This is a genomic window from Companilactobacillus zhongbaensis (genome assembly GCF_003946515.1).
In the GTDB taxonomy this organism is placed as follows: domain Bacteria; phylum Bacillota; class Bacilli; order Lactobacillales; family Lactobacillaceae; genus Companilactobacillus; species Companilactobacillus zhongbaensis.
This window is the reverse complement of record NZ_RHOM01000010.1, coordinates 1-57,671: the sequence shown is the minus strand read 5'-3', so window position 1 is coordinate 57,671 and position 57,671 is coordinate 1. Positions and strand designations below refer to the sequence as shown.

The following is a 57,671-nucleotide window of genomic DNA, read 5'->3' as shown; positions in this document are numbered from 1 at the left end:
ACATTCATAACAAATCCCTGAATCTTACGCTTACCACGACCAAAACCAACCTCAACCCGAACCCCAGGAACAACAACATCCAAAAGAGCATCAGGAATCAAATACTCAAAAGGTCGATTAGTCTGCATAGTAGGAACATCAACAACAACTTCAGCTACTGACATAGAAATAAGTCCTTTCCAAAAAAATAGAGAGCGCAGGGAGATGGTCAGCTGCTGAGGATTATCGCGGGTGGTCGCACAGAGGTGCGGCGAAGCCGTGCCTCGACCACCTGTGTTAACCGGAGGCCGCTATCTCCCGGAGCTCGTTTCCAAAAATAGAGCGTGGAGGAGCACGGTCAGCTGCTGAGGATTAACGCGGGTGGTCGAACAAGGTGCGGCGAAAGCCGTGCCTCGACCACCTGTGTTAACCGGAGGCCGCTATCTCCCGGAACGCGTTTCCGCTATAAAGCGGGCAACGTTTGGTAATAAAGCTTTAATAGTTTGGTATCAGAATAAGTACGTTTGGTACTAAAAACTTAAAAAGTTTGGTTTCAAAATAAGTAAGTTTGGTAATAAAACTATAAAGTTTGGTTTCAAAATAAATAAGTTTGGTACAAAAACTAAAAGAGCTTAGCCTAAAAATAAGTACACTGGGCACCAAAACCAAAAAGCACGCCAACAAAACTAAAAATTTCCCATAAAAACAACCAAACCAACCAAACCCCAAAATCATAAAAAAAAATCCCCCACAATCATCATGACAGACAATCTGTGAAGGAACAAAAAAATTATTTCTCGTCTTTTTTCTCTTCTTCAATCTTTTCAGCTTCTTTTTCAAGAAGAATTGAATCTGGATCGATTTCGATCTTACCATCAGCAATTTCTTCGAAAGCCTTACCAATAGTTCTAGGTGATTCATAATGGTTCAATAACTCAATGTCTCCTGCTTCAAGTTCGTGAGCCCTCTTAGCTGCTAAAACAGCGAGTGAGTATCTTGAATCAACTCTATCTAATAATTTATCAATTGATGGATAACTTATCATATTAGTCTTCTCCTATTATCTTTCTATATTTATCTATAACTCGAGGGACACTTAAGTGTTCACTTCTTATTATACCTTCGATATTTTTGACTGCGTTAGGTATTTTATCATTTACGACGGCATAATCATAGTTTGACATCATCGCAATTTCTTTTTTGGCTTGTTCCATCCGTTTGTCGATGGTCTTTTGGTCATCTGTTCCGCGGTGTGTGATACGTTGGCGCAAACTTGGAAGATCTGGAGGTGTTAAAAAGATGAATACGCCGTTAGGCATCTTTTCGCGTACTTGCATGGCTCCATTAACTTCGATCTCCAACAAAACGTCGATCCCAGCATCAAGCTTTTGATTAACGTATTTCAATGGTGTGCCGTAATAATGATCAACATACTTGGCATACTCTAGCATACCACCATTTTTGATTTCATTTTCAAACTCTTCATTAGTTCGGAAATAATAATCTACTCCGTCTTCCTCGCCTGGACGCATGTTTCTAGTAGTCATGGAGACTGAGTAATCAAATCTGATTGATGATTTTTCTAACATAGCTTTGCGAACTGTTCCCTTACCTACACCGGATGGACCAGATAACACTATTAACATTCCTTTAGATGACATTAACTTTCCCTACTATCTAATAATATATATTGTTTCTATCTTGCAATAGAATCACATTCATTTCAAGGGTTTGAAGCGATAACGAAAAAAAATAGTTAAGAAAATATAAAGAAAGCTTGTTGATGCGAACCTTTGTTCGTATAATGTAAATACAAACAAATGTTCGGGGGAATAAAAATGCAACTTCAATCTCGTTTCAACAACCATCAATTTACTAAAGATATTATCCAAACTACTGCAGACTTCATTGATCGAACTTTCGATACTAACTTTGGAGAGATTCCTTCAAAATTACCACAAATGCCTATTGATCAACTCGACTTATTCGCCAAGCAAAGCCTTCAAAACAAATATTTAATTGTAGTAACTATGTTAAACGAAGAGCAGTTTCAAGGCAAGCTAATCAAGGATGTCAATCAAAATAAATATATCATGCAGATCAATTCTGGATTTTATAAGATCATTGAATTAACTGATCTTAAATCCATTAATTTAGCACGATCAATCTAATTTCTCTTGTTCTCCTTGGGCCAACTCCAGTAACTCTTTAGCATGTTCTCGAGTGAGGTCAGTAATTTTAGTACCCGCAAGCATTAATGAAATAGCTTCAATTCGTTCTTGACTGTTTAATAATGAAACTTCTGTCTCAGTTTTATTATTGGCAGTCTTTTTTTGTATTTGTAACTGTTGATCACTCATCGCTGCAACTTGTGGCAAATGCGTAATGCACAAAACTTGGAGTGATTGAGCGACCCGATAAATCTTATCACCAATCGATTGAGCGACTCGTCCACTGACACCAGTATCAATTTCATCAAAAACAATCGTCTCAACGTTCATCTTTTCAGCAATGATCGATTCAAAAGCCAAAATAACTCGAGATAGTTCACCACCGGACGCAACTTTGACTAATGGTTTGTAATCTTCACCCACATTGGTCTTCAAGGTAAAGCGTATTTGATCGATACCCTTTTCCGTCATATTGTCTGCCGACAAAACACTGAAATCGACATCGAAACGAGCATTTTTCATATACAAGTCTTTCAACTCTTGATTGATCGATTTCGTCAAAGACTTGGCAGTTGCGTGCCGACTCTTAGAAATATCCTTGCCTAGTTTAACTAGACTAGCTTGTTGCGTTTCGATTTCTTGCTTGAGTTTCTCTTCAGAATTATCATCCAGATCGATCTTGGAAAGTTCATCGTGAGCATCTTTACCAAATTGGATAACTTCATCTAACGTAGGTCCGTATTTCTTCTTGAGTCCATCTAAGACGATCAAGCGTTTTTGAATGTTGTCCAAGCGATACTCATCAAAGTCCAAACCGTCGATCTCGTCGGAAATCGTTGCCATGTCATCTTGAATTTGATAATAAGCCCCGTCGATCGATTCATATAATTCTTGATAAGCCGGATCGTATTCCCTGATCACATCCAGTTTTTGGCGAACTTCTCCTAATGAGTCCACGACACCACTACCACCGGCTGATAACAATTCATAACTACTTTGTAATGAAGAGCTGATCTTCTCGAAATTTTCCAGATGATTCTTCTCTTCTTCTAGTGCATCATCTTCACCAGCTTTAAGCTGAGCACTGTCGATCTCATCAATTTGGAATTTCAACATGTCGATCCGTTGAGCAATGTTTTGTGAATCCTTCTGAATTGCCCGCAAGCGACTCTTTTTGGCTTGAAAGTCTTGAAATTGGCTTTGGTATTTCTCAATTTTACTAGCAAAGTCATCCTCAGCATATCGATCAAGAATATCGATGTGATTATCTTCATCAAGTAATTCTTGCGATTGGTTTTGGCCGTGGATCTCCACTAAATATTTGCCGACTTCTTTCAAGATGTTGGTTTTAACTAGCTCATTGTTTAATCGACAGACATTGCGACCTTTTCGATTGATCTCTCGTTTGATGATCAATAAATTATCTTCATGTTTGATGCCATAATTATCCAGAATGCCAAAAACAGGGCTATTCTTGGAAACCTCAAATAATCCCTGTACTGTTAAACTATTTTGACCCGTTCTGACGAAGTCGATCGATGAACGACTACCGACTAATAAACCTAAGGCATCAATAATGATCGACTTACCGGCACCTGTTTCACCGGTCAAAGCCGTCATCCCATTTTTAAAATCTAATTGTAATTGACTGATAATAGCAAAATTATTAATGATCAGTTTTTTTAACATTTTGTCACCAGCTATTTATTCAAATTTGCATAGGCAGCGTTCATCGTCTCTTCGATTGAGACTGAATCGGCAATACTTCCTTCAGTATCGGGATCAGTTGGTTTTTGAATGTGCATCAAAAATTCAATATTTCCTTCTCCACCTTTGATCGGTGAAAAATCCAAACCTGTCACGATAAAACCAGTAGTTTGAGCAAAGTTTAAGATCTTTTCTAAGACCATTTGATGAACTTTGTGGTCGCGAACGATGCCGTGCTTACCAACATTTTCTGGTCCAGCTTCAAATTGAGGCTTGATCAAACAAACCGCATCGGAACCTGGCAAAATAATATTGAACATTGGTGGCAAGATCAATTCCAAGGAAATAAAGGAAACATCAGTCATCGCAAATTGAGGCAATCCTTCATGGAAGTCTTCTGGCTTGCTGTAGCGGAAGTTCACTCGTTCCATCACTACGACACGATCATCACTTCGTAACTTCCAAGCTAATTGATTGTACCCGACATCGAGCGCATAAACTAATTTAGCACCATTTTGTAAAGCGACATCGGTGAAACCACCAGTGGAAGAACCGATATCTAAACAAGTACGATCAGTCAAATCAATATTGAACGATTCAACGGCTTTTTCTAACTTGTAACCACCACGACTGACATATTTGCTATGAGCTCCTTCAACCACGTGAAAAATTGTTTCTGGATCAACTTTTTCACCGGGCTTGTCATAGCGCAAATTGTCTTCATCGTAAACTTCACCGGCCATTACTGAACGCTTTGCCTGTTCGCGAGACTCAAATAAATTTTGTTCGACTAACATTACGTCTACACGTTTTTTTGCCATATTATCTCCTACTTCTTGAAATAATCTAAGAAGCTTACTAGTAAGTTCTTATCAAATTTCTCTTCTTTCAACACGGCATTCAAAGCGTCCTTAACTAAATTACGTAATTTTTCTTCAGTCGCTTCTTTACCGATTAAATTAGGAAAAGTATTTTTATCGTCATCTTCTCCGTCATCTGCATCATCGAGATCATCTTTAACTTGAAAGGCTAGCCCAACTTTTTCGGAATACAAAACTAATTGTTTAGAAGTTTTGTGATCGGCACAAAAAGCACCGATTGTTATTGCTGCCATGATCAGATCAGCTGTTTTTTGATGATGCAATTGCGTTAGTTCTTCCAAACTCAATTGTTTGTCTTCTTTAGTGATGTCGGTCATTTGACCGGCCACCATCCCCATGGGACCTGCATTATGTGCCAAAATTCGCACCGCAGCCATTCGCTTATTGGCATCTAACTCTGATTTGGCGATCCAATAAAAAGCTTGTGTCAACAAAGCATCACCAGCTAAAACTGCTGGACCTGTACCAAACTTCTTATGACTAGTTAATTGACCACGACGGTAATCGTCATTATCCATTTCTGGTAAGTCATCATGGATCAATGAGTACGTGTGGATCAATTCAAGTGATCCAGCAATGTCGAAGTACTTAGGTAGATCTTCGTATTTGACACCCGAAGAATAAACCGTTGCTAGCATTAACACTGGACGGACCCTTTTTCCACCAGAATTTAGTGAATAAAGCATGGCTTCACGTAGTGTTGGTTGTTTGATCTCGGCAGTGATCTTATCAGTCAGAAATTGGTCGAATTCAGGTAGTATCTTCTCGTGAAATTCTGTAAAACTTTTAATATCCACTATTCCTCGTTGCCCTTCTCGTTGTTTTCTGGCATGCTCGATTCAGTACCATCTTTAGCCATGATCTTGGTTACAGTATTTTCTGCTTCAGTAAGAGTTTTTTCTAAATTCTTGCTTAAAGTCACACCAGCCTTGAATTTTTCCATTGCTTCTTCAAGCGGAACATTTCCTGCTTCGAGATCAGTAACGATTTTTTCAAGGTCTGCTAGGTTATCTTCAAAATTCTTTTTCTTTTCAGCCATTGTTATCCTCACTAATTTGTTTAGTTATCACTTTAACGGTTCCATCAACAACTTTCAGGTCGACTGGTTGATCAACTTGATAGTCGCTCGTCTTCTTCAAAACTTGACCCTTTTCGTCAGTAGCAATCGCATAACCACGACTTAAAGTCTTCAACGGACTCAATGAATCGAGCGCTGAGACTTGCTTACTGAAGTAGTTTCGCTTGTTGCTGAGCATTTTATTAACTACTAAGGTCATATTTTGGACATCATTTGAAACTTGATTTTGATAGTAATTGATCTGATCCTTCGGTGAAACTTGAGCGAGTTTCGTCTCATGGTTCCACAAACGCTCTTTATACCAACGTAATTCACTTGTAATGATTTGTTGCAGGCGATTAGTGTAATTGTCCACCTTTTGCATATAAACTTCATAGATGCGCTCAGGATGCTGTAAAAAAACATTTTGGGCATAACTATTCAAGATCTGACGATAATTATTCAAAAGCTTATTTTGTGCCACGATCATTCGTGATTGCATGTTTTCGATATTTTCGATCTGCTCACGTAAAACTGGTGTGGCTAATTCTGCAGCAGCCGTCGGTGTAGCAGCTCGTAAATCAGCAACCATATCAGCAATCGTCACATCAGTCTCATGACCTACAGAAGAAATCACTGGGATCTTACTTTGAACGATTGCTTCTGCAACGATCTCTTCATTGAAAGGCCATAAGTCTTCGAGTGAACCTCCACCACGACCAATAATGACCGTATCAAAATCACCCATTTCATTGACCCGTTTCAATTGTTCTACTATCGTTGCAGCGGCAGTATCGCCTTGAACGACTGCTGGGAACAAGATTAATTGAACGATCGGATAGCGACGCCTTACGGTAGTCATAATATCGTGAATGACAGCTCCTGACTCACTAGTTACGACAGCTATCCGTTTAGGGAACTTCGGGATCGGCTTCTTCGGTAAATTGAAGACGCCCATCTTGGAGAGTTTCTTCTTTAATTGCTCGAAAGCTAAATAAAGTGACCCTAAGCCATCGGGTTCCATCGAATCGACGTAAAATTGATAATTACCTCGACCTTCAAAGACTGTCACATGACCCTTCACACGGACTTTCATCCCTGTTTCGGGCGTAAATTTAACTTTATTAAATGCGCTTCGAAACATCACCGAATCAATTACTGCGTGGTCATCCTTGATTGTAAAATACTGGTGCGAATTGGGACGGATCTTAAAATTGGAAAGCTCACCAGTCAAATAAACGTGGCCCAAATATGGGTCCACGTCGAATTTTCTTTTGATGTATTGTGTTAAAGCTGTAACTGTTAAATATTGTTCAGAGTTATCCATTTGCCCTTTCCTCTGCAAGTTCGACCACTTGGTCCATCAGAGCAGTGATAGTCATTGGTCCAACGCCACCAGGTACTGGTGTCATCATTGAAGCAGTATCTTTCACGGCATCAAAATCAACATCACCACATAACTTGCCATTTTCATCGCGATCCATACCGACATCGATAACGATCGCACCGTCTTTGACGTAATCTGCATCGATCATCTTTGCCCGACCGATTGCCACTACTAAAACATCAGCAGTTTTAGCCAATTGCTTTAAATTCTTCGTGTGTGAATGTGCCACAGTCACGGTTGCGTTCTTATCGAGCATCATGGCTGCGACTGGTTTACCAACGATGTTACTACGTCCGATAATAACCACATTTTTACCGTCTAAATCAACATCGTAATAGTCGAGCATCATCAAAATACCAGCAGCTGTTGCCGGTTTTGTTTGTGGTTCACCGATCCAAAGGTGACCGACATTTTCTGGAGCAAAGCCATCAACGTCTTTCTTAGGATCAATAGCATTGATCACTCGATCTTCATCGATATGATCTGGCAATGGTAATTGGACTAAAAAGCCGTCAATTTCTGGATCAGCGTTTAGTTCGTCGATCTTTGTTAATAATTCTTCTTCTGAGACGTCAGCCTTAAAATGAATCAATTCTGACTTCATTCCTAATTTTTCAGCTCGACGTTGCTTGTTTCTAACGTACACAGCACTGGCACTATTGTCGCCTACCAAAACAACAGCAATCCCAGGTGTGATACCTTTTGATTTCAAATCTTCTACACGCTTGGACATTGATTCGTCACAAGCTCCTGCTACTTTTTTTCCATCTAATATAATCATGTTTTTTACCCAAAAAGGCTGGTACTATGTACCAGCCTACCCTTCAACAAAGTTAGATAAGATGCCGTTAACGAAGGCTTTTGAATCTTTATCGCCGAAATCGCCAGCTAATTCAATAGCTTCATTAATTGCAACTTTTTTTGGAACTTCTAGACTATTTTGCATTTCAAATAGTCCCATGCGTAAAATTGCACGGTCGATCCGAGACAAACGAGCCACTGTCCATTTGTTCTTCAATTGTTTAGAAATTTCTGAATCTAATTCACTCTCATGTTCAAGCGTTCCAGATACGAGGAATGTTAAATAATCTGGCACTTCTACTTCCGTCAGATCGGCTAATTCTAAAGTCGATTTGATGGCAGTAGCGGCGTCAGCCTTCGTTGTATCGATGGAAAATAGTGATTGTACTGCTAGTTCTCTGATTTCGTGTCTGTTTATACTCACTGGTATTATTCCTTACTGTCTGTTGTTACGCGTTCAACGTCACCGTTTGACTTCTTAGCAACTAGCCCAACAACATGCACATTAATTTGCGATATATCAATATCCGTCATGAATTTAAGTTGTTCAATAGCTGACTTTTGAATTTCTAATGATACCTTGGGAATCGAAACTCCGTATTCAAGATAAACAAATACATCAGCAGTGACATTGTCGTCTTCAAATACAACGTCTACACCTTTTCCATGATTCATTCTACCAAATAATGAATTGATCCGGTTAGATATTGTACCGCGCATTTCATAGACGCCTTCAACTTGATTCGTTGCGATCCCAAGCAAAATTTCAATAACTTGGTGAGAAATCTCAACGTTTCCTTGCACCTTGCCGTCATCTTGTAGTGTTACGTATTTTTGATCAGCCATAAACTTTATCTCCAATAACTAAAAATTAATTTGCACGTGAAATATATGTTCCATCTTGAGTATTGATTGTCAACATGTCGCCTTCGTTAACAAAGAATGGCACTTGAACAACAACACCTGTTTCCATAGTAGCTGGTTTTGAACCACCTGATTGTGTGTCACCTTTGATTCCGGCTTCTGTTTCAACAACCTTAAGATCAACAGTATTAGGAAGGTCAACACCGAGAGTTTCACCGTTGTACATCATGATGTTAACTTCCATGTTTTCTTTCAAGTACTTCAATTCGTCTGTTAGTTGTTCACCAGGAATTGTAAGTTGTTCGTATGTATTCATATCCATGAATACGTGGTTTTCACCGTCGGCATACAAGTATTGCATCTTCTTGTTTTCGATTTGAGCCTTTTCAACCTTAGCAGTTGATCTAAATGTCATTTCTTGAACAGCACCTGTTCTCAAGTTCTTAAGCTTTGAACGAACGAAAGCACTACCCTTACCTGGCTTAACGTGTTGGAATTCGATAACACGCCAAATGCCGTCTTTTACTTCAATTGTTAATCCATTTTTAAATTCGTTTACTGAAATAGACATACTGATCTCCTCAATTAATTGTTAATTTGCAACGTTCCCTTTATTTTACCAATACTAATAGCTTTATGGCAATAATATGTAGTTGTTTATATAAAAAAAAGAGGACCATGTCCTCTTTTGTACGGTATATATTAGTATACTGATACTTTCTTCTTGTCTTTGCCAAGTCTTTCGAACTTAACAACACCGTCTTTAAGAGCGAACAATGTGTCGTCGCCACCACGGCCAACGTTTGTACCTGGATGGATCTTTGTACCACGTTGTCTATAAATAATTGCACCGGCTGTAATAGCTTGGCCATCGGCACGCTTTGCACCCAATCTACGACCTGCTGAGTTACGACCATTAGTTGTTGAACCTCCACCTTTATGGTGAGAGAAAAATTGTAAATTCATCTTAAGCATGAAGTTTACCTCCTAATTTAAATCAATCGTATTTTGTGTAGAACTAACAGTAATATTATCAGGATAACTATCAGCGACATCTTTCAATATTTCTGATAAATTTTCGAGTAATAACGCTGTATCGTGAGAAACAGCTCCTGTTATTTGGCAGCCAAGATGACCGCCATTGACCTCATCTAAAACTACTTGAGGGTGGACCTGTGTAAGTTTCTCCAGATTGTTGATAGTACCGATCGTTACCGCTGATACTGCAGCACAAACCAAATCTTGTCCATAAGGACCGGAATCAGCGTGGCCAAGGATCAAAAATGAATCGATCTGCTTATCGGCATTCCGATGAAAACTTGCCTTGATCATAATTATTAACCTTTGATAGCGTCAATAGTTACTTTTGTATATGGTTGGCGGTGACCAGTCTTTGTATGTGAGTGCTTCTTAGGTTTGTATTTGTAAGTAACGACTTTCTTTTCCTTACCTTGTTTCTCTACTTTACCTGTAACTGAAGCTCCCTTAACAACTGGGTCTCCAACTTTAACGCTATCTCCGTCAGAAACTAAGATTACATCGTCAAATGTAACTGTGTCTCCTTCTTTAGCATCGAGTTTTTCAATAAAGATTGCTTCATTTTCTTCAACCTTATATTGCTTACCACCTGTTTTGATTACTGCGTACATATATTGTACACTCCCTTCTAATACTCGCCAATTAGGTGCTTTCGCTTAAACCTAATTTTGAGCGGTTGTAGATGCAATAGTGATTGCAACTAATAAAATATATCAGATATCAATTTATTTTTCAACTTTTTTCAAGCTTTTTTCTTGAGCCGATTTGCGCCTTTTGACTGGCAAAAACCTACCTTGATTAATTGATAGCCAAGCCATGAGAACAAATCCCACCGCATTTAATCCTAAAGCTGCTTTAGCTACCGTGGAATATTCATACTTGAGAACTATCTTATTTTGACCCGGCTTCGTTTTGACCACAGCTGTCCCACGCTCGGAGATCTTATAATCCACCGCTTCGTTGTTAATGTGGACATTTAACCCTTTATATACCAAAACAGGAAAGTCGATCGTCTCTGGTTTTTGATTGAAGTAATTTACTGTGTATGTATTTGAGATGATTTTTGCCGGAAGCTTAGTTCGTTCCCCATCCAAGATGTAAACATGCTTGCCCAAATCTTTCGCATAAAAAAGACTGCGGACTGGATAATAATCTTCTTGCGTAAACTGCTTAATGTATTTATCAGCATTGCTCGTGGTGATCCGGCTGGGATCTTTAGCCAATGTTATTTGATGGTTCAATTGGTTACCACTAACGTATGCTTGATTGATACATCCAGCCATGATCAAGATCATAACTAGTAATTTCAGCAATGGAGATCGCTTATCGACTATCTTGGTGACTCCATAAGCAATATAGATCGAAGCAAAGAAAGTAAATAAGTTTAAGAATCTCCATGGGAATTGCATGTAGTTGAAAAATGTATTTTGCAATTGGTCCCAAGGGATCAAGTTAGTTGAAAGAACTAAGGCAATCAACATTTCGATCCCGATCAGACGATATTTAGCCTTATCTTTCCAAATGAAGATAACTAATAATAACAGTGCAAATAACATAATGACGCCAAAAGAATAATTTCTTAGGTCAGTACCTAGGGCGTCTTTAAAAAGCTGTTCCGGCACTTTTGCAGTTGAAGATAATTTCAACAAAGCCGGTCGATTGACAGAGATGTATTTTTGCTGCTGGATCATTGGTAAAACAAATCCAACTGTAGTCAGACCAACTAAAATTATCGAGCCGATACCACTTAGGATCAGCTTCCCCCAATAGCTCCAACTATGAGCCGTCTTGGTGAAGAGGACTAATAAGACTAATGGCAACATCAAAATCACCGTCGTAAAGGCAGTTAATGGATGTGTCAAAACAATCAGCGTAAAACTGAGGGCAAACAATGGCCACTTTTTAAAGTTTCCACTCAATAATTGATAAAACTCATAAAATAGCATTGGTATGAAAATGTAACACATGTACTCTGCTAATCCAGCCCGATAAAAGACACTAGCCATTCTAAAGAACGATAAGGTATAAATGATCGAGAATAGAAATGATTGCAAAGTATTGTCGGAAAACTTTTTCATGAAGAAATAAGCACTGATGAATGTTGCAAAAGTGATGACCGTTAAAAAGACGAGAAATCCGACCACTGGATTACCTACGACTTGAAGTATTAAGTATCCAGGTATCAAAGTTAACCATGGGTAAAACTCACTAGTCATGTTCCCGACTTGCCCCCAGTAATCGAAGTTTACTGGAGACTGAAAAATATTTGAGAGACTGGCGATCCGATTCAAATGGAAGAGCATGTCATAGCTGTCCATCAAACGAATACTACCGTTTGGTGCATATAAGACCGTATATAAAATACTCAGAACGAGAAAAATCACACCTAAGATTATTGTTCTGAACGTTTTGTTTTTCATTGAACCTTCCCCAATCAAATTCGATAGTTTAATTATACGACTGTATAAAAAAAGGATTAAGGCGAATTGTCTTAATCCAATAAAATTCCAAAATTAGGCAGCAATTGAAGTTGCTGCAAGTGGGACCACTGTTAAAAATACGAAAATAGCGCTAAAAAAAGATAAGGCAACGCGCCCCTTCTCGGTATTTATCCGAGCAAATAATCTCGTAATAATATATAGAGCAACGATCAAAACAATTCCCATGATAATACCCAATAGATCGTCGATCCGCCCTAGCTTAGCTAGTACAGCAAAAATAAGGTCCACAACAATGAATATAACCGTAAACACAAACGAATACTTTCTTGTCAAGTATCCCACCTCGTAAATTCCCTAGAATATTATGCAACTTTATTATTATACACGTTCAAGATACATATTAAAATTTTTTTCAGGACATTGCAATATCATTTTTATAAATTAAAAGGAATCTATTGAATATTTTAATACAATTATGCATTTTTATTCATTTTGCTTAATCATGACGTTATAAATTTTAAAATTTTACACTATTATGCATAATTATTTTTATATTTCCTTGCTTTATCACCTAATAACTGTTTATAATCTTTTCATTACTAAGTTTTAGGGGAGTAATTATGGTACTAACAGAAGCACAAAAGAGAGCCAATGAAAAATGGCATCGCAATCATCGGCAAAGGGCTAACTATATTGCTATGCGTTCGTCAGCGCGAAGCTTTATACGTAAGAAGTCGACTCTTACTGATCTTGATGAGCTGGAGAAGTTAATTCAGACTCGTCGCAATGAAATTTCAGAATGATTTTGTCTAAGACAGCACCCTGGGGTGCTGTTTTTTTGTTGCGTTGGAATCGACCGGCCTTGATGTGAGAGAGCAACGCAGACAGAAGCGTTTTACTTGGAATGTCGTTAGTGATTTTTGGTGGTGGATGTTTGGTGATGGGATTGAGGTAGTAGTTTGGTTGGAGGTTCACTTCCGACTCCGGGGCCCGGGATACACACACTGGAACGCTGCCGACATCGATTGAAGCTATCCGGGAAGTTCGCCCGGACATCTCCAATACGAGTCTTGTTGTAAGCGATAAATCGCCAACAACAATTTGGCGGCTGAGGTGTGTATCCCGGGCCCCTCCGTCTAGATAGTGCATCCCCCCTTTTTTTAATTTGTAAGTAGGTGCTTCCTAGTTTTATTCGCAAGATTTCATTTTTTTGATTACTGAGCAGCTTCTCGGTTCGCGGGACTAAAGCTCCGCTCATTTTGTTTCCTGACGTACCCTGCTGTTGCAATCTTTTGTTTTTGGTTTGGTTGGATAAGTGGGATGATGCTTGCTTCTTCTCTTGCTTTCGCTTCTGGGCTTGCGTGCTTTTAACCGCACTCTCGCCTTTTACTTCCCTAATTTTGTTAATGAGACTATTCTATTCTGTTTCTCCTATTTTGTTTTCCAATTCTTTTAAATTCTTTTCTTAGAATTTATATTTCGTTCTTCGGCTTTTTATGTGTTTGAGCCTGCTTTGTTGTAGAATGAGTTTATCAAAAAGAATATGAGGATTTTATTGTGGAATTGTTTAATAATATTGTTCTGATTGTGTTAACTGTTGCAGTTACGTGCGGGGTGATTTTGATTAGTGTTCCGCTGTTTCGGATTCAGGGGTATTTGCGTAAGTCTAAGCGACCGTTTTTTGTTATTAATAAGAAAAGGGATGGTAGTTTTTATTTGCAGAATACTGGTAATTCGGAATGCGCTATTACTTCTGTTTTTTTGAACGATGAGGATCGTTATTACGAGGATCTTAATGGGGTTTCATTTGCTCCTCATCAGAAGATCAGCTTTGAGATTCCTGTTACTGAAGAGAATAATAATGTTATTACTATTCAATATTTCGATTCTTTGTCCAAAAAATATTTCCGCCAAAAGTTTGTTACTGCTAATTTATAATTAAAGAGATGAAGACTTATGAAAGATAACCATCAATTACCTGAGTGGGATAAGACTCAGATCGAAGGTCAAAAGAAGATCAATCGTCGCATGACGATTCGGACGGCTGTTTTACTGGTTATTGTTGCTATTGTAATTGTTATTGCTATTGTTGTTTGGGCTTTTTCTGGTAACCAGAATTCTACCGGATCTAAACCGGCCGCTGATGCTTCGATGTCGCGGATCGAAAAATATGAAAAGCATCATTTTGCTGACAACAATGCTGCTACGATTGAACAGATCTCTCAAGCAAAGTCGACTAATGTTATGTTGATCAAAATTGCTAACGTGGATGTTTCCACTCACAGTAGTGCTTCTAATTCATTTAGCCAAATGACCGACGTTTTGCAATCAGTTGGCTCGTTTGATTTAGCTCGACACGGGGTTTTGTTTTATGACCAAGATCATAGCTACGCTTTGTACTTCAATCAAGCTAATATCCAGTCTATGAATCGAAATTATTCTGATTACATCGGTTCTGGTAATTATCAATCGTTATTCGATACGGCGAATGCTTACCAGATGGATCCTACTTTTAAAAATTCTAATTCAAAACTATCTCGGTTGGATGACTCCAAAACATCTCGGATCATCACTGAATCTTTTGAATAATAGTACTATCAAAAAAGCGATGACTGATTTTCAGTCATCGCTTTTTATTGGAAACGAGTTTCAGGAGATAGCTGAACATCTCCTTACACTCTCTTTTTTTCTTCGGAAACGAGTTCCAGGAGATAGCAGCCTCCGGTTTAGAAACTATCAGCGAGCACTGCTTCGCAGCACTCCAGAGCTGATAGTCCCTAAATCCTCAGCAGCTAAGTATCTCCTTCCACTCTCTTTTTTTATTTGTTTTCAATTTTTCTTAATACTTTGCAAGGACTCCCAACTGCTACGACATTATCCGGAATATCTTTGTTCACCACGCTGCCCGCGCCGATGACACTGTTTTTTCCGATCGTCACCCCTGCCATTACTGTCGTATTTGCTCCGATCCAGACATTTTCCTTCAAAGTTATTGGCGCACTAGTTCCAATGCCCTGCTCGACTCTTTCCTTAGCATCTAGCGAATGACCCGAACAAGCCAAAACTACTCCTGGAGCGATGAAAGCACCAGCACCAATGGTTATCGGTGATGTGTCTAACATAGTGCAATTATAATTTATCACGGCTAATCCTTTAAAATGAATATTAAATCCGTAGTCACAATGAAATGTCGGTTCAATGAAAGTTAAATCCGTACTCTCAGCGAACAAATCATTAATAATTTCTCGTTTTCTTTTTTCATTGCTAGGACGTAATTGATTGTATTCCCAACATAGGTCCTTAGCTTTAGCTTGCAAATCAGTCGGCATGTCGAACTGGCTAGAACGGTATGGTTGATCTGACTTCATAATTTTTAAAAAATCCATTTTACACCTCTGAACAATATTTTAATAAACTTACGTGATTTTTTAAAACGGATATTAACTTTTAAAAAAAAACGTGCATATATCTGTTACGATTAAATCAATCTAGAGCAACGCATGGGGGGATCATTTTGAAAAAAGCCAAAGTTTACGTCGGAGTGTTGATGATTTTAGTTTCAATCGTAATTTTGTTCCAGAATCGTCACTTGCTACTCCTTGGTTCAATTAATAATGTCGTCGCCTCTGAACTGATCATGGCCTTGGCTTACTTAGTATCTGCCATCATCTATATCATCACGAGAAATTTCCAGAGTATCGGTGGTGACATTGCCAGTGCAGCTGTATTAGGATTTTTCGGCATTGCTAGCTTCTTTCGGGTAAACGCCATGTTGAGTAACTTATCCATTTGGATCTGGCTGGGATTGTTGATCGCAATTACTTTCTTAGTTTGGCATATCCAGATCAACCAAACAGCTCAAAAGGATATTGCTAAAAAAGCAGAGATCAATCGTCCAATCCGTTCACGATACAAAATGCATCGTCATCGTTATTGATAGATTGTGAAAATCAACCAAATTCACAATGTTCAGACCATCTTGTGATGTGTCAATAATGTGGCAAGTGTTTCAAAAACTTGGAAAATTCACTCAAAATCGGAAAAATCAGTAGTAACAAAAAAGCTCTCCAACCATTGTCACACAACGGTTAGAGAGCTTTTGAATTATATACGTATTCAAGCTGAATACTTTCATTATGTCACAGGTGAGATTCGAACTCACGACCTACGGTTTAGAAGACCGTTGCTCTATCCAACTGAGCCACTGTGACATCACTTGTACTATTATAGAGAAATGTACCTTTAGATGTCAACGATTGATTTTAAAAAAAACGAATTTTTTTCAAAAATATTCATTGCATCTTTCGTGATCGAGCAGAATCCATGTTACTCTAGGAATTCAGCCACTTTTCTCTCTATTTCTGAGACGTAATTTTCCGTCTGAGAAATATTATACCAGTTTACGGACATTTGGTTACGAAAATATGTTAATTGTCGTTTAGCAAAATGTCGTGAGTTCTTTTTGATCTCATTCAGGCAATCTTCAAGTGATGACTTCCCTTCAAAATAAGGAAACAATTCTTTATACCCAATTCCATTTTTAGCTTGTGGAATATCATCTTGCCGATCAAAGGCAGTTTTGGCTTCATCCAATAAGCCCATATCGACCATCTTATCTACTCTTCGATTGATTCGATCATACAGGACTGGTCGATCATCGGTTAACCCAACAATATAAAAGTCAGCCAATGTGTCACCATTTTCTTGTTCGGTAATTGAGTGCCCACTACCTTTGAACACTTCAATTGCTCTGATTACCCGTCTAGGATTCTCCATATCGATTTTTTCAACGGCAGCAGGGTCAATCCTAGCTAATTCCTTTTGCAAGCCAGGAAGGCCTGATTCTTGCTCAATTTTCAAAACGGATGCTCGGATTTTTTCATCAGTATCCGAATCGCCACCTAAATCGAGATTTCTCAAAAGAGAATTGAGATAAAATCCTGTTCCACCAACGATAAATGGAATCTTCCCTTCAGATGTGATTTGTTTGATTGATTTTGTCGCGTTCGCTTGAAAATCTTTGACGGTATACCGCTGGTCAACATCGCAAATATCGACCAAGTGATGTTTGACTGCCCGTAATTCTTCCGGAGAATCCTTAGCAGTACCGATATCTAGGCCTCGATAAATTTGCATTGAATCACCAGAAATTATCTCGCCTGAAAAGCGTTGTGCCAATTTCATACCTAAATCACTTTTTCCGACCGCGGTTGGTCCAACAATTGCTATTACTTTTTCCAAGAAAATGCCCTCTCATGTAAAATATGGTTTATTATAGAAATTTTTAACAAAGTACGTCATAATGGAACTTGAAAGATTGGAGGAATTATTATGGCTAAAAAAGAAAAACGTTTCCGTTTCGTTAAAGGCTTCTTGTTTGGATCTTTAACTACTGCAACTGCAGTTTATGGCGCCTTACATGCTTTCAAGAAATCAGTCATCGAACCAGAAGATGCTGAAAACGAAAGAATCGAAGCTAACCGCCGTCGTGCTAACAGAAAAAGTCTACAAGCACATCAAGGCTAATCACAAATAAAATCAACTTTTAAAAATAACAGTCCTCGTGGCTGTTATTTTTTATATCTTGATCCACTCTTCTTCAGCAAATTTTTCCTGAGCATACTCATTGAGCTCAACGCCAAGACCGACACCTTGTGGCACGGTAATTTTTCCATGGTCGATTTCAAATTCACCATTAATTATATCTTTTTCATAGTAACGATTTGAAGCAGAAATATCACCAGGAAACTGAAAATAACCCAAACTCGCTAAAGCCAAATTAAAAGCTCGACCAATTCCAGTTTCCAACATACCACCACACCAAACTTGCAAACCATGATTGACCGCCAAGGCACTCAAAGCCAATGCATTACTGATCCCACCAACACGAGCCAGCTTCATATTAATAAATCCAGCAGAATGACGATTTATCACCTTCCAAACATCCTCACTATTAAAAATATTTTCATCCAAACAAAGAGGCGTATGAATCTGAGCCTGCAATTTAGCATGATCAATAAAATCCTTCTTACCCAAAGGCTGCTCGATCATGGCAAAATTCAAGCCATCAATATTTTTAAAGAATGACTTATCACGTAAATGAAATTGAGAATTACAGTCGATCATCATCAAAACATCCGGAAAATGAGCCCGGATCTCAGTCAGCATCTTAACCGAATAATGCCGATTAACCTTAAGCTTGATCCGAGAATACCCCAAATCAAGCTCCCGCTGCACAGCTTTGATCACCTCAGCAGCAGAGCCCTTGATCCCAATAGCCACACCAACAGCCACCGAGGAATCAGGCGCAGAAGAATCACCAACAGCCAACATCATCAACTTCTGAACTGAAACTCCATTACGCTTAGCGAACAAATCCCAAATAGCCATCTCAACAGCAGCCCGTGCCATATAAGGAGCATTAGTAGAATTAATAAAGCGAGCAAACTCAAAAGGAGTATCGTAAACCTTCGATCCCAAAAGAGGCATAATCCGAGAAGTAATACTAAAAACACACCGTCGTTGAGTCTCATCAATATAATTAGGAAACTCAAAAGCCTCAACCTCACCCAGCCCAACATTACCAAGCTCATCCTTCAAAGCAATAATATTAATAGGCCGATCACGATAAATAGCATCAGCAAAACGATAAGAATGCTTCAACTTAAAAGAAAACTGGTGAATCTTATAAGAAACAATTTGCATAAAAAAACTCCAATCCAAAAAAAAAAAAATATTTTCACCAAATAAAATCACAGAAGAACGACGCGATTTTCGGCGACAAAAGGAGCAAGAAAGAGCCAGAAAAAAGAAGAAACAAAATACCGACCGATGAAAAGAGAAAGATTCATCAACAAGATAGGAAGCAAAAAGAAGAAATCCCAGGACACCAACAAAAATCGGAAAAACACCCCGAACCACAGCAAGTTACCACAAAAAAACTAAGTACCGTATCCCACAAAAAAATCAGTTTATGACCACCCTAGGTTTTGCGGGGGGTGGAGGGAATTCGACCGTCAGCCATGAAATTTTACTTGGCAATTTATTGCCTAGTAAAAGGCCCAGCTGTGAGATGTCCGGGCGAACTTCCCGGATAGCTCAGAGTGGTGCCCATGGCGTTCCACAGTCGCAATTCCCGGAACCCCCCGCAAAACCGGCAGTGAACCTCAAACAATCAAAAAAAGAGACAATATCCATATACACCCATGAATAAAGTCTCTCCAAAAAAACATATAAATTACAGCTTAGTAGTCTTCTTAGTCTTACCAGTCCAGTCTGAAAAACGATCCTCTAACCATTTAACATCAGTGAAACCCCACTTATGAAGCTTACGAGCCGCACGGATACAAATGTTCTTACGTTCATCATAAAGATAAACTGGAAGATCTGGACGTAATTCACCCTCAACGTACTTCAGTTGTGAGTAAGGTAAATTTCTAGCACCTAAAATGTGTTTTGAATCGAAGTTATTCTTCTCACGCAAATCCACGATTTGTGCCTTTCTCATTGTGTTTTCAAACTCTTCTTGAGAAATCGAACCACCCATTTTACGACCTTGGTATCTCGTGTATAGCCATGATCCAATCGTATATAGGAAAACACCAATAACAATTATGTATAAAATCGCATTTACAACCTGCATCTAATAAATCCCTCTAATCAACTTTAATCAATGAAGCGGCTCCAATAACACCAGCTTCGTTACCCAAACTAGCTAATTTAAGTTCCGTTGAACTCTTGATCGTGGCAAATTCATTTTGACGCATTGCTGCATCAACTTTGTCTATTAGGAACTTACCAGCAGCAGAAACTCCACCACCGATAATAACGTACTTAGGATTCAATGAGTTAGCAATGTTTGCCAAAGCAAATCCTAATGATTCACAAACATAGTTAACTACGATCAATGCTAAGTCGTCGTCTTCTTTAGCTAGGTCAAAAACATCTTTAGCTGAAATATCTTGTCCATCATCAAGCATAGCCTTGAGTTGTGATGTTCCAGCGTATTCTGAAGCACGATCACGTGCAACACGTACAATACCTGTAGCTGAAGCAATTGTTTCAAGACAACCACGTTTGCCACAAGTACACATAAATCCATGAGGATCAACTGTAACGTGACCAATTTCACCGGCAGCACCGCCAGCACCGTGTAAGATATTACCGTTAGCGATAATACCGCCACCAACACCTGTACCTAATGTTACGAAAACAACATCATCAGCGTTATTACCTGCTCCCATCCATCTTTCTCCAAGAGCAGCTACGTTAGCATCGTTTTCGATAGTAACAGGAATGCCTGTGCCTTTTTCAATGTCGCGAACTGGGTGAACCGAGTTTTGCCAGTTCAAATTGTAAGCACCTTTGATAGTACCTTCTTCAAAGTTAATTGAACCAGGTGAACCTAAACCAATTCCTACGAATTGATCTGAATCCATTTCATACATGTCTAAGTGATGGTTGATCGAATCAATGATATCTGGAATGATCAATTGTCCATCAGAAAGAATATTAGTTTCGATACTCCATTTTTGTTGGATCTCACCTTTTGTAGTAAGGATCGCAAATTTAATAGTAGTACCGCCTAGGTCAACACCGATTAATTTTTTATCTGCCACTCGAATGTTCCTCTTCCTTTTTCTCTTCTTTTCTATGCTCAGCCTTTAAGACCATCGAAGCATCGATAAACGTCTGTTTATCTATCATTTCATTTTTGTAAATGTTTTTCAACTCAATTGACATTAGTTCGATATCCCACAACCGCTTACCTAAGTGGACGAAAGTACCGAACTTCTTCAATAATTGTTGAACGTCGTATAAAGTCCTAAAACTTCTTTTATTATCCATATACAACCATTCCTTTAGAATACATCCAGTATGACATAGCTAAACATGCCACAGCTGCAACGATTCTAATTATCATGTTTGGACGTTTGATACCTGGAAGACCAAAAGCAACTCCCAGCAAAAAGCCGCCGAGTGCGCCTCCAACGTGGCCCCAAATATCAACGCTCGTCATCGTAAAGTCCATTACTAAGTTTAACAGGATCAAGGCTAAAAACGTCTTGCCCATTTCACTCAAGAAATGATTCTCGCGATAAACGACCGCCAAGGCTAAAAACGCCGCAAACATTCCGAATAGTGATGTACTAGCACCGGCAGAAATCGAATTGGTTGCACCAAAAGCGAAACTTGCCAAGTTACCAGTAATCCCACTCAAAATAAAGATCACGAAGAAACGAACGTGTCCGATCAGGGGCTCTAAAATATTACCCACGAAGTACAATGTAACACCATTCATTAAAACGTGTAAGACACCAATATGTAAAAATATCGGTGTAATCAGTCTCCACCATTGCCCCTCTTGCACTAGATAATTAACCTTCGCACCAAACGAAAGCAAGGTCGAAACGCTAGTTGATCCACCAGCTAGTGATTCCATAAAAAACACTACGGCAATAAAAATTAATAATGCCCATGTTACAAAGGGTTGTTGACGTCTATATGACATTTATTTGTCCTCTGCTACTGAAATTATTTTATCGACTGGCTTATCCAGTGTAAAGACAGGCCAAGGTGCTTGTACAAAAAACTGTCTCGACAAAGCGAGTGAAACAGTCTTTGTTGCATATTGTTCCAAATACCGATCATAAAATCCAGAACCTGAACCTAAACGGTTCTTCCCTTCTTTTGAAAAGGCAATGCCTGGTACGATCAATAATTCTGGAGGATTCAAGGACTTAGTATCATCGATCGGTTCTTTGATCCCTAAAGAGTTAACTTCAGTATGACTTGAACTATCATAATGTACAAAAGTCATTGAATAATCACTGTATGTCTTAGGAACGTAGACGGCTTTTCCATCTTCCCAACATTTATTAATGATTGGGAAAGTTGGAATCTCGCTGTCGACACTCAAAGTTATTCCAACCGAACTAGCCGATTGAAAATCTGGATCAGAAAATAATTGTAAATACAGTTCATTGATTTCATGCTGAGCTTGATCGCTCTGCATGAACTTTTCAACTGTATCTAATTGTTGTTTCCGAAAACTAACTTTGTCCAAAAACTCCACCTCCAGTAAAAAAAAACAACAGGAATTATACCTGTTGTTTATTTTGTTTCGCGATGCAATGTAACTGTACGTTCGCGTGGGCAATACTTCTTAAGCTCTAAACGATCAGGACTGTTACGCTTGCTCTTGCTTGTTAGATATGTACGTTCATGGCATGAAGTACATTCCATTGTTATGTTTACTCTCATTACTGGAACATCCTTTCATATAATACTTAACTAAATTCAACTTAATTAATATAGCATTTTTTAGACTATTTTAAAAGAGTGAATTTATTATTTACTTTGACCAGTCATCTTATAGTAGTCCTCATAGATCTGATGTGCAACTAATTGAGGATAACTTCCGTTTTCTGATGTTAAGTTTGGAAAGACAATTGCTAAGGCAATATTAGGATCATCTGAAGGTCCATAAGATACCAAACTAGTAGTAATTGTTTCCGGTGGATCATCATTATCAGGGTTGTCTGGATCGTAGTAGAACGATTGAGCTGTTCCGGTCTTGGCAGACACTGATGGTGTAATATCTTTCAATCTAGTACCAGTTGTCCAACCATCTGAACCGTGGACAACGTTATACATACCAGTTTTAACGATCTTCAATTCGTCGTTAGTAAAGCCAACACGGTTCAAGACTTTAGGCTTAGTAACAGATTCAACGGCACCCTTTTTACCATCGTTTTGCGTCTTTTGAATCGAGTTAACGATGTAAGGTTGCATTCTATAACCACCGTTTGCGATCGTAGAAATATATTGAACCATTTCGATCAATGTATAAGCATCGTAGTTTCCGTAAGACAAATCCAGTGCCGAACCAGTCTTCAATTGACCAGTAGAAGTTCTATTAGAACCTTCAATACCAGTTGTTTCACCAGAAATATCGATACCAGTCTTAACACCTAAACCAAATTGCTTAAAGTAGCCACGCATAGTGTCAAAAATACCTGGATCAAGATGTAAAGCTGTATAAGGCTTGTATGTAGCCTTACCTTCTCTGATAGCCAAAGCCATCATGTACTCGTTAGAAGAAACTTCTAGCGCTTTAGCAGCCGACAAGGAGCTGAAAGTACCAATAGGATAAACTGATTTCTTGACCGCAGTACCTGGTAAGTAAATCGGTTGATCTGGCAAGGTGTTATTTTCAGGTGTGATGACACCATCCATGAATGCTCCCAATACGGTCGCACCCTTAACAGCAGAACCCATTACAAAGGTCCGGTTAATAACTCCCAGTGAATCTTCGGTCGTTTTACCAGTTTTGGGATTATTTCTAATACCAGCCATAGCTAAAATTGCACCAGTCTGAGGATTCATCGCAACTGCATATGCACCATCAGAATACTGAGTTATTCCTGCAGCCTTGGCTGAAGAGAATTGCGTATTCAAAGCACTTTGAACTTTCTTTTGGAAAGCTGAGTCAATCGTCAAATTAAGGTTTCCACCCTTTTGACCTTTGTAGATCTGCTTACTACTCTTGATCTGATTGTTTGAACCAATTTCAACTTGACGTTGACTCTTCGTACCAGCCAAGATCGATTCATAACTCTTCTCTAAGTAACTAGTACCAACACGGTCATTCCGTGAATAACCAGAAGCTAGCATTGTGTTCAACTCGTCATCAGGAATACCTTGTTGTTCGGTAGAAACCCCACCAATGATACTTGCAATAGATTTTCCTTCTGGATAGTTTCTATTCCAGTTCGTCCCAACGGAGATACCTGGTAATTCAGTCAAATGTTCACTAACTTGAGCAATTTCTTTGGATGTCAAGCCCTTGTCCTTCAAGAACACGGTCGATAACGAATATGCTGAACTCATTTTCTTAAAGGCGGTAGCTTTAGCCTCTTCCTTATTAGATAAATGAATTCCTTGCTCTTGAATGTATTTCACTTCGTTCGCGTAGACTTTGTTACTTGAATAGGCATTACCATCGGAGTCTTGTCGATAAGACTTAGGCATTTGTTTGGAAACTTTCTCCGATTTACCTGGAGCAGCCAAAATATAATCTGCCTTATCTCTTTCAGACAAGTCACCCTTTTTGATATTCACGTACTTCGTAAGACGATTAACAATTTGATAAATATCGCTTGATTTAACGCCGGAACTCTTCGTGTAAGTAATAGCACTCTCAGTTGAATTTCCGACTAACAAACGACCCTTAGAATCATAGATCATCCCACGAGGAACGTTTCCTTGCATGACAGTTTTATCTGTTCGTTCAACCTCTGCCGCAAATTTACCACCGTAAACGATCTGTAAATAAGCTAATTGACCCACTAAGAGGGCAAATAAAGCAAAGACAATAAAAAAGAGCAGGTTTAAACGAAAGGGAATAGTAGACTTCGCTTGACTACCTGTTCTTTTTCTAATTATTTCCAGTATTCTTTTCATAGGTTTCCCTTCAAAATACTAAATCTTATTCATTGGATTTAAAAATATAATTTGGACTATCAACTTTGGCATCATATTCGACATCTAAATCGTATCTTGCAAAAAACCAAGTATCATTATCGGTAATAAAATAAGTGATTCCATCTACTTCTGTACTTGCGACAGGAGCATCTGGGGATTCTTTTCTGAATGCGATCGAAAAGCCTTCATGGACCATAGTCTTTCCATAAACTTTTCCGTAAAATCTAATACCATCGCCTGGCTTTAGATCAACGTTATCTTCGTACCATTTTGCTGCTTCATCACTAATTTCAATTTTCATGTCTCTCACCTCATTGATTAAATAATAAACCACACAAAGTAAGCTTACCAGAAAACGTTTTCGTTAGGCAACATCTACGGCTTTAATTGTTAAAGTATAACTTCCAGCCGGAGTTTCAACAGTGACATCGTCACCCACATGTTTTCCGATCAACGCTTTAGCAATTGGAGAATTGTTTGAGATCTTACCGTTGTCAGGATCTGACTCAGCAGAACCAACAATAGTATATACTTCTGGTTCGTCATCGTCTTCTTGAACAGTAACTTTCTTACCAACAGAAACTTCGTCATGCGCAACATCGTCAGTATCAACAACATTGGCATATTGGATCATTTCTGTAACTTGTGAAATTCTTGATTCAACGACACTTTGTTCATCTTTAGCTGATGAGTATTCTGAGTTTTCGGATAAGTCACCAAAACCTCTAGCAATTTTAATACGGTTAATTACTTCTGGACGTTTAACTTTCTTTAAGTTCTCTAATTCTTCTTCAAGCTGCTTTTTACCTTCAGCTGTCATTGGATAGCTTTTTTCTGCCATTTTAATTCCTCCATAAATCAATAAATCAAAAATATTTGGAAATATAAGGTTTTCCGATCCTCGTATAATTTCAAAAGTCATCTAACCAAAATTGATTAGATGACAGTCTTGATTCTATATTCTACACTACTGGTCTAATGAATCATACCTATTTTGGTGAGAACTGAAGTTTGTTGAGTAAGTTACCTTACCAGTCTTCAAGTTGGCGAAGAAGTAGTAGTAACCCTTGTCTCTATCAGCAGGATTCAATGTAGCTTGAATTGATTCCAAACTTGGTGAGTTGAACGGACCAGGTCCGAATCCTTCGTTCTTGTATAGGTTATATGGTGATTTTACGCTAGTATCTTTGTTCGACAAACTCTTCTTGTGCGTGTTCAAAGCATACATTACCGAAATATCGGATTGCAATGGCATGTCGACATCTAGACGGTTGAAAAATACACCGGCGATCTTTTGACGATCCTTTTGAGTAACACCTTCACGTTCGACTAATGATGCTAACGTCAAAGTCTCTTGGACTGTCAAATTCTTCTCTTTGATCTGTGAGTAATAAGGTTGCATGACCGAATTAGTCTTATCAACCATTTGGTTAACGAGCTCTTTCAAGGTCATCCCTTTGTATACTCCATAAGTAGCTGGATATAAATATCCTTCTAAGTGATATCTAACACCCTTGCTTTCCATTGATGAAGTCAACAATTCAGGGTACTTATTCTCAAGTTTTTTCATGTATGTTTGATTCTTCATGAGGTCCAAAAAGTCTGACTTCTTGAAGTTAGTACTCTTAGCAATTTGATCACCGATTTGATCGATAGTAATACCTTCTTGAACTAATACTTTGTTCTTAGTATTACCGACCGGCTCAGCGCTAGCACCCTTTTGCAATTGGTTGACGATGTCACTCATGGACATTGATTGCTTGAAGGAATAGTAGCCCGCTTGGAAATCAGTGTAGTTGTGAGCTTTGATGTAGTAATTGAATACAGTTGCGCTCTTGATGATCTTGTCAGATTCCAAAGTCTTCGCAATATCTTTGCTGGAAGAACCTACAGGAATCTTGACCATAACATCTTGCTTGCTATTTGAATCGTAAGGTTGAAGTGAACTATTAACGTAATTGAAGCCAATGATCGCTACGACGACTGCCAAAACAGCAATCACACCAACGATCCAGTATGCGATATGGTTCGCAACTGACCGTTCTTTAGCGCGAGTCGATATTTTTTCTTCAGATTCACGTTTTAGTGCATCTTTTTTTTCATCTTTTTGGCTCAAGATGCAGCCTCCTGGTTTGATTTATTAAAATTATACCATTTAGTAAGCTCAATTATCTAACTTCAACATCAAATTGATCGATTAAACTATCTTTAATTTGAGTGAATGCTTTTTCAACAGTATCGTCTGTCAATGTATCATTAGGATTCTGGAAAATCAAATGATATCCGAGAGATTTGTGTCCAACATCGATATTGCTTCCTTGATAAACATCGAAAATATTCACGTCTTTCAAGTATTCTCCACCGTTGTTAAAGATATCCTTAACAATTTGACCACTGGCAATTTTTTTATCAACTAAGATAGCTAAATCACGATTGATGCTTGGATATTTTGGAGCTGATTGAGCTTTAACATTCTTTTTGGCTAGTGCTAATAATGAATCAACATTCAATTCGAAGACATAAGTGTCATCAACCGAACTGTTTGCTTGATATTCAGGATGAAGCTTACCTACAAATCCAACTGTTTTTTCATCAGCTGTGATTACTGCAGTTTGGCCTGGATGCAAATTTTGAATTTTTTCAGATGGTAAGAATTCGAAAGTCGCATCAACATTCAAGAATCCTAACAATTCTTCAATGATTGCTTTGATGTCGTAAAAGTCCACTGCCTTGGCATTTGTGTTCCAAGTATCTGCACCGAGATTTCCAGCTAAGGCACCAGCGATGTATTCAACTTCTTTCGGACGATCATTGCCTTCTTCGCGGTCAAAAATCCGACCTTGTTCAAAAATTGCAATATCGGTTGTCTTACGAGCCTTATTATAAGCAATTGTCTTGATCAATCCAGGAATCAAACTAGTCCGAAGATATTCATGGTCTTCTGTCATTGGATGAAGTACTCGAGTGTACTCAGAATCGATTGTATTGAAGTCGGTTGCTTCTTTCTTGCTTACTAAACCGAAAGTGATGGTTTCATCCATGCCTTCACTTAGTAAGACATTTTTTAATTTGTTGATGAACTCACGTTGTGGAGTGTAACCACCATTAGTCTCATTACCAGATGGCAAAGTACCCTTGAGGTTTTCATATCCATAAATACGCATGATCTCTTCGATCAAATCAGCTTCAATAGTCATATCCCAGCGACGTGATGGGATCGTAACTGTTAATTCGTCACCGTTTTCTTCAGTAGTAAAACCAAGACGATCCAATATCTTGATCATTTCTTGATCCGACAAAGTAATTCCCATCAAACGGTTAACGTGTTCAATTGAAGCCTTGATGATTGTTGGTTTAGCAGGAGTTTCTTTTCCAACTAAAATTTGTGAGATAGATTTTACATCAGTAATATCATTGATCAATTCGACCACACGGTTCAATGAAATTTCCACTGCCCCGTTGTCGACACCTTTTTCAAATCTGTTTGAGGCATCCCCACGTAAGTCGTGACGTTGAGCTGCTTTTCTGACAGAAGTACCATCGAAAACGGCACTCTCGATCAAGATATTCTTTGTTTCATTAGTTACGACTGCTTTTTGACCTTGAGTAACACCGGCTAAACCGATCGTGTCATTACCTGAGTTGATAACTAAATCATCGTGGTTCAAATCTTTCGTGATCTTGTCATCTAAAACTAATTTAGAAGCGTCAGTGGCCATCTCGACTGTGACAGCTTTGTCAGTCAATTTATCAAGATCGTAAATTTGCACTGGTTCACCTAATTCGATCATGACGTAATTTGCAGCATCCACGATGTTGTTGACTGGTTGAATACCTTGGTTCCACAATCTTCTTTGCATCCAGAGTGGACTTTCAGCAACTTTAACTCCACTAACTGTTCGAGCTAAGTAGTCAGTCACTAGATTATCAGCTTTGATGTTGATAGTTACATCATTAACTGATTCAACCTTTGAATCATCAATTTTAGGGTCAGTGAAAGCTGGTTTTTTATCATAAGTAGCACCAATTTCCCAAGCAGCTCCACGCATACCTAAAGTATCGGCACGGTTAGGTGTGATGTCTAGATCGACCATTTCATCATTCAAGCCTAATAATTCTTTAGCATCTGCTCCTGGCTTTTCAGCTGCAGGAAAGACGTAAATACCTTTTTGATAAGCAGTTGGTACGAGGCTTTCTTTAACGCCTAACTCATCCAAGCCACAGATCATACCATTTGAAACTTGACCTCTGATCTCGCCTTTTTTAATTTTTTTGCCAGCAGGCAGATCAGCACCGTCAAGAGCGACGATCACGTATTGATCAGCTGCCACATTAGGAGCTCCACAGACGATTTGTACATCTTCAGCTTCGCCAATATCAACTTGGCAAAGGTTCAAATGATCTGAATCTGGATGCGGTTTAATACTATTAATGTGTCCTACGACTAATTTTGATAAATCAGTTCCTAATTTAACTGGAGCTGATTCAATTCCTGTCAATGAAACCTTGTTAGCAATTTCTTCAACAGAATGTTCAACTGGCAAATATTCTTTTAGCCAATTCATTGATATTTTCATGCTAGTTTACTCCTTTGAATTGTTCTAAGAATCTGATGTCATTAGTGTAGAAATCACGAATATCATCAATACCGTATTTCAACATTGCGAATCTCTCAGGTCCAAGTCCAAATGCGAATGCACTGTATTTCGTATGATCAATGCCAGACATTTCCAAAACATTAGGATGTGTCAAGCCGGCACCTAGTACTTCGATCCAACCAGTGTATTTACAAATCCGGCAGCCTTCCCCACCACAATTGAAGCAAGAAACGTCAACTTCAACAGATGGTTCGGTAAATGGGAAGAAACTAGGTCTAAATCTGATTTCACGATCAGGACCAAAGACATGGCGACATAAAGCTTCCAAAGTACCCTTCAAATCAGCCATACTAATATTCTTATCAACGACTAATCCTTCAAGTTGGTGGAATTGATGTGAATGAGTAGCATCATCATCATCACGACGGTAAACGATACCTGGTGAGATCATCTTCAAAGGACCCTTTGAAAAATCATGAGCATCCATATCACGACCTTCTTGAGCAGAAGTCTGAGTCCGCATCAACAATTCATTAGTAATATAAAAAGTATCTTGCATATCACGAGCAGGATGGTCCTTAGGAATATTCAAGCGTTCAAAGTTATAGTGATCTTCTTCCACTTCATAACCAGGGGCAACTTCATAACCTAAGCCAATGAAAAATTGTTCAATGTCTTCGATAGTTTGGTTCAAAATATGCTTCGTACCGATCTTGTGACCTTGAGCAGGCAAAGTAACATCCAAAGTCTCTTCTTGCAGCTTTTGAGCAATGATCCGTTGATTAACCTCTTGGATACGAGCCTCAATAGCCTCTTGAATATCTTTTTTAACATTATTAGCCAAAGTACCGATCTCAGGACGTTCTTCCTTAGGAACATCCTTCATACCACGCAAAGCCTGCGTAATAGGTCCTTTTTTACCAAGCAATTTAACACGCAGATCATTCAAATCTTTCAAATGTTCAGCACGTTTAGCATCATCAATTCCGCTCTCGCGCAATTCCTTTAACTTATCATTTAATGACATATTGTCCTCCTAAATTAGTGCATAAAAAAAGTCCTCTCCCAAAAAAAGGGACGAGGACTCGCGGTACCACCCTAGTTCACACAAAAAGTGTGCACTCATTAAAAGTTATAAAGTAACTCAACCAAAAGACTCCAAAAGTGAATTCCTCGAACAAACAATCAAGCCGATCTCAGCAAATGGCTCTCCCTGTCATCGTTCAAAACGAGTACTATTTTTCTTCAACATCTTCAAAAAAACATATTTATGTAAAAACACATTTATTTCATGACATCATTATACAAGTTAGGTTAAAAAAAGCAAGACACCAGCCAATCACTTCGATTCCCCTGAGAAAAAATCGAATCCAGTCTCACAGCGGAGCTGGTACCAAAGGGACCAGCCAGCAAACAGAGCAAAAAAGAAGGATGATCCAAAAAAATCGAAACCCAAAATAAACATCCAAGTTTGGCAACCAACCTCACAGCCGATGAAACCCACAAAATAAATGGACAAGATAGATAGATCAATCAAAAATAAAAAAGGCAGAGAAAAAAGCAAAGCACCTAATCCCCACACTGCAAGTCAGCAAAAAAAAGATAAACACCGTAACCCCACCAATAAACAGTTTTAATCTACCTTAGGTTCTGCGGGGGTGGAGGGAATTCGACCGTCAGCCATGAAATTTCACTTGGCAATTTATTGCCTAGTGAAAGACCCAGCTTTGAACCAATCGAGCGGTCTTCTCGATTGGTTCAAAGTGGCTTCCATGGCGTTCCGCGGTCGAAATTCCCGGAACCCCCGCAGAACCGGGAACAAACCACAACCTAAATCTTAAGACCGTACATTAAAACTCCCGCCGCCACAGCAACATTTAACGACTCGGCTTTTCCCAACAAAGGTATATAAATATTTTGATCCGTCAAAGCCAAGGTATCAGCATCCAAACCATGAGCTTCATTACCCATGATCAATGCAAAATTATCGACCTTATCCAAAGTATTATAAGGGACAGCTTGGTCGTTAACTTCAGAACCATAAACCGTTAACCCGGCGTCTTTTGCCGCACTAATTGCTTGTCCCAAGTCCAAACGATAAATCGGCAAGTGGAATTGACTACCTTGCATCGATCTTTGCACCTTAGGTTGATAAATATCAGCTGTATCCAAACTAGTAATAACACCATCATAACCTGCAGCATCAGCCGTTCTGATAATAGTCCCCACATTTCCAGGATCTTGAACATTAGCTAAGATCACCCATTGGCCACTTAATTCAGGTAATTCCGTTGGTTGATCGATCTTAATGACCGCAAAGATTCCTTGTGGGCTCTTAGTCTCAGACAATGATTGAGCAATATCATCGGAGATAATAATGGCATCATCGTAATACTTTTTGATGATCCGATTATCTTGGTGGTTTTCAGTTGCTAAGACCTTGACGATGTTTTGACCGTTGTCGTCAGCTTCTTGAACTAAATGAAAACCTTCGATCAAATAAGTCCCTGTTTTTTTGATCTCTTTAGTTTTATTTAACTTGTTTATTTGCTTGATTTCTTCGTTTTTCTTGGATTCAATATATTTCATAAAATTCTTCCTTCTTGATTTATACTAATAGAGTAACATATTCACGAATTGGAGTGATATCGATGAAACATCTAACATTACAAGTCTACGGCTTAGTTCAAGGCGTTGGCTTTCGTTGGTCGACGGTCCAAGTCGCAATGGATTGTGAAGTAAACGGTACGGTAGAAAATGAACCCGATGGCTCCGTTAAAATCGAAGCTGAAGGTGATGAAATGAAACTGTACGCTTTTTTAACAAAAATCAGACAATCACCTTCCCCATTTGCTCAAGTCAAAAACGTTGACTATTCCTTTTCTGACAACCTAAAGAATTATAAAAAGTTTCGCGTCATTGGTTGAATACCTATATTACTTAACGTATATTGTTTATATGCTTTTTAAAAGGTGGTTTACAATTGAATAAGAAAATATTGAAGTACATATCTGCTTTATCATTAGTCGTGATATTTGCAGTTGTTCTTTCTGGTTGTGCCCAAAGTGGGGTCCAACATGCTCCAACTAGCGGACCATACGCCTTCATCTACAAGATTTTAGGTGTACCCTTCCAGAACTTGATCATGTGGACAGCTAACGCCCTCGGTGGTAAAGCTGCTTATGCTTGGGGTATCATGATTATTTCCTTCGTCGTAAGACTATTGTTGCTTCCACTATCATTGAACCAACAATACAAATCGACTGCTCAACAAGAAAAGATGCGTGCTATTCAACCGCAACTTAAATTGATCCAAGACAAGCAAAAACAAGCCAAGGATCCCGAAACACAACAAAAAATCGGTCAACTCATGATGGAAGTTTACAAACAAAATAACATCAGTTTGACTGGTGGTATCGGCTGCTTGCCATTATTACTACAAATGCCGATCTTGATTGCCATTTATCAAGCCGTGCAATATTCAAAAGAAATCGGTGTTGCCAGCTTCTTAAATATCCCACTTGGAAAACCAAGTTTGGTGATTGCAATCGTGGCTACTTTATTCTATGTAGTTCAATCATGGCTTTCATTGCAAGTTGTTCCCCAAGAACAAAGAAAACAAATGTCATCAATGTTGTTGATGAACCCATTGATCACATTCTTCATTTCAATGATCTCATCAGCTGCTTTGGCACTTTACTTCTTAGTCGGTGGTATCGTCTTGTTGATCCAACAATTGATCACAAACTATATCATTACTCCTAAAATCAGAAAACAAGCTGACGAAAACTTGAAGCAAAATCCTGTCAAAACTGTGGTAACTGAAGAATCGATCAATAAATTACTACAAGTCTCAGGAAACAGCTCATCAAGTAGCAATGATGATGGTGACGACAGTCATACAGATCTACACAAGAACATCCGTGAATTAAACAAAGGTAAGCAAAACAAGCCTAAAAATAAAGATTAATTTACAAGTACCAATAGAACTCACAAATTTTGTGAGTTCTATTTTTTTGGTCAAAAAAAGACTAGATCAAAAATCTGATCTAGTCGCTACTTTTTGAATCACTGTCAATCGTTTCACTAACGATTGGTAATTCGACTCGGAAAACCGTTCCCGAACCTAAGACACTTTCAACTGTTATCGTTCCCTTGTATACTTCGATCAATCGTTTGGCAATAGATAGTCCTAAACCGTTCCCTCCCCGTTTTCTAGAACGAGCTTTGTCAACTCTGTAGAAACGGTTGAAAACTTGTTTAAGGTCCTTTTTATTGATACCTACACCATAGTCTTGAACTACAAACTCTAACAGTGCTTCGTTAGTCGAAGCGGATAAATTAATTTCTTTACGATCACCAGAATATTTAAAGGCATTATCTAATAAGATCACCAATACTTGTTCTAAGTGATTACGATAAATTTTAACTTTACTATTTGCTTGAATATCATCATCAAAGTTTACGACAAAGTCAGGATGAAGCATCTTAAAATCATTGTAAACTTGTGTAAACAACGGTTTGACCTCGGTCTCTTGGTCAAGATACTCACTATCGATCTGTTCGACCCTAGTCAGATCAAGCATTTCTTGGATCAACGATTGCATCCGCTTTAACTCTTGTAAAGAAGAGTTGATCGAGTCGTTTAAAACCTCAGGATCATCTTTACCCCAGCGTTGGAGCATGCTTAAATGACCTTCCAAGACAGCTACTGGAGTCCGTAGTTCATGTGATACATCTTCCACGAATTCTTTTTGCTGGTTGGTATAGGCTTGCATTCGGTCTAACATTTTATTGATGTTGATAGTTAAATCATAGATCTCGTCATTACGTTTCTTTAATTTGATACGCGAATCGGAATCTGGTTTCTTATTCAAGTCATCAATTGTCTTATTAATGACCTTGATATTGTTCAAAACAAATGTCACGGCAAAAAAGCTCAAAGCAATAGCTATGACCAGAACAAAAACCCCGACCCAGATCAACTTAACCAAAAAATCATGGACAACAGCAGAACTAGCTACTGAATCCACGGTATTAAAGGCAATGTAAGCAACGATCAAATACGCGGCTAAAATTACTAAGGTAATCAGAAAAGTCCATTTTATTCTGATCGATATTCTCATCGTCTCATCACGTAACCTTTACCACGTACAGTTGAGATATAACTTGGTGCTCCGCCGCGATCGATCTTGTTACGTAAGTACTTGATGTAAACATCGACAACGTTAGTTTCAGTACTTGAACCAGTCCCCCAGACACGTTCAAGTAAATCATCACGTCCCAAGACAGTTCCAACATTTTCCATCAAAGCACTAAGTAAGTCATATTCTCTTCTAGTTAAATCAATAACTTCACCATTACGTTTAAGTGTTTGTGTAGTCTTATCAATAACCAAGTTCTTATACTTCAACACTTGATCATTATTACGAGTAACATCGATATCAAGATCAATACGTCTCAACAAAGCCCGGATACGTGCCAATAATTCCTCGATGGCAAATGGTTTAACAATATAATCGTCAGCACCATGATCCAAGCCAGAAACTCGATCAATAATCGAGTCGCGAGCAGTCATCATAATAATCGGTGTATTCTTCTCTTGTCGAACTCGACGGCATACTTCGATACCATTTAGTTCAGGCAGCATCAAATCAAGCAGGATCAAATCCCAATCCTCGTTCAACGCCTCATCGAGACCGGTACGGCCATCTGTAGCAACCTTAACTTCATAATTCTCATGTTGAAGTTCAAGTTGAACAAATTTTGCCATATTCTCTTCATCTTCAATAACTAATATCTTAGCCATACTAACTCTCCCGTATATTAAACAAAATTTAATCATTCTTAATTATTAAACGTTTTCTTACCTTTTGCAAGGCAATGCATTAAAGATTTTAACACATTGGAATTATTAAAAATAGCAAAAATTAGAAAATTTCAAAAAATCAAAGCCCCCAAAAGCAAAAACTGCAGAAAAAACCCTTAAATAACAAAAAACTTCCAAAAAAATAATTAACCAAACAAAAATAGAATTAAAAAATAAAAAAGTGAAAAACAAAAAAACAGTCCAAAGAAAAAACAAAAAAACTTCACCTAATCCAACATCTGAATCCCCCAAAAAATAAATGAGAAAAAAGCAAACAACTTTTAATATTCTCGAGAAAAAAATCATTCCCTTTATACCAAACTAACAAATAAAATCCATAATGAACTTCCCTACTAATTACCTTTAAGGCCTTAATCCTGGTTTGGGTATGGTTCTGGTCTGGTTCTGGTCTGGTTCTGACCTTGATTTTGGTTTTGAACTGACCAAAAAAGATAGAAACTGAGATAGACCACAAAATCTAGGACGCACAAACAATGCCAACTTGATCAACAAAACTCGGTCCCAATCTAAAAAAGGGGATTGTTGCACTATCTAGACGGAGGGGCCCGGGGATACAGCCCTCAGTGGTGAAATTTCACTTAGCGACGAAGGAGCTTAGTGAAAGGTGCAGTTTTGAAACAAGCGAGCGCACTTTGCTCGATTGGTTCAAAATGTGCCCACCACGTTCCAGCGGCTGTATCCCCGGGCCCCGGAGTCGGCAATGAACCTCAACCCAAAATACCACCTCAACCCAAACCACCAAGAATCACAAACGTTCAACCAAGCAAAAACTCTTCTCGTCTGCCAAAAACTCTCTCACCTCAAGACAACAAAAAAAGCCGAAGCTGCAACGCAGCCCCGACCAAACATAAAAACTATTGCTCTTCATACCAAGTATAATGGAAAATTCCATCCTTATCGTTTCTCTCATAAGTATGAGCACCGAAGTAATCACGTTGTGCTTGAATCAAATTAGCAGGCAATACTTCAGAACGATATTGATCATAATAAGAAACAGCTGACATAAATCCAGAAACTGGAATACCAGCCTTAACAGCAAAACTAACAACATCACGAACAGCTGATTGATACTCTTCAACAATGTTTTCAAAGTAGTCATCTAACAGCAAGTTATCCAAGTTAGCATCCTTATCATAAGCATCAGTGATCTTTTGCAAGAATTGTGCACGAATGATACAACCAGCTCTCCAGATCTGAGCAATCTTACCAAAATCAAGATCCCAGTCATAATGCTCGCCGGCAGCTTTCATTTGAGCAAATCCTTGAGCATAACTCATGATCTTACTGAAGTACAAAGCTTTTCTGATCTTTTCAACGAACTCATCGATATCAACATCAGGAATTTCTTTAGGTCCATTCAAGACCTTACTTGCTTTAACACGTTCATCTTTGTAAGCAGAAATATAACGTGAATAAACAGCTGAAGTGATCAATGATTGTGGAACACCTAATTCAAGAGCACTTTGTGAACTCCACTTACCTGTACCCTTGTTACCAGCTTTATCCATGATCTTGTTTACGATAAAGTCATCGCTACCTTGATCATCTTTCCTAGTTAAGATGTTAGCAGTGATATCGATCAAGTAACTTGAAAGTTCACCCTTGTTCCATTCTTTAAATGTGTCAGCAACTTTATTGAGGTCATTATTATATAAGTGTGAAAGTAAGTTATAACTTTCTGAGATCAATTCCATGTCACCGTATTCGATACCGTTGTGGACCATCTTTACATAGTGTCCTGCACCATTAGCACCGATGTATGTAACACATGGCTTTCCGTCTTCGTCGGCTTTAGCTGAAATTTGTTCCAAAATTGGAGCAACTAAGTCATAAGCTTCTTTTTGGCCACCTGGCATTAGTGATGGACCTTGAAGTGCACCTAATTCACCACCAGAAACACCCATTCCGATAAAGTTGATACCAGATTTATCCAAACGCTTGTTTCTTTCGATAGTATCTTCAAAGAATGTGTTACCACCGTCGATCAAAACATCACCCTTGTCAAGAAGTGGCAACAATTGATCGATCACAGCGTCAGTACCAGCACCAGCCTTAACCATCATGATAATACGACGTGGTTTTTCAAGAGAATTTACAAAATCTTCGATTGTGTAACTAGGAACTAGTTTCTTTTCAGAATGTTCTTTCACAACATTTTCTGTCTTTGAACCTGTTCTATTATAAATAGCAACTTCATATCCGCGACTTTCGATATTAAGCGCCAAGTTCTTACCCATTACGGCCATTCCAATTACACCGATTTGTGGTTTACTCATACGTATACCTCCAATAAAATAATTAAATCAATATAAGATTAACATTAGTTAATTCATAGTACTATATTAACAAAAAATGAAAAAAGAGGGCACTATTGACCCTCGTCTTTGAACAAATTCTTCAATTTGGCAAATTCAGGGTTAACGTGTTCCTCTTCTTTTTGTTTCTTGAACTCATCTTCAGAAATAACTGTCCAGTTTTTACCGGATGGCATTACGTCTTGAGTTTTTTCTTTTTCAGTTAATACTTGGGTTGGAATATTTAATAAAATATTGTCGATAACTGATTCATAAACATTGATAGTTGGATTTTCATCATCGATTGGAATAATGATGGCATAATCTTCGATTTCCTCGGTATCGATATTATCAATATTGTAAGCTTCATTGATCCGGAATTGTAAATTAAGATCCACTGGTTCGAGACTTCTGGTTGAAGGGACGGTCAATTTGACACCGACCTTCACATCAGAGATCACCAATCCACGATCATTAAATAAATTACCGGTAACATCAGCTGGTTGTGCTGAAATAATATCAGAAAAGCGTTCTTTTAAAACTTTTTCTAAATCGAGCTGTTCTTTAAAATCAAAAGGTTTATCTTTGTATTTCCTAACCTCTTGTATGTCCCAATTAAGCATTGTTCTCCTCCTTAATATAAGGGATCACTCCAAAATTTTGTTCGCGCTGATTGATCATTTGATAAATGCTATCAACTTTGATCGCTAACGGCATACTGGCAGCTTCAGTCTTCCCTACTCGAGTGATCAAGGGAATCTCCAACTGTTTCTTCTGCGCACTCAAATATTGCTGACCTACTTGGTCAAAAGCTAAGACTTGCAAGTAATCAGTCTCCAGAGCAGTTTTCATTTCTGAGTCACTAACATTTAGCAACACATACATTAACAACCGTCTGATCCGAGCTAACGTATACCGTTTTGATTTGACTGCTTGACTTAATTCGTCAAATGAATCTGCGTTAGTTAATTCTTTTTTTATTTTGTACTCTAAGCCCTCCACCATTTGATAAATCAATTGTAATTCATCCAATGATTTCGACAAAATGTTATACCTTAAATAAGGATAAAATTTTTCCCAGTTCATCAATTCGTTTGATTTGAAAAAAAACGTACTTGATTTAGGAATTGATTCATCGAGTGATAAACCAAATTCACCTAACAAAGTATTTCGAATTTTAGTAGCTGAAAAGCCATCTTTCGGTCTTATCAAAAAATGCTCTTTAATGGACCAATTGTGTTTGATGATGGAATTAACATAATTGATTCCTAGTAATTGGTTTGGCTTATTTGCCGTATCGATTCCCGACGCACTCATTACACGATTAAAATTTTCAGCATAATTTTGATGAAAATCTTGTTCAAACGAATGAGCAGCTTGCAAGACTTGACTTGCCTTTCGAAAATCGATCGACTCTTCTGTTCCAAACACGATGTCAGTAACACCGATACTATGTAACAACTCGATGGCTTTTTCAGCAAAGATATTTGCTGGTTGAACGGCTTTAGCAAACGGCAGTTCTATGACCAAATCGACACCATTATCAACTGCAATTTTTGCACGAGTATGTTTATCAAGTATCGCAAAATCACCCCGCTGGACAAAATTGCCTGACATAACGGCAATTAATACATCGGGGTGATATTTAGTATGAATTTGTTCGATAAAACGCTGATGGCCATTATGAAATGGGTTGAACTCAGCTACTAAACCAAAAACCTTCATTAAAGTCTCCTATTTTTCCGACTCAAAAAACCAACGATTTGAGTCAGGTTGGATACTATTTTCACCAAAATCTGCAGTTACTTTGACATTCTTAAAGCCAACGTCTTTTAAAATCTCTTGATACACTTCAACGGGATAAGTCCGCTCACGATGGAGCTCGGTGTTAACTTTATATCCATCGATCTTGTCGTCATAATTGAAAAAAGTTAATTCGTGTTCGATCGAGTGCGGGTACTCACCCTCAAAGCTGCTCCACATAAAAGCCGAATCTTCGGCCTTATGATTGAACATATACCCAGGAAAAACCTCATCCATTTGATAAAGTGAATGAGCATCAAACAAGTATTTACCACCCTTTTCCAGGTGATCAAATGCTTGCTTGAAAGCAATGTACAACTCATCTTCATCGCTTAAATAGCAAATCGAGTCGTCAAAACAAGTGATGACATCGAATTGGCCAAAATCATAAAAATCCATCATATTACTAGGTTCAAATGGAATCTGTACTTTAGCTTTTTGAGCCTTTTGGTCTGCGATTTTCAACATTTCTTCAGACAAATCTGTCCCAGTAACTTGATAATCATTCGCCAATAAAATCGTCAAATCTCCGGTACCACAAGCTACATCGAGCAACTTACTACCAGCATTAGTCCGATTCTTAACGTAGTCGGCCCATTTTTGATAAAGTGAGTCGTCCATTAATTCACTGTATACTTCAGCGAACGAATTATAGATCATTAACAGTTACCAACTTTGAGATGTCAACTGATGGTGCATCTGACCATAATTTTTCTAAGTTGTAGAATCCACGTTGTTCAGTAGTAAAGACGTGAATAACAACGTCGTGAAGGTCGATCAAGATCCATTCTGAATCTCTCTTTCCTTCAACGTGGCCGATTTCAACATTGTTTTCGCCCTCTTTATCGAGGATCTCTTGAACGATTGCGTCCACTTGTCTTTGTGAATTAGCATCCATGATCACAAAATAATCAGTCATGATACTAACTTTGCTAATATCTAAAACTTCAATATCATTTGCGTGTTTGCTATCTGCTGCTTTTACAGCAATTTCCATCATTTCTTTTGAATTCAAATTATAATTCTCCCTTATCTATCCAATAATTATAACTAATAAATGTTTCTGGATAAATCTTTCTGTTTTTATCGATCAAATGTGCGATTGAATGTTTTAGTTCAAAAGCTACACCTGCGTTCAACGACTTAGCCGCATACTTGCGTGCTTCATCAATACCTGGAAAATCTCGTTGTGGTTCGATGAAATCTGCAATAAAAACACATTTATCGACGTCTGTCATGGCGGTGGATCCCACGGTATGACGACGGATAGCATTTAAAACTACTTCATCATATACCCCGAGTTCATCCCTGATGATCTCGGCACCAACGATCCCATGCCAAATGGCATTGCCGTAATTTAACAAATCTGGGTCAAGATTATGTTTCTTGATAGTCGCGATGAATTGTTCATCGCTTCTTTCCTTTGCAAAATCATGCAATAATCCGGCTAATCCAGCACGCGAAACGTCAGCTCCAAACTTCTCGGCTAATTCTTGAGCTTGCTTTTCCACTCGAAGACAATGCGTAAAACGGAAATCACTCATGTTGGCCTTCATTTGGTTGACCACAGCTTCTCGGTCAAATCCTGGAACTATTTTGTCATAATCAAAGCTTGTCATTGATAAAGCCCCTTATCTTTAATGTAGTCCTCAACTGCTTGTGGCACTAAATATTTGATTGACTTATTAGTCTTCACAGCATCTCGGATCATACTTGAACTGATCTCTAGCTCAGGAGTATTTACCCAAAGTATAGGATACTTTGATCTTTTTTCAAAACCCTTCCGACATACACCGACAAAGTGGACCATTTGCATCAACTCATCAATGTGAGACCACTTGGACAAATTTTCAACCATATCGCCACCGATAATGAAATAAAATTCCGTATTAGGATTGCATTGTTTCAAGATCTTAATTGTCTCATAAGTATAGCTTACGCCACCACGATTAACGTCCGTCAAATCAAGGTCGAAGTGCATGTTGTCCTCGATCGCTAATTTGATCATCTCGATCCGATCCTTACTATCGATCGGTTTAGTCTTTTCAACTCCTCGATGGGGCGGGATCTTATCAGGCAAAAATAAGACTTTGCTTAGCTTTAGCTGTTGATATACTTGCTCTGCAATCACTAAATGTCCCGTGTGGATCGGGTTAAAAGTACCACCTAAGATACCCACGTGACGTTTAGGATAGTTAGTTTGAATTTCTGGTTTTGCTTTAGTTAAAATTTGTTTTTGTGTTCTCATTATTCATCTTCACTTAATACTAAATTTTTTCAAGTTCTAAAGAATATTTACGATTTTTGATCTTAGAAGATTTCTTATACAAAACAACTTTTGACCCAATTGTTTGGATCAAAGCAATGCCACCATCTTGTTCGTTTAAAGCTTCGATCAATTGGTCGGCACTAACCATGGTGTTTTGTAATAATGAAACCTTGATCAATTCATTTTTATTAAGTAATTGTTGAATTTGTTTCAATAAATTATCGCTAATACCGTCGCGTCCTACTTGAACTAACGGCTTCATTGTTTGCGCTTGACTACGCAAATAACGGTTTTGTTTACCTTTTATTATCATATTTTCTCCTTAAATGATAGCGTCTCGAATTGAAACACTAACTCCTGTTGGAACATAGACACGGACTTTACAATTAGCAGGGATAGTCACCCAGCCTAATCCGTAAATAACAATGTCTGACCTTTGATGGGAAGTAAATTCTTCTTTTTTCAGTTCCGGTAATGTCGACGCTTCTTCAGGAGGATTTAAAATTTCTCCGATGTGCTTTTCGTAAAATTGGTCAGCATTGACAGTTTTAGTCCGGTGCAGTACAAGACCTTGATTGACATAAAAGACCACGTTTGACTTCTCATCTAAAAAGTCGAAACGAGCTAAGCCGGCGACGAAGATCGTCTGACCATCACGCAGTTGGAAAGTTGCTGGACGCAATGGTTTCTTAGGAGTCACGGCCTTTAATTCTCGTTCATTTAAATAATGTGCTAGTTGGTACTTGTGAATGATACCAGGGGTATCGATCAAGAAATGTCCATCATCTAAAGGAATGTCGATTCTATCCAATGTTGTTCCTGGGAATCTCGATGTCGTTATCAAGTCTTTAACATCCGAATTCTCGGAAATGATCTTATTGATCAATGTCGATTTACCTGTATTAGTAGTACCGACGACATATACGTCTTGTCCATCACGGTATTTTTCAATCATTTGCATCAATTTATCGATATTTGCTCCAGTTTGAGCAGACACCATTAATTGACCGATCGATTTAATACCATTTTCCTTACTCTTTTGTTGAAGCCAGTTCAGCAATTTATTTTGATTAACTGACCGAGGAAGTAGATCTAATTTGTTTCCTACTACTAAGATATTCTTATCCCCGACGAAACGTTGTAGACCAGGAATAACACTACCTTCATAATCGAAAATGTCGACAACGTTAACGATCAATCCTTTTTTGCTTGAAATTGAATCAAGCAATTTCAAAAATTCATCATCATCGATATTTACATCAGTGATCTCATTATAGTTTCTTAATCTGAAGCATCGCTTACACAATAATTCTTTAGAATCATCCTCCAAATATTTGTTAAGCGTTGATTGCTGAACAAAGCCTGGTTTATCCTTATCTTCTGTTTGGATCTGGGCTCCACAGCCAATGCAATATAATACTTCATCATTTTCTGTCATGTAATGAATCCTTCCAATATAAATTTTTATTAGTCTTTTGTAGGTATTTCAATAAAGGTCTCTCAAAAAAGCGATTAACACGAGTCTTCTTAGCATCAGTCTCAACAATTGGTTTAACCAAAACTGTCGTAACACCCGAAAGTGAACCAGCTAAAACATCTGTAAAAATTTGGTCACCCACAAAAAGGATTTCTTCCTTTTGAATGTGATTTTCTTTCAGATATTTCATGATCTCAAATGGCAGCGGCTTTTTCGCACGAGCCACGATGCCGATTTCTAAGTCGGCTACGGCTTTTTCGATCCGTTTATAACTATTATTCGAAACGACCAATACTTCAATATTCGCCTTTTTCATTATATTAAGCCATTTTCTCAATGACAAGCTATATTCACTACTATTCCATGGCAAAATGGTATTATCCAAATCGGTCATGATAGTTGTGATATTTTCCTTCTTCAGATCCTCAACTTCAATATCTGTGATCTTATTTAACATAACTGTAGGTTTAAACATAATCTACCCTCATTTATATACTTAGTAAAAAAACGTAATTTGGAATGTCCAAATTACGTTTTATTAATTAAGCTAAAGCTTTCTTAGCTGTTTCTGCTAAACTTGTAAATGCCTTTGGATCTTCAATAGCAATTTGTGCTAACATCTTACGGTTAATGTCAACGTTTGCCAACTTCAAACCATGCATCATTTTGCTGTAACTGATTTCGTTCATTCTTGCAGCTGCGTTGATTCTTGCGATCCACAACTTACGGAAATCACGTTTCTTTTGACGACGATCACGGAATGCATAACGGTATGAAACCATGATTTGTGTATGAGCTGCTTTAAAAGTGATATGTTTTGAACCACGATATCCCTTAGCTAATTTTAAAACTTTTTTACGACGTTTGCGAGTTACTGTTCCACCTTTTACACGTGGCATAATGACTCCTCCTTTGAATTACGATACCTAAATTAGTATGTTGCTAACATTTGTTTGATTCGTTTCATGTCACTTGATGAAACTAAACCTGATTTTGCCAATTGACGACGTTGCTTCTTAGTCTTTCCGTGGAAACGGTGACTTGTGTAAGCATGACTTCTCTTCCATTCACCAGTAGCTGTCTTCTTGAATCTTTTAGCTGATGCACGGTGTGTTTTTTGTTTAGGCATTGAAAATCCCTCCACTATTTTTTCTTATTGTCTTTAGAACTAATTGGATCAAGCATTAAGAACATGCTTCGGCCATCCATCTTAGGTTTTGTAGTAACATTGGCAATATCTTTTGTCTTGTCAGCTACACGATCTAAGACTTCTTTTCCTATCTCTTTATGAGTAATAGCTCTACCCTTAAAGCGAAGAGAAACTTTGACCTTATCGCCCTTGCTCAGGAACTTACGGGCATTGTTAAGCTTTGTATTAAAGTCATTTTCTTCAATTGTTGGACTTAGTCTAACTTCTTTGATGCTAACGCCCTTTTGCTTTTTACGAGCTTCACGATTTTTCTTTTGAAGTTCAAACTTATATTTACCATAGTCCATAATTCTAGCAACTGGAGGCTTTGCTCCAGGTGACATGAGGACAAGGTCCATATTGGCTGCGTCAGCTAGACGTTGAGCCTCTGCCTTTGGTTTAACACCAACTTGATCTCCGTTTTCGTTAATCAACCGAACTTCTTTTGAACGAATTTGATCGTTTACTAATAAATCTCTTGCTATGAGTAGTCACCTCCGAAAAATGTTCCCACTAAAAAAATGGGGTGCATACGCACGCCCACTAATATAATTATCTTATACAGTATTTACCTAGAGGCACATGCATAGGTGAGAAGCGGGCGCTTCTGCTTAATCTCAACAGGTATTAATAATACCAGTGTATAACTGCCTTGTCAACAAACAGTCGACAATTAATCAATAAAAATATTATACAACATTATTTAGTATTAAAGCCAAAAATTGAATCGATAGTTTCTAAAACACCTTGATAGTTATTATCAAACTCAGTAACATGATCGGCAGCTTTTTGAGTAGAAGCCTTAGCATTCTTCATCGCAAAGCCAAGCCCCGTTTCAGCCAACATCTCATCATCATTACTATTGTCTCCAAAACTAACGATCTCATCCAAGCCAATACCATAAAAATCAGCCAACTTCTGCAACCCAAAAGCCTTATTGATCCCCTTAGAAATAATATCAATACTACCAAAGCCACTAGCAGTAGCATGGATCTCATCCGCAAAGCGAGAATTAAGATCAGCAGTAACCTCATCCAACTTATCATCATTCAAACTAATATTAACCTTAAAAACATCATCAGAAACATTCTTAACATCATCAGTAAGTTGATAATTATGAATATAATACTTATTCAAAAAAGGCTCAAACTTAGAATCAACATAAGTAGCCTCTTCCCCAGATAAAATAAAAGACTGCAAATTATCGCCCAAAGAATCCAGACCATCAATAATTGCATTAACAGTATCCGACTTCAAATAAGAAGCAAAAACCTCATCATCACCAGCCATAATATGAGCACCGTTCTCCGAAACAAAAGCATCAACCGGAGAAAACTGCACCACACGTTGCAAATGACCAAGATAATTCCCACTAGCAATAGCAAACTTAACACCCTGCTCATGCAACAGCTTCAACTGCCGATTAAACCTCTCATGATCATAATCATGATCGTCATCAAAAAAAGTCCCATCAATATCAGTCGCAATCAACTTAAACATAAAAGCACCTCAACTTAATAAATCCTAGTAACCATTCTACCTATAATAGGAGATAAAGAAAAGAAATACAAACCAACTACACACCGCATGCTTTACGACAGCGATTTTGACGCGACAAAGGAGCAAGTCAAAGAGCAAGAAAAAGAAAAAAATAAAATAGCAACCGATGATATGTAAAAATAAGCATTAACAAGATAGGAACGACTACAATAATCCTAGGACACAAAAAAATCTGTAAACAAATCAAAACGCAGCAACCTAGTAGAACAAATATAAGTACCGTACCCCAAACCAAAAAGTGATGTTTATACCCAACTAGGTTCTGGGAGGATGGAGAAAATTCGCCGTCAGCTGTGAAATAGAGGAACGTAAGTGCTAATACACTTGCGCAACTGGTTCTTGGTGGTGGCTACGCCACCGAACAACTAAGGAAGCCACAGCGAAATTTTCGGAATCCTCCCAGAACCGGGAACAAACCTCCCCCACAAAATCAAACCTCAAAAAAAATCAAACAACAAAAAAAGCCGACGCCAATAAAAAGCGCCGACCATAAACATCTCATAAAAAAATCTAAATCTTTCTTTCCTTATCCTTACCCTGACGTGAAAAGTTACGAATATCAGCAGCAACAGAATCAACAAACATAGCAACATATTCTGACTCTGACTTATCCTCACCATATTTTCTAACTGAAACAGTAGCATCAGCCATTTCGTCGTCACCAACAACGGCTGTATAAGGAATCTTCATTGTTTGAGCGTCACGGATCTTGTAACCCATCTTCTCATCACGATCATCGATCGTAGCACGAATATTCTTCTTACGTAGTTCAGCTAACAAGTTTTCAGCATAGTTTTTGTGCAAGTCATTGTTAACAGGGATAATTCTAACTTGTGTAGGAGCTAACCATGTTGGGAAAGCACCCTTGTAAATTTCGATCAAGTAAGCAATAAATCTTTCCATAGTTGAAACGATACCACGGTGGATCATAACTGGTCTGTGATCTTCACCATCTGAACCAACGTATGTCAACTTGAACTTCTCTGGTTGCATGAAGTCTAGTTGGATAGTTGATAATGTTTCGTCATTACCTAAAGCAGTCTTTGTTTGAACATCTAGCTTAGGACCGTAGAAGGCAGCTTCGCCTTCTGCTTCGTAATAGTCCAAACCAAGGTCATCCATGGCAGCCTTCAACATTGATTGTGACTTGTTCCACATTTCGTCATCATCAAAGTATTTTTCAGTATTGGCTGGGTCACGGTAACTCAATCTGAATGTGTAGTCTGTGATATCAAAGTCAGCATAAACTTCCATCATTAATTGAAGTGTACGTTTGAATTCTTCTTGAATTTGATCAAGAGCAACGAATGTGTGACCATCGTTCAATGTCATTTCACGAACACGTTGTAATCCACTCAAAGCACCTGATTTTTCATATCTGTGCATCATTCCTAATTCAGCAATTCTGACAGGCAATTCACGATATGAACGTGTGTGATGCTTGTAAATTTGAATATGTGAAGGACAGTTCATTGGACGAAGTTCAAGCATTTCGCCATCACCCATATCCATTGGTGGGAACATGTCTTCACGGTAGTGTTCCCAGTGACCTGAAGTCTTATATGCATTCAAGTTCATCAAGATAGGTGTGTAAACGTGTTGATAGCCCCATGCAACTTCCTTGTCGATGATGTATCTTTCGATAACACGACGAATTGTTGCACCATTTGGCATCCAGTATGGAAGACCAGCACCAACCTCAGGATCAACAAAGAATAAATCTAGTTCACGACCAATTGTTCTGTGGTCACGTTCTTTGATTTCGGCACGACGTTTCATATCAGCATCGAGGTCATCTTGTTTGAAGAATGCAGTACCGTAAATTCTTTGGAGCATTGGGTTACTTGACTTGCCTTGCCAATAAGCACCGGCAACTGAAAGTAACTTGAAGTGTTTCAAGTTCTTGATGTTTGGTAGAACTGCGTCATAACCAAAGTCAATAAAGTCATCGATCTTGTAAACAGGAATTTGAACTGAATCAATGGCACCAAGCAATGATGATTTGTAAGGATCATCTTTGAACATCTCAACTAATTCTGATTTGTCCATCAATGTTCTTTCAACGTTGTCATTTTTCTTGATCAACTTGTTCATCATTTCAGCAATTGAATCTAATTCATCAACTGTGATTTGATCAGCATCGTCTGTATCAACAAAGAATCCATCATCGTTAGCTTGTTTTTCACCAAAGTGAAGATCAGCTTTGAATTGCTTTGCTGCAGCACTGAAAACTAAACTAGCAGTATTTCTCAAAACCTTAAGAGAATCTGCATCGTCCTTTCCAGTAATAATTTCGATTTTACCATCTTGTTTGATAGGTCTTTCGACATCGATCAATGTATCGTTCAACTTACCAGCGATAGCATTCTTTCCTAAAGATGTGCTGATTGATTTTGCAACATCCAAAGTAGTTGTGCCTTGATCAAACTCCTTAACTGTTCCGTCTGGGAATGTTAATTTGATTTCTGACATAATTCACGTAACCTCCTAATATTTGGACAACAAAAAAATGCGTCCCAGAAGTATAAATACAATCATTGCATTCATACTTCTGGGACGCATTCTGCGCGGTTCCACCCAAATTAAAACTGTTACTAAACAGCTTTCACTCTATGGTTATAAAGTAACCAACCGATATACAGTTTTATATGGAAGTGGTAACTCCAGTAATGGGTAAGCTTTCAGTAATCGTACCCTCCCTGAATAGAACCGAAGTGTTGTCTTTCATGTAATTATTGAAACATTTATTTTTTATATTTGCAAGCTCTAACCCTTATTTCTTCGATTTTGACCGGTAACGATCACTTCACGAGACAAGTATTTGACCCGCTCCATGATCCGGGCAGATTTAACAGGCTCTTGCTCTCCCTTGGAGTTGATAGCCAGATGAGCTTCTAATTCTTTCATTGAAAAATTCGATGAGAAAAATGTTGGTAAATTTTCTTGCATACGATATTGCAAAATAACACCAAGGATCTCATCCCTCATCCAACTAGAAACGGAATCGGCGCCAATATCATCGATCATCAAGATCTGAGCAGCCTTGATCTTGTTAACTTTTTCCAAAGTGTTATTACTGTTGATTGAGTCTTTCATCTCGACCGCAAAACTAGGGAAATGCATCATTGTCGACTTCACTCCCCGAGCATACAACTCATTAGCGATAGCACCTAATAAATAAGTCTTTCCAACACCAAAATCTCCAGCTAAATAAAGTCCAGGGACGAACTTCCCATCTGGTTGATAGCTTTCAATGAAATTAATCGCAGCTACGAAGGCCTCCTGACGTCCGGCACCATCATAGCCATCCAAATTAGCCTTTCGAATATCTTTAGGCATGTCAACCAGACTAAATCCTGCTTCATAAGCCTTTTTACGGTCATTACTGATCTTTTGTTGATTAGGCAAATAAGCACACTCGATGTTGTGATTGCTAACAACTAAAGTCGGAACGTAATCTTTAGAAAACTCATTCGGCTTAGTCTTGTGATTGTAGTATTCATAAATGGCTGCTGCTGAAACATCAATGGCTTCTTTGCTGATCTTATCCTGATTCTTTTGTAAAAATTTGACTACATCAGGGTCTTGCAAAGCTTGTTCCATTAATTGCTTGTAGTTATTGTTTTTAAAATGATAATTTTGAAATCCGGCAGCTAAAACATCACCAAATTTTTCCATAATTATTTATCCTTATTCCTTAGTTTTCGAAGCATTTCCTGACGAGATTGCTCAGCTGAAGAACTGTCCTTGGTGGTAACAGGCTTACTCTTCACTTTACTCCAGTCAGTTGCCTTCTCGATTTTTCTGGGTGCTTGGTTGTATCGACGCTTACCTCGAGGACGATTTTGAAATTCATTGATTCGTTTGAGCGCATCCTCGGGCGTCTTCACCCCATTTTGCTTCCAGTCGTTAGCAATAGTCTCCATCAAGGCTGTCGTTAGGGCTGGGGCAATTTGTAAAACATAGTGAATCATAATATTTAAGACAGGTGTATTTAATATTTGCCTGAACACTAATGTCCTCAAAGCTCGTGACTCAGAATCACCAACAAAACCATTTCGTTGTTGCTTCTCCTCTGCCAAAAAGTCGGCTGGATTAGTCGATTTTGCACGTTGGATCAGCAACGCATTCGGATCATTGGACCGGAGTGGCGGTTTTTGATCGGTTTCTAGTGGCGTATCTTGAACACGTGCATGGGCATTGGCTTTTCCCTCAAATCGTTTTTGAGCTACACGCTTCAAAGCCTCAGGATCAACCGTATTATCCACGATGTTCATTGTCTCTCCGATAAGGTCGATCATCGAAACTTCCGAAATACCATAAAATTCGTGCAAACTATAAATCAGCTCTTGGTTTTTCAGCAAAGAGTCTTTTGACACGTGAAAAATATCCGTGGTCCGACTCTCGATCAAATCAAAATCGTAATCTTTGACTTGTTGAGCCGGTATAAATGGTTTCTGAGTTGTCTTGGCAACGAACTGCTGCTGTGCATTAGAAACCGTCGCCGGTGTGTTCAGTAGGTCGTTATCGTTGAGTTTAAAGACAGACAAAAAACTCTGGCTAACGTCTTGTGCCCCATCTAAAACTTGTTGAGAATGACCGTATTTTTCGACCAATCGTTGATACTGGGTCTCACCGATCTTTTCATACAAAAAGACACTTAAAATATCGTCATTTAAAAATTTATCAGCCGAATATGGAGCAAATAGTTGATAAATATAAAATTCACCCAGGTCGTCTGACTTGGCGAAAGTTTTAATTAGATGCATTGCCTCTAATTTCACGCGCTCATTACGAAAAGTATTCAAATCCATGTCTAACAACGACATCAATGTCGAATGACTTTCCCGCTCTGAGATCAACTGCTTATTGGGAACTTTTTGCCAAAGGAGCTGGTAGATCGAAAAAGCCTTTGCTCCGATCAATGGCAAATAAAGGTCGGTCAAAACTTGTTGATCGACACTGCCAAAATGTTCTGCTGGTAAACACCAGTAACCTGTTAAAGGAGTTAATTGATTTTCTTGTGATTCAAACGTCAGAGACACCTCCTTTAATCCTTGGTTGCACCTTTTTTCTTGTCAGATTTATCATTAGCCATCATTTCTTGGACTTCATTCATAAATCCAGACATATCTTTGAATTCACGATAAACACTAGCAAAACGAATGTAAGTCACATCGTCAACATCAGCCAATTCTTTCATGACGTGTTCACCAATATCTTGTGATTTAACTTCATTTTCACCAGTAGCTCTGATCTTGTTTTCAACTTTGTCAACAATGGCATTCATTTGATCCATAGTTACCGGACGCTTTTCAGCTGCACGAACTAAGCCACGTAGTAATTTATCACGACGGAATTCTTCACGGTTGCCATTTTTCTTGATGACTAGTAGTGGTGATTTTTCAACTCGCTCAAAAGTTGTGAATCTTGTACCACAAAATTCACACTCTCTTCTTCTTCGAATAGCACGGCCTTCATCACTCGGTCGACTATCAACAACTTTAGACGAATCGTGGTGGCAATGTGGACATATCATAAGTTTTCCTCTTTTCTTAAAGTTGTTTTAACAGCTGCTTGATCTGTTCTTCCAAATCCTCAACCGTACCGGAATTATCGAGACAATAATTCGCTAAGGCACGTTTTTGAGCCATCGGCATTTGTGAACTGATCTTATCCTCAGCTGCTTGTTCAGTAATATTATTTCGTTTTATTAATCGTTTTAATTGAATTTCATGATCTACATATACTGCTATTGTAGCATCAAAGTATTCCTCATAGTGTGTTTCAAACAGCAACTGGATCTCAAAAATTGTTATTTGATCACTAGGACTATTTTTAACTTCGTCAATAATTTGGACAATTTCTTGACGGATCAATGGACCAGTAATACTCGTTAATATCTTTAATTGGCGCCGATCAGAAAAAACGATCCGTCCTAACTTTTTTCGGTTAAGTGATCCATCAGGCAATAAAATGTTTTTGCTGAATTGCTTTGTGATCTGAGCTAGTCCAACGGTACCTGGTTCAACTACCTTCCGAGCCACTTGATCAGCATCATAAACTTGACAGCCGAGTTTTTTAAAAATGTTCAATACGGTAGTCTTACCGGCTGCAATCCCACCAGTTAAACCAAATATCTTACTCATTTGGCCACCTGACACTTAGGACAAAAGTGAGTACCACGTCCACCAACTTTGATCTTAACGATCTCTGTCCCACACCGTGGACAAGGTTCCCCTTCTTTACCATAAACTTTCAAACGATCTTGCATGTTTCCCTTATGACCATTCGCATCTAAGTAAGTCCGGATAGTTGATCCACCAGATTTAATAGCCATGTCGATCTCCGAGTTTGAACATTTAATGATGTCTTTGATCTCTTCATCGGTCAGATGATCCGCCTTGGTTTCCGGATGGATCTTAGCTTGCCATAATACTTCATCAACATAAATATTTCCGAGACCACCCATGACTGATTGATCTAATAAGACAGTCTTAATATCTTTCCGATGGCGCATGATCCGCGGCTTAATATTTTCAAAAGTAAAATCGGCAGCTAACGGCTCTGGTCCGAGTTTTTTGAGCGATTTGTTTTCTGACAGTTTATCGGTTGGCCACAGTTGCATTCGACCGAACTTACGAACGTCATTATAGATCAGCATTTGACCATCATCTAAGGTAAAAATCGCATGAGAATGCTTATCAATGGCATTTTGATCGGCAGAAACACGATATTTCCCTTCCATTCGCAGATGGCTTATGATCGTATATCCATTGTCGAGTTCAATTAATAAAAATTTAGCTCGACGACCAATATTAGAAATAACAGCACCGGTAACCGTTTCGATGAATTCATCTACATCACCGGTAATCAAATTTTGATAACGGATCTCAACGTGAGTAATTCGCTTGTTTAAGACTTGTTCGATCAAGCCACGACGAACTGTCTCGACCTCAGGCATTTCTGGCATTTATTTCACCTACTGTTTATTTTATTTAGCTTCGTACCAAGTCTTGCCGTGAGCTGATTCAACCTTCAATGGCACATCCAATTTAACGGCTGAATCCATGACACTAGGTACGAGTTTTTCTAAGATAGGAATTTCTGATTTAGGAGCTTCAAAAATCATTTCATCATGTACTTGTAATAACAAATTAGCTTGCAAGTTTTCTTCGCGTAATTTGTTTTGCATATTGATCATCGCAACTTTAATAATATCAGCTGCACTACCTTGAATTGGTGTATTCATGGCAGTTCTTTGAGCAAAATTGCGTAAGGCAAAGTTCTTAGCATGAATATCAGGCAAATAACGACGGCGATGCATGATCGTTTCAACATAGCCGTTCTCACGAGCAAATTTAACAATATCGTCCATGTATTTCTTAACTCCAGGATATTGTTCAAAATAACTTTCGATAAATTTGGCAGCTTCCTTACGAGTGATCCCGATATTTTGTGATAATCCATAATCACTAATACCGTATACAATACCGAAGTTAGTAGCCTTAGCTTGACGACGCATGTTTGGTGTTACTTCATCAGTGCTATCTAATCCAAAAATCTTCATCGCAGTATGAGCATGAATATCATAGTCTTCCTTGAAGGCTTCTTGCATCGTCTCGTCTCCGGAAATGTGAGCTAACACCCGCAATTCAACTTGTGAGTAATCAGCAGAGAACATTTCCCAATCATCATGTTGTGGAACAAAGGCTTTTCTGATCTGACGACCTTCATCGATCCTGATAGGAATATTTTGCAAGTTAGGTTCGATCGATGATAGTCGACCTGTTTGCGTCAATGTTTGTTGATAAATTGTGTGGATCTTATTGTCAGGTTGGATAAACTTTTGTAAACCAACTGCATAAGTCGAATTGATCTTCGAAAGTTGACGATAATCGAGGATCTTTTGAACGACTGGTGACTTATCTTTTAACTGTTCAAGAACGTCAACAGCAGTGGAATATCCAGTTTTAGTCTTCTTGATAACTGGCAATTTCAAGTCTTCAAAAAGCACTACTCCAAGCTGTTTTGGCGAATTGATATTAAATTCTTTGCCAGCTTCTTCGTAAATAGCTTTTTCAATGTCAGCTAATCTTTGAGCAAATGAATTTTCCATTTCTTTGAGCTTAGAAGTTTGAACAGTCACACCTTCTAGCTCCATATCGGACAAGACAACAGTCAAAGGCAATTCAATTTCATCGTACAAACTATCTTGATCATTATCCTTTAATTCAGCCAACATCTTGTCATGCAAACTATTGATCAATTGAGCTTGCTGACACAAGTAATTCAACAACTTATTGCGGTCATCTGGAACAGCACGTTTCACACCTTTACCGTAAAATTCATCCGCACTAGGCAAGTGTTGACCATAGTTTTGAGCAACTAGACCGATATCAGTCTTATTGTCGTTAGTGTCCAACAAGTATGCTACTAACAACATGTCGAAGCTAACACCGGCAAATTTGCAGTCGTATCGATGCAACAAGGCAATTGTCCGCTTATAATCAAAAACAAATTTTTCCTTATCAGCATCTGCTAGCCAATCTTTAAAAGCTTGATTTTCTAAAATAGTTACATCATCAGTCGCATAATATTTATCACCACTAAAAACTGCCAAACCAATGATCGGTGTGACGTGATAATTCTCGCCTAAGTTTTCAACGACTATAGTTTGTGGTCCCTTATCTTGAACAATTTGTTTCACAGCATCATCGTTTAGTTCTTCAAAGTCGATCTCTTCAAGTTGATCAGCACTATCGGCTGGCGAAATATTCATCTTTTCAAGGAAAGAATTAAAGCCTAACTTCTGATAAAACTTGATCAATTGTTCCTGATTGTCACCAGCGTATTCTAGATCAGCCATTTTCAATTCAACTGGAGCTTCAATATTGATCGTAGCTAATTTCTTACTCAAAAAAGCTTGATCCTTATCATTGATCAAATGCTCTTTCAACTTACTCTTCTTCATTTCGTCAATATTATCGTAAATACCTTCCATACTTCCATATTGACCTATCAGTTTGAGAGCAGTCTTCTCACCGACTTTTTCAACACCAGGATAATGGTCAGAATTATCACCCATCAAGCCCTTCATATCGATGATTTGTGCCGGAGTTATTCCGAGCTTTTCTTGAACGTGTTCGGGAGTATAAGCTTCCGTCTCAGTAACACCCTTGACGTTTACACGAACTGTTACCTTTTGAGTAGTCAGTTGTGTCAAGTCACGGTCACCAGTAACGATCGTCACGTCCATGTCATCGGATTCGCCAACTCGTGACATAGTCCCGATAATGTCATCTGCTTCATAATCTTTCAATTCATAAGTCTTGATACCACGTAAATTCAACAATTCCTTGATCAAAGGTAATTGTTCGATCAATTCAGGCGGAGTCTTAGCACGACCACCCTTATACTCTGAATACATCTTCGTCCGAAAAGTAGTCTTACCAGCATCAAAAGCCACCAAAGCGTGAGTTGGCTTTTCATCTTTTAAAATAATATCAAGCATATTATTAAAGGCATACAAAGCATTAGTATGAATCCCTTCACCAGTAACGAACTTATCTAGGACATTGTGCATCGCAAAAAAAGCACGAAAAGAAACACTATTTCCATCAATTAATAATAATTTTTTATTTTCAGTCATGTTTTCTCCCATTAAACCACAGTTAATCACTATATATTTTACCAAAAAGAACGTTCTAGTTACAGCCAAAGGAACGAAGCAATCGATCAACATTGTGAAAAAAAGACATCAGTCTCCTGATGTCCAAAAAATTAATTTTTTTTGCTTTCGTAGCGATAATTAACGTAAATAACTGTCGCCAAAATCAACAACGCTAAGATGAAGACGATAACAAAGTCAAATCGTGCCCCAATTGCCGTATTGATCACGCTGCTTTTTGAACCAGAATAAAGTGCTACTGAAGAAATAACGACAGATAACACATTTGTCCCCAATGAACCTGCATATTGCTGCATCATACTGAATAATGAGTTTTGGTCTGACTTTTGCGGACCAGCGACTTGCACTGAACCATCGGATAAAGTCGTACCGAATCCAAAATTGAAACCAATTCGCACGACCGTATAAATCACTGCCACACCGATAATAGTTAAATTGGCACCGAAAATAACGAACAACAAAGAGCCTAAAGTAATCATGACCCCAGAAATAAGCAAAGGTGTCAGTGGTCCCTTCTTATCGTATAAAAATCCGGCATAAGGCCCGGCGAGAGCACCGATCAATGAACCTGGCAACAGCATCAATCCCGCTTGCGAAGCATTAGCATTCAATACCGTTTGCGCAAAAACAGGCAAAACGAATGACAGGCCAATATTAATAAATTGCAATGAAAAATAACTAAATAATCGAAGACGTAAAACCGGCAATTTCAAAATAGAAAAGTCGATCAATTGTCGATCAGAATGTTGATTATAAAACCAATACCCAACAGTGATCACAGCAGACAAAATGATCCAACCAGCAAATTGCCAAGAAAGCCAACCATTACGCCCTGCTTGATCAAAAGTGAATAAAATCATCGTAAAAATCACTGCGATACCAACAACACCTAAGTAATCGAACTTAAGATCCTTTACCCCTGCAGCTTTCCCACGAACAGTAAAGAACCCTAAAATACTCAAAAACAAAATAATTGGAATAACTCCAATAAAAATAGCTCGCCATGACCAAATATCACTAACGATCCCACCATAAGTAGGACCAAGCGCTGGAGCTAGAGAAATAATAATACTAGCAAACCCTGTATAAACTCCCAACTTAGAAGCAGGAACTTCCGTAAATATCAAATTAAACATCAACGGAGTGGCCAATCCAGTAGAAACAGCTTGGATCAAACGACCAATCAGCAAAATAGGAAAATTAGTAGAAAACAAACAAACCAACGTCCCCAAAAAGCAAAGTGTCGCGGCAAAAACAAAAACCTTCCGAGGATCAAATTTTTTCAAAACAAAAGCCGTAGTACTCATAACAATAGTAGTCAGCAGCAAGTAACCAGTAGTCAACCACTGAACAGTCCCCAAACTAACCCCCAACTGCCGAGTCAATTCAGGAAAAGTAACATTCATCGAAGTCTCGATCAAAACCCCAGTAAAAGTAAGCAACCCAACCGCCAAAATAGACAACTTAAGCCGAAGCGACACCCTCGAATTCATACACAAATCCTCTTTTCAAAAAATTGAAATACCAAACAATTATAGCAAAATAACATTAAAAAAATAAAAATAAATAAAATCAAAGCAAAAGTCACACTGAACGAAGGAAAAACAGAGCTAAAATCTTAACACCACCAGAATCAAACTCCTTAACCATTCTCAGTTATGATCTCAGTCCTCAGTCTTTTGATTGGGCTTTTGATTTTGATTGGGCTTTTGATTTTGATTGGGCTTTTGATTTTGGTCTTGATCTCACCAACAAAAACAGAAACTGAGATAGACCACAGAAACTAGGACGCGCAAAAAGTGCCAATTTGATCAAAAAAAATCGGTCCTCACCAAAAAAAGGGAGGATTGTTGCACTATCTAGACGGAGGGGCCCGGGGATGCAGCCCTCAGTGGTGAAATTTCACTTGGCGACGAAGGAGCTTAGTGAAAGGTGCAGTTTTGAAACAAGCGGGCGGTTTCCCCGATTGGTTCAAAGTGGCGTCCTGAGCCATATTTTTCAACCGGACGATTTAAATATAATAATTTTTTAAGCAGCCATTCCTGACATTTCTCGCATTTCTGCAGGTGTTAATCCGTTATTTTTGGT

65 protein-coding genes, 1 tRNA gene and 1 other annotated feature (1 of these 67 running past the window's edge) are annotated in these 57,671 nt (G+C 38.4%); of the genes, 7 read left to right on the top strand and 59 right to left on the bottom strand.

Annotated elements, in window-relative coordinates; translation table 11 throughout:
- The 3 genes from priA to gmk all read right to left on the bottom strand — a co-directional run.
- Positions 1-164, bottom strand: the 5' portion of a protein-coding gene (gene priA / locus EKM69_RS06285; protein WP_125709261.1) for a primosomal protein N'. 2,251 nt of this gene lie to the left of the window's left edge; 164 of the gene's 2,415 nt are visible here — the first part of the coding sequence; it begins with the start codon at positions 162-164; its stop codon lies beyond the left edge, outside the window.
- A 605-nt stretch (positions 165-769) separates the two neighbouring features.
- On the bottom strand, positions 770-1,024 hold the full coding sequence (gene rpoZ / locus EKM69_RS06280; protein ID WP_125709259.1) for a DNA-directed RNA polymerase subunit omega: 255 nt from the start codon (positions 1,022-1,024) through the stop codon (positions 770-772).
- Position 1,025: 1 nt separating this feature from the next.
- Positions 1,026-1,640, bottom strand: a complete 615-nt coding sequence (gene gmk / locus EKM69_RS06275) for a guanylate kinase (protein WP_125709257.1) — start codon at positions 1,638-1,640, stop codon at positions 1,026-1,028.
- Between the two features lie 177 nt (positions 1,641-1,817).
- On the opposite strand from gmk, the gene EKM69_RS06270 reads away from it, so the two are divergent.
- On the top strand, positions 1,818-2,150 hold the full coding sequence (locus EKM69_RS06270; RefSeq protein ID WP_125709255.1) for a hypothetical protein: 333 nt from the start codon (positions 1,818-1,820) through the stop codon (positions 2,148-2,150).
- Here the strand turns inward: EKM69_RS06270 and recN are convergent.
- From recN to EKM69_RS12290, 15 genes are all read right to left on the bottom strand, one after another.
- Positions 2,142-3,839, bottom strand: a complete 1,698-nt coding sequence (recN, locus tag EKM69_RS06265) for a DNA repair protein RecN (protein ID WP_125709253.1) — start codon at positions 3,837-3,839, stop codon at positions 2,142-2,144. The two genes, EKM69_RS06270 and recN, sit on opposite strands and share 9 nt — an antisense overlap.
- Before the next feature lie 11 nt (positions 3,840-3,850).
- On the bottom strand, positions 3,851-4,678 hold the full coding sequence (locus EKM69_RS06260; RefSeq protein WP_125709251.1) for a TlyA family RNA methyltransferase: 828 nt from the start codon (positions 4,676-4,678) through the stop codon (positions 3,851-3,853).
- A gap of 8 nt (positions 4,679-4,686) precedes the next feature.
- A complete protein-coding gene (locus EKM69_RS06255; RefSeq protein ID WP_125709249.1) occupies positions 4,687-5,535 on the bottom strand; it encodes a polyprenyl synthetase family protein in 849 nt (282 codons plus the stop codon).
- On the bottom strand, positions 5,535-5,777 hold the full coding sequence (locus EKM69_RS06250; protein WP_125709247.1) for an exodeoxyribonuclease VII small subunit: 243 nt from the start codon (positions 5,775-5,777) through the stop codon (positions 5,535-5,537). Before EKM69_RS06250 ends, EKM69_RS06255 begins: the two co-directional genes overlap by 1 nt.
- On the bottom strand, positions 5,770-7,122 hold the full coding sequence (xseA, locus tag EKM69_RS06245; RefSeq protein ID WP_125709245.1) for an exodeoxyribonuclease VII large subunit: 1,353 nt from the start codon (positions 7,120-7,122) through the stop codon (positions 5,770-5,772). The genes EKM69_RS06250 and xseA overlap by 8 nt, the downstream gene beginning before the upstream one ends.
- Positions 7,115-7,963 (bottom strand): bifunctional methylenetetrahydrofolate dehydrogenase/methenyltetrahydrofolate cyclohydrolase FolD, encoded by an 849-nt coding sequence (gene folD / locus EKM69_RS06240; RefSeq protein ID WP_125709243.1) that lies wholly within the window; start codon positions 7,961-7,963, stop codon positions 7,115-7,117. The genes xseA and folD overlap by 8 nt, the downstream gene beginning before the upstream one ends.
- 36 nt (positions 7,964-7,999) lie before the next feature.
- Complete coding sequence (nusB, locus tag EKM69_RS06235; RefSeq protein WP_225423851.1) at positions 8,000-8,407, bottom strand: transcription antitermination factor NusB; 408 nt, start codon at positions 8,405-8,407, stop codon at positions 8,000-8,002.
- 5 nt (positions 8,408-8,412) lie between these two features.
- Positions 8,413-8,829, bottom strand: a complete 417-nt coding sequence (locus EKM69_RS06230; protein WP_125709239.1) for an Asp23/Gls24 family envelope stress response protein — start codon at positions 8,827-8,829, stop codon at positions 8,413-8,415.
- 25 nt (positions 8,830-8,854) lie between these two features.
- Entirely contained in the window at positions 8,855-9,418 is a 564-nt protein-coding gene (gene efp, locus EKM69_RS06225; RefSeq protein WP_125709237.1) for an elongation factor P, read from the bottom strand.
- 131 nt (positions 9,419-9,549) lie between these two features.
- Entirely contained in the window at positions 9,550-9,822 is a 273-nt protein-coding gene (rpmA, locus tag EKM69_RS06220; protein WP_125709235.1) for a 50S ribosomal protein L27, read from the bottom strand.
- Positions 9,823-9,834: 12 nt separating this feature from the next.
- Positions 9,835-10,179, bottom strand: coding sequence for a ribosomal-processing cysteine protease Prp (locus EKM69_RS06215; protein WP_125709233.1), 345 nt, complete (start codon positions 10,177-10,179; stop codon positions 9,835-9,837).
- Positions 10,180-10,184: 5 nt separating this feature from the next.
- On the bottom strand, positions 10,185-10,496 hold the full coding sequence (rplU, locus tag EKM69_RS06210; RefSeq protein ID WP_125709231.1) for a 50S ribosomal protein L21: 312 nt from the start codon (positions 10,494-10,496) through the stop codon (positions 10,185-10,187).
- A 10-nt stretch (positions 10,497-10,506) separates the two neighbouring features.
- Positions 10,507-10,573: a sequence feature (ribosomal protein L21 leader region), on the bottom strand.
- A 37-nt stretch (positions 10,574-10,610) separates the two neighbouring features.
- A complete protein-coding gene (locus EKM69_RS06205) occupies positions 10,611-12,305 on the bottom strand; it encodes a DUF6541 family protein (protein ID WP_125709229.1) in 1,695 nt (564 codons plus the stop codon).
- A 93-nt stretch (positions 12,306-12,398) separates the two neighbouring features.
- Positions 12,399-12,659 (bottom strand): hypothetical protein, encoded by a 261-nt coding sequence (locus EKM69_RS06200; RefSeq protein ID WP_125709227.1) that lies wholly within the window; start codon positions 12,657-12,659, stop codon positions 12,399-12,401.
- A gap of 408 nt (positions 12,660-13,067) precedes the next feature.
- Positions 13,068-13,475: a hypothetical protein gene (locus EKM69_RS12290; protein ID WP_164505870.1), complete on the bottom strand. Its 408-nt coding sequence runs from the start codon at positions 13,473-13,475 to the stop codon at positions 13,068-13,070.
- 408 nt (positions 13,476-13,883) lie between these two features.
- Here EKM69_RS12290 and EKM69_RS06190 point away from each other — a divergent pair, with 408 nt between their 5' ends.
- Positions 13,884-14,264: a hypothetical protein gene (locus tag EKM69_RS06190; RefSeq protein ID WP_164505869.1), complete on the top strand. Its 381-nt coding sequence runs from the start codon at positions 13,884-13,886 to the stop codon at positions 14,262-14,264.
- 18 nt (positions 14,265-14,282) lie between these two features.
- Positions 14,283-14,915: a hypothetical protein gene (locus EKM69_RS06185; RefSeq protein WP_125709221.1), complete on the top strand. Its 633-nt coding sequence runs from the start codon at positions 14,283-14,285 to the stop codon at positions 14,913-14,915.
- Between the two features lie 230 nt (positions 14,916-15,145).
- Here the strand turns inward: EKM69_RS06185 and EKM69_RS06180 are convergent, their stop codons facing one another.
- Complete coding sequence (locus EKM69_RS06180; protein ID WP_125709219.1) at positions 15,146-15,712, bottom strand: sugar O-acetyltransferase; 567 nt, start codon at positions 15,710-15,712, stop codon at positions 15,146-15,148.
- A 128-nt stretch (positions 15,713-15,840) separates the two neighbouring features.
- Here EKM69_RS06180 and EKM69_RS06175 point away from each other — a divergent pair, with 128 nt between their 5' ends.
- Positions 15,841-16,263, top strand: coding sequence for a hypothetical protein (locus tag EKM69_RS06175; RefSeq protein ID WP_125709217.1), 423 nt, complete (start codon positions 15,841-15,843; stop codon positions 16,261-16,263).
- Between the two features lie 200 nt (positions 16,264-16,463).
- Here the strand turns inward: EKM69_RS06175 and EKM69_RS06170 are convergent.
- A tRNA-Arg gene (locus EKM69_RS06170) sits at positions 16,464-16,537 on the bottom strand.
- Between the two features lie 115 nt (positions 16,538-16,652).
- On the bottom strand, positions 16,653-17,567 hold the full coding sequence (miaA, locus tag EKM69_RS06165; protein ID WP_125709215.1) for a tRNA (adenosine(37)-N6)-dimethylallyltransferase MiaA: 915 nt from the start codon (positions 17,565-17,567) through the stop codon (positions 16,653-16,655).
- A 90-nt stretch (positions 17,568-17,657) separates the two neighbouring features.
- Between miaA and EKM69_RS06160 the strand changes: the two genes are divergently transcribed.
- Complete coding sequence (locus EKM69_RS06160) at positions 17,658-17,852, top strand: DUF3042 family protein (protein WP_010623690.1); 195 nt, start codon at positions 17,658-17,660, stop codon at positions 17,850-17,852.
- A gap of 51 nt (positions 17,853-17,903) precedes the next feature.
- Here EKM69_RS06160 and menC read toward each other — a convergent pair whose 3' ends face one another.
- The 14 genes from menC to EKM69_RS06090 all read right to left on the bottom strand — a co-directional run bounded on the left by menC (position 17,904) and on the right by EKM69_RS06090 (position 31,999).
- Positions 17,904-19,031, bottom strand: coding sequence for an o-succinylbenzoate synthase (gene menC, locus EKM69_RS06155; protein ID WP_125709213.1), 1,128 nt, complete (start codon positions 19,029-19,031; stop codon positions 17,904-17,906).
- Between the two features lie 532 nt (positions 19,032-19,563).
- Entirely contained in the window at positions 19,564-19,968 is a 405-nt protein-coding gene (locus tag EKM69_RS06150) for a rhodanese-like domain-containing protein (protein ID WP_125709211.1), read from the bottom strand.
- Between the two features lie 13 nt (positions 19,969-19,981).
- Entirely contained in the window at positions 19,982-20,944 is a 963-nt protein-coding gene (locus EKM69_RS06145; RefSeq protein WP_125709209.1) for an ROK family glucokinase, read from the bottom strand.
- Positions 20,934-21,173, bottom strand: coding sequence for a YqgQ family protein (locus tag EKM69_RS06140; RefSeq protein ID WP_125709207.1), 240 nt, complete (start codon positions 21,171-21,173; stop codon positions 20,934-20,936). The genes EKM69_RS06145 and EKM69_RS06140 overlap by 11 nt, the downstream gene beginning before the upstream one ends.
- Entirely contained in the window at positions 21,166-21,837 is a 672-nt protein-coding gene (locus tag EKM69_RS06135) for a rhomboid family intramembrane serine protease (RefSeq protein ID WP_125709205.1), read from the bottom strand. Before EKM69_RS06135 ends, EKM69_RS06140 begins: the two co-directional genes overlap by 8 nt.
- Positions 21,838-22,392: a 5-formyltetrahydrofolate cyclo-ligase gene (locus EKM69_RS06130; RefSeq protein ID WP_125709202.1), complete on the bottom strand. Its 555-nt coding sequence runs from the start codon at positions 22,390-22,392 to the stop codon at positions 21,838-21,840.
- A 47-nt stretch (positions 22,393-22,439) separates the two neighbouring features.
- The gene (gene rpmG / locus EKM69_RS06125) at positions 22,440-22,589 is read right to left on the bottom strand and encodes a 50S ribosomal protein L33 (protein ID WP_010623697.1); all 150 of its coding nucleotides are present in this window, start codon (positions 22,587-22,589) and stop codon (positions 22,440-22,442) included.
- A gap of 87 nt (positions 22,590-22,676) precedes the next feature.
- Entirely contained in the window at positions 22,677-24,791 is a 2,115-nt protein-coding gene (locus tag EKM69_RS06120) for a peptidoglycan D,D-transpeptidase FtsI family protein (RefSeq protein ID WP_125709200.1), read from the bottom strand.
- A gap of 25 nt (positions 24,792-24,816) precedes the next feature.
- A complete protein-coding gene (locus EKM69_RS06115; protein WP_125709198.1) occupies positions 24,817-25,113 on the bottom strand; it encodes a HesB/YadR/YfhF family protein in 297 nt (98 codons plus the stop codon).
- Between the two features lie 63 nt (positions 25,114-25,176).
- Positions 25,177-25,653 carry a transcription elongation factor GreA gene (greA, locus tag EKM69_RS06110; RefSeq protein WP_125709196.1) on the bottom strand — a complete coding sequence of 159 codons (477 nt, stop codon included), beginning with the start codon at positions 25,651-25,653 and terminating at the stop codon, positions 25,177-25,179.
- Between the two features lie 126 nt (positions 25,654-25,779).
- The gene (gene mltG / locus EKM69_RS06105) at positions 25,780-26,928 is read right to left on the bottom strand and encodes an endolytic transglycosylase MltG (protein WP_404825403.1); all 1,149 of its coding nucleotides are present in this window, start codon (positions 26,926-26,928) and stop codon (positions 25,780-25,782) included.
- A gap of 52 nt (positions 26,929-26,980) precedes the next feature.
- A complete protein-coding gene (pheT, locus tag EKM69_RS06100) occupies positions 26,981-29,389 on the bottom strand; it encodes a phenylalanine--tRNA ligase subunit beta (protein ID WP_125709192.1) in 2,409 nt (802 codons plus the stop codon).
- Position 29,390: 1 nt separating this feature from the next.
- The gene (pheS, locus tag EKM69_RS06095; protein ID WP_125709190.1) at positions 29,391-30,437 is read right to left on the bottom strand and encodes a phenylalanine--tRNA ligase subunit alpha; all 1,047 of its coding nucleotides are present in this window, start codon (positions 30,435-30,437) and stop codon (positions 29,391-29,393) included.
- A gap of 803 nt (positions 30,438-31,240) precedes the next feature.
- Positions 31,241-31,999, bottom strand: a complete 759-nt coding sequence (locus EKM69_RS06090; RefSeq protein ID WP_125709188.1) for a TrmH family RNA methyltransferase — start codon at positions 31,997-31,999, stop codon at positions 31,241-31,243.
- A gap of 62 nt (positions 32,000-32,061) precedes the next feature.
- Here EKM69_RS06090 and EKM69_RS06085 point away from each other — a divergent pair, with 62 nt between their 5' ends.
- The gene (locus EKM69_RS06085) at positions 32,062-32,337 is read left to right on the top strand and encodes an acylphosphatase (RefSeq protein ID WP_125709186.1); all 276 of its coding nucleotides are present in this window, start codon (positions 32,062-32,064) and stop codon (positions 32,335-32,337) included.
- Between the two features lie 56 nt (positions 32,338-32,393).
- Positions 32,394-33,380, top strand: coding sequence for a membrane protein insertase YidC (yidC, locus tag EKM69_RS06080; RefSeq protein WP_125709184.1), 987 nt, complete (start codon positions 32,394-32,396; stop codon positions 33,378-33,380).
- A gap of 79 nt (positions 33,381-33,459) precedes the next feature.
- Here the strand turns inward: yidC and EKM69_RS06075 are convergent, their stop codons facing one another.
- The 24 genes from EKM69_RS06075 to EKM69_RS05960 all read right to left on the bottom strand — a co-directional run bounded on the left by EKM69_RS06075 (position 33,460) and on the right by EKM69_RS05960 (position 57,076).
- On the bottom strand, positions 33,460-34,536 hold the full coding sequence (locus tag EKM69_RS06075; RefSeq protein ID WP_125709182.1) for a sensor histidine kinase: 1,077 nt from the start codon (positions 34,534-34,536) through the stop codon (positions 33,460-33,462).
- Positions 34,533-35,219, bottom strand: a complete 687-nt coding sequence (locus EKM69_RS06070; protein ID WP_125709180.1) for a response regulator transcription factor — start codon at positions 35,217-35,219, stop codon at positions 34,533-34,535. Before EKM69_RS06070 ends, EKM69_RS06075 begins: the two co-directional genes overlap by 4 nt.
- Before the next feature lie 935 nt (positions 35,220-36,154).
- A complete protein-coding gene (gene gndA, locus EKM69_RS06065) occupies positions 36,155-37,576 on the bottom strand; it encodes an NADP-dependent phosphogluconate dehydrogenase (RefSeq protein WP_125709178.1) in 1,422 nt (473 codons plus the stop codon).
- 92 nt (positions 37,577-37,668) lie between these two features.
- Positions 37,669-38,217: a YceD family protein gene (locus EKM69_RS06060; protein ID WP_125709176.1), complete on the bottom strand. Its 549-nt coding sequence runs from the start codon at positions 38,215-38,217 to the stop codon at positions 37,669-37,671.
- Positions 38,210-39,319 (bottom strand): nucleotidyltransferase family protein, encoded by a 1,110-nt coding sequence (locus EKM69_RS06055; protein ID WP_125709174.1) that lies wholly within the window; start codon positions 39,317-39,319, stop codon positions 38,210-38,212. The genes EKM69_RS06060 and EKM69_RS06055 overlap by 8 nt, the downstream gene beginning before the upstream one ends.
- Positions 39,320-39,328: 9 nt before the next feature.
- Positions 39,329-40,057 carry a class I SAM-dependent DNA methyltransferase gene (locus EKM69_RS06050; protein ID WP_125709172.1) on the bottom strand — a complete coding sequence of 243 codons (729 nt, stop codon included), beginning with the start codon at positions 40,055-40,057 and terminating at the stop codon, positions 39,329-39,331.
- On the bottom strand, positions 40,047-40,412 hold the full coding sequence (gene rsfS / locus EKM69_RS06045) for a ribosome silencing factor (RefSeq protein WP_191988687.1): 366 nt from the start codon (positions 40,410-40,412) through the stop codon (positions 40,047-40,049). The genes EKM69_RS06050 and rsfS overlap by 11 nt, the downstream gene beginning before the upstream one ends.
- A 1-nt stretch (position 40,413) precedes the next feature.
- On the bottom strand, positions 40,414-41,016 hold the full coding sequence (yqeK, locus tag EKM69_RS06040; protein WP_125709170.1) for a bis(5'-nucleosyl)-tetraphosphatase (symmetrical) YqeK: 603 nt from the start codon (positions 41,014-41,016) through the stop codon (positions 40,414-40,416).
- Positions 41,013-41,645, bottom strand: a complete 633-nt coding sequence (locus EKM69_RS06035; RefSeq protein ID WP_125709168.1) for a nicotinate-nucleotide adenylyltransferase — start codon at positions 41,643-41,645, stop codon at positions 41,013-41,015. Before EKM69_RS06035 ends, yqeK begins: the two co-directional genes overlap by 4 nt.
- A gap of 19 nt (positions 41,646-41,664) precedes the next feature.
- Positions 41,665-41,979 (bottom strand): YhbY family RNA-binding protein, encoded by a 315-nt coding sequence (locus EKM69_RS06030; protein ID WP_125709166.1) that lies wholly within the window; start codon positions 41,977-41,979, stop codon positions 41,665-41,667.
- Positions 41,980-41,988: 9 nt separating this feature from the next.
- The gene (gene yqeH / locus EKM69_RS06025) at positions 41,989-43,104 is read right to left on the bottom strand and encodes a ribosome biogenesis GTPase YqeH (RefSeq protein WP_125709164.1); all 1,116 of its coding nucleotides are present in this window, start codon (positions 43,102-43,104) and stop codon (positions 41,989-41,991) included.
- Entirely contained in the window at positions 43,091-43,618 is a 528-nt protein-coding gene (locus EKM69_RS06020; RefSeq protein WP_125709162.1) for a YqeG family HAD IIIA-type phosphatase, read from the bottom strand. Before EKM69_RS06020 ends, yqeH begins: the two co-directional genes overlap by 14 nt.
- 67 nt (positions 43,619-43,685) lie before the next feature.
- On the bottom strand, positions 43,686-44,042 hold the full coding sequence (gene rplT / locus EKM69_RS06015) for a 50S ribosomal protein L20 (protein WP_125709160.1): 357 nt from the start codon (positions 44,040-44,042) through the stop codon (positions 43,686-43,688).
- Positions 44,043-44,074: 32 nt separating this feature from the next.
- A complete protein-coding gene (gene rpmI / locus EKM69_RS06010; protein ID WP_010623720.1) occupies positions 44,075-44,272 on the bottom strand; it encodes a 50S ribosomal protein L35 in 198 nt (65 codons plus the stop codon).
- A gap of 14 nt (positions 44,273-44,286) precedes the next feature.
- Positions 44,287-44,817, bottom strand: coding sequence for a translation initiation factor IF-3 (gene infC / locus EKM69_RS06005; protein WP_125709158.1), 531 nt, complete (start codon positions 44,815-44,817; stop codon positions 44,287-44,289).
- 214 nt (positions 44,818-45,031) lie between these two features.
- Positions 45,032-45,832: an HAD family hydrolase gene (locus tag EKM69_RS06000; RefSeq protein ID WP_125709156.1), complete on the bottom strand. Its 801-nt coding sequence runs from the start codon at positions 45,830-45,832 to the stop codon at positions 45,032-45,034.
- Positions 45,833-46,402: 570 nt separating this feature from the next.
- A complete protein-coding gene (gene thrS, locus EKM69_RS05995; protein WP_125709154.1) occupies positions 46,403-48,364 on the bottom strand; it encodes a threonine--tRNA ligase in 1,962 nt (653 codons plus the stop codon).
- A gap of 294 nt (positions 48,365-48,658) precedes the next feature.
- Positions 48,659-49,570 (bottom strand): primosomal protein DnaI, encoded by a 912-nt coding sequence (gene dnaI, locus EKM69_RS05990; RefSeq protein ID WP_125709152.1) that lies wholly within the window; start codon positions 49,568-49,570, stop codon positions 48,659-48,661.
- Between the two features lie 2 nt (positions 49,571-49,572).
- Positions 49,573-50,937 carry a replication initiation and membrane attachment family protein gene (locus EKM69_RS05985; RefSeq protein WP_125709150.1) on the bottom strand — a complete coding sequence of 455 codons (1,365 nt, stop codon included), beginning with the start codon at positions 50,935-50,937 and terminating at the stop codon, positions 49,573-49,575.
- A 5-nt stretch (positions 50,938-50,942) separates the two neighbouring features.
- A complete protein-coding gene (gene nrdR, locus EKM69_RS05980) occupies positions 50,943-51,431 on the bottom strand; it encodes a transcriptional regulator NrdR (protein WP_125709148.1) in 489 nt (162 codons plus the stop codon).
- A 16-nt stretch (positions 51,432-51,447) separates the two neighbouring features.
- Positions 51,448-52,041 (bottom strand): dephospho-CoA kinase, encoded by a 594-nt coding sequence (coaE, locus tag EKM69_RS05975; RefSeq protein ID WP_125709146.1) that lies wholly within the window; start codon positions 52,039-52,041, stop codon positions 51,448-51,450.
- Complete coding sequence (gene mutM / locus EKM69_RS05970; RefSeq protein ID WP_125709144.1) at positions 52,038-52,865, bottom strand: DNA-formamidopyrimidine glycosylase; 828 nt, start codon at positions 52,863-52,865, stop codon at positions 52,038-52,040. The genes coaE and mutM overlap by 4 nt, the downstream gene beginning before the upstream one ends.
- Positions 52,866-52,886: 21 nt before the next feature.
- Positions 52,887-55,544 carry a DNA polymerase I gene (gene polA / locus EKM69_RS05965; protein WP_125709142.1) on the bottom strand — a complete coding sequence of 886 codons (2,658 nt, stop codon included), beginning with the start codon at positions 55,542-55,544 and terminating at the stop codon, positions 52,887-52,889.
- 131 nt (positions 55,545-55,675) lie between these two features.
- A complete protein-coding gene (locus EKM69_RS05960) occupies positions 55,676-57,076 on the bottom strand; it encodes an MFS transporter (protein WP_125709140.1) in 1,401 nt (466 codons plus the stop codon).
- Positions 57,077-57,671: the final 595 nt, after the last annotated feature.

What these genes read in the sequence shown, in the direction of transcription:
- rpoZ (WP_125709259.1), bottom strand. Translation starts at nt 1,024, where the DNA reads ATGATAAGTTATCCATCAATTGATAAATTATTAGATAGAGTTGATTCA.
- gmk (WP_125709257.1), bottom strand. Translation starts at nt 1,640, where the DNA reads ATGTCATCTAAAGGAATGTTAATAGTGTTATCTGGTCCATCCGGTGTA.
- EKM69_RS06270 (WP_125709255.1), top strand. Translation starts at nt 1,818, where the DNA reads ATGCAACTTCAATCTCGTTTCAACAACCATCAATTTACTAAAGATATT.
- recN (WP_125709253.1), bottom strand. Translation starts at nt 3,839, where the DNA reads ATGTTAAAAAAACTGATCATTAATAATTTTGCTATTATCAGTCAATTA.
- EKM69_RS06260 (WP_125709251.1), bottom strand. Translation starts at nt 4,678, where the DNA reads ATGGCAAAAAAACGTGTAGACGTAATGTTAGTCGAACAAAATTTATTT.
- EKM69_RS06250 (WP_125709247.1), bottom strand. Translation starts at nt 5,777, where the DNA reads ATGGCTGAAAAGAAAAAGAATTTTGAAGATAACCTAGCAGACCTTGAA.
- xseA (WP_125709245.1), bottom strand. Translation starts at nt 7,122, where the DNA reads ATGGATAACTCTGAACAATATTTAACAGTTACAGCTTTAACACAATAC.
- folD (WP_125709243.1), bottom strand. Translation starts at nt 7,963, where the DNA reads ATGATTATATTAGATGGAAAAAAAGTAGCAGGAGCTTGTGACGAATCA.
- EKM69_RS06230 (WP_125709239.1), bottom strand. Translation starts at nt 8,829, where the DNA reads ATGGCTGATCAAAAATACGTAACACTACAAGATGACGGCAAGGTGCAA.
- efp (WP_125709237.1), bottom strand. Translation starts at nt 9,418, where the DNA reads ATGTCTATTTCAGTAAACGAATTTAAAAATGGATTAACAATTGAAGTA.
- rpmA (WP_125709235.1), bottom strand. Translation starts at nt 9,822, where the DNA reads ATGCTTAAGATGAATTTACAATTTTTCTCTCACCATAAAGGTGGAGGT.
- EKM69_RS06215 (WP_125709233.1), bottom strand. Translation starts at nt 10,179, where the DNA reads ATGATCAAGGCAAGTTTTCATCGGAATGCCGATAAGCAGATCGATTCA.
- rplU (WP_125709231.1), bottom strand. Translation starts at nt 10,496, where the DNA reads ATGTACGCAGTAATCAAAACAGGTGGTAAGCAATATAAGGTTGAAGAA.
- EKM69_RS06205 (WP_125709229.1), bottom strand. Translation starts at nt 12,305, where the DNA reads ATGAAAAACAAAACGTTCAGAACAATAATCTTAGGTGTGATTTTTCTC.
- EKM69_RS12290 (WP_164505870.1), bottom strand. Translation starts at nt 13,475, where the DNA reads ATGCACTATCTAGACGGAGGGGCCCGGGATACACACCTCAGCCGCCAA.
- EKM69_RS06185 (WP_125709221.1), top strand. Translation starts at nt 14,283, where the DNA reads ATGAAAGATAACCATCAATTACCTGAGTGGGATAAGACTCAGATCGAA.
- EKM69_RS06180 (WP_125709219.1), bottom strand. Translation starts at nt 15,712, where the DNA reads ATGGATTTTTTAAAAATTATGAAGTCAGATCAACCATACCGTTCTAGC.
- EKM69_RS06160 (WP_010623690.1), top strand. Translation starts at nt 17,658, where the DNA reads ATGGCTAAAAAAGAAAAACGTTTCCGTTTCGTTAAAGGCTTCTTGTTT.
- menC (WP_125709213.1), bottom strand. Translation starts at nt 19,031, where the DNA reads ATGCAAATTGTTTCTTATAAGATTCACCAGTTTTCTTTTAAGTTGAAG.
- EKM69_RS06150 (WP_125709211.1), bottom strand. Translation starts at nt 19,968, where the DNA reads ATGCAGGTTGTAAATGCGATTTTATACATAATTGTTATTGGTGTTTTC.
- EKM69_RS06140 (WP_125709207.1), bottom strand. Translation starts at nt 21,173, where the DNA reads ATGGATAATAAAAGAAGTTTTAGGACTTTATACGACGTTCAACAATTA.
- EKM69_RS06135 (WP_125709205.1), bottom strand. Translation starts at nt 21,837, where the DNA reads ATGTCATATAGACGTCAACAACCCTTTGTAACATGGGCATTATTAATT.
- rpmG (WP_010623697.1), bottom strand. Translation starts at nt 22,589, where the DNA reads ATGAGAGTAAACATAACAATGGAATGTACTTCATGCCATGAACGTACA.
- EKM69_RS06120 (WP_125709200.1), bottom strand. Translation starts at nt 24,791, where the DNA reads ATGAAAAGAATACTGGAAATAATTAGAAAAAGAACAGGTAGTCAAGCG.
- EKM69_RS06115 (WP_125709198.1), bottom strand. Translation starts at nt 25,113, where the DNA reads ATGAAAATTGAAATTAGTGATGAAGCAGCAAAATGGTACGAAGATAAC.
- greA (WP_125709196.1), bottom strand. Translation starts at nt 25,653, where the DNA reads ATGGCAGAAAAAAGCTATCCAATGACAGCTGAAGGTAAAAAGCAGCTT.
- pheT (WP_125709192.1), bottom strand. Translation starts at nt 29,389, where the DNA reads ATGAAAATATCAATGAATTGGCTAAAAGAATATTTGCCAGTTGAACAT.
- pheS (WP_125709190.1), bottom strand. Translation starts at nt 30,437, where the DNA reads ATGTCATTAAATGATAAGTTAAAGGAATTGCGCGAGAGCGGAATTGAT.
- EKM69_RS06090 (WP_125709188.1), bottom strand. Translation starts at nt 31,999, where the DNA reads ATGAAATATATTGAATCCAAGAAAAACGAAGAAATCAAGCAAATAAAC.
- EKM69_RS06085 (WP_125709186.1), top strand. Translation starts at nt 32,062, where the DNA reads ATGAAACATCTAACATTACAAGTCTACGGCTTAGTTCAAGGCGTTGGC.
- EKM69_RS06075 (WP_125709182.1), bottom strand. Translation starts at nt 34,536, where the DNA reads ATGAGAATATCGATCAGAATAAAATGGACTTTTCTGATTACCTTAGTA.
- EKM69_RS06070 (WP_125709180.1), bottom strand. Translation starts at nt 35,219, where the DNA reads ATGGCTAAGATATTAGTTATTGAAGATGAAGAGAATATGGCAAAATTT.
- gndA (WP_125709178.1), bottom strand. Translation starts at nt 37,576, where the DNA reads ATGAGTAAACCACAAATCGGTGTAATTGGAATGGCCGTAATGGGTAAG.
- EKM69_RS06060 (WP_125709176.1), bottom strand. Translation starts at nt 38,217, where the DNA reads ATGCTTAATTGGGACATACAAGAGGTTAGGAAATACAAAGATAAACCT.
- EKM69_RS06055 (WP_125709174.1), bottom strand. Translation starts at nt 39,319, where the DNA reads ATGAAGGTTTTTGGTTTAGTAGCTGAGTTCAACCCATTTCATAATGGC.
- EKM69_RS06050 (WP_125709172.1), bottom strand. Translation starts at nt 40,057, where the DNA reads ATGATCTATAATTCGTTCGCTGAAGTATACAGTGAATTAATGGACGAC.
- yqeK (WP_125709170.1), bottom strand. Translation starts at nt 41,016, where the DNA reads ATGACAAGCTTTGATTATGACAAAATAGTTCCAGGATTTGACCGAGAA.
- EKM69_RS06035 (WP_125709168.1), bottom strand. Translation starts at nt 41,645, where the DNA reads ATGAGAACACAAAAACAAATTTTAACTAAAGCAAAACCAGAAATTCAA.
- EKM69_RS06030 (WP_125709166.1), bottom strand. Translation starts at nt 41,979, where the DNA reads ATGATAATAAAAGGTAAACAAAACCGTTATTTGCGTAGTCAAGCGCAA.
- yqeH (WP_125709164.1), bottom strand. Translation starts at nt 43,104, where the DNA reads ATGACAGAAAATGATGAAGTATTATATTGCATTGGCTGTGGAGCCCAG.
- EKM69_RS06020 (WP_125709162.1), bottom strand. Translation starts at nt 43,618, where the DNA reads ATGTTTAAACCTACAGTTATGTTAAATAAGATCACAGATATTGAAGTT.
- rplT (WP_125709160.1), bottom strand. Translation starts at nt 44,042, where the DNA reads ATGCCACGTGTAAAAGGTGGAACAGTAACTCGCAAACGTCGTAAAAAA.
- rpmI (WP_010623720.1), bottom strand. Translation starts at nt 44,272, where the DNA reads ATGCCTAAACAAAAAACACACCGTGCATCAGCTAAAAGATTCAAGAAG.
- EKM69_RS06000 (WP_125709156.1), bottom strand. Translation starts at nt 45,832, where the DNA reads ATGTTTAAGTTGATTGCGACTGATATTGATGGGACTTTTTTTGATGAC.
- thrS (WP_125709154.1), bottom strand. Translation starts at nt 48,364, where the DNA reads ATGTCAGAAATCAAATTAACATTCCCAGACGGAACAGTTAAGGAGTTT.
- dnaI (WP_125709152.1), bottom strand. Translation starts at nt 49,570, where the DNA reads ATGGAAAAATTTGGTGATGTTTTAGCTGCCGGATTTCAAAATTATCAT.
- nrdR (WP_125709148.1), bottom strand. Translation starts at nt 51,431, where the DNA reads ATGATATGTCCACATTGCCACCACGATTCGTCTAAAGTTGTTGATAGT.
- coaE (WP_125709146.1), bottom strand. Translation starts at nt 52,041, where the DNA reads ATGAGTAAGATATTTGGTTTAACTGGTGGGATTGCAGCCGGTAAGACT.
- mutM (WP_125709144.1), bottom strand. Translation starts at nt 52,865, where the DNA reads ATGCCAGAAATGCCTGAGGTCGAGACAGTTCGTCGTGGCTTGATCGAA.
- polA (WP_125709142.1), bottom strand. Translation starts at nt 55,544, where the DNA reads ATGACTGAAAATAAAAAATTATTATTAATTGATGGAAATAGTGTTTCT.
- EKM69_RS05960 (WP_125709140.1), bottom strand. Translation starts at nt 57,076, where the DNA reads ATGAATTCGAGGGTGTCGCTTCGGCTTAAGTTGTCTATTTTGGCGGTT.